A 57,671-nucleotide genomic window follows, 5' to 3' on the forward strand; every position below is an offset into this window, starting at 1 on the left:
GGCGGCAGCGCATTGTTCTCGCCTGGTCGCGAGGCTGTTTATCTTTTCCTCTGGGCCGAGGTGATTTTTACCGTCATTTTCACGCTTGAATACTTGCTACGGCTGTGGTGTACGCCTGCCGATCAACATTACGCCTTGAGCTTTTTCGGTGTGATTGATTTGCTGACGGTGTTGCCGCTGTACATCATCTGGCTGTATCCGCATATGACGGTGGAATTCGTGATGCTGCTGCGCGTTGTGCGGGTATTGCGGGTGCTACGGGTGCTGAAACTGCTGCGTTATATGAGTGAGATGGGCATGATCTGGCGCAGTATCAAGCTGGCACGCCACAAATTGGCGATGTTTTTTGGTTTTGTCGCCGTAGTGCTGTGCGTCTTTGGCGGTTTGATGTATGCGATTGAGGGGGGGAATGGCGGCTTTACCAGCCTGGCGGCCTCCGTCTATTGGGCGGTAGTGACGCTGACCACCGTGGGATACGGTGATATTGTTCCCCATACGCCGTTGGGGCGGTTACTGACTTCGGTACTTATTCTGCTGGGCTATTCAATTATCGCGGTACCGACCGGCATTCTGACGGCCTACATGTCGCAGGAGCTACAACGTAACCGTGAAAGGCGTAATTGTGAGCAATGTCAAAGAGGTGGCCACGAGACAGAGGCCATATTTTGTAAATATTGTGGCAGTGCCTTACCCCCGCTATCCGGTAAATACAGTCACAAATGACGATAAATTAAGCAATGCGGGTGAAATCCTGTGCGTTTGGCCTCGTTTCCACGGAGGGGATTATAAAAAGAGTTGCTATTAAAGTCCCATCGTGAGTTAATGCTTCTCGGCCTGTGGTACAGACCTATTTATGCACGACATTTTGAGTAAAGTAGTTCAAATTTAAAGCGTTATCCTAGATAGCTCTTCACTGACGAATTTCCTTTCTAGTGCCTCCATAAGTAACTGATGACCGGCTATTTCTTGCCCATGGTGGCGTAAATTTAATATTGTAGGAATTAAACATGTCTAACATGATCAAAGGTCAAGTGAAGTGGTTCAACGAGTCTAAAGGTTTCGGTTTCATCACTCCAGCAGACGGCAGCAAAGATGTGTTCGTACACTTCTCTGCTATCCAGGATCAAGGCTTCAAGACCCTGGCTGAAGGCCAGAACGTACAGTTCTCTATCGAGAACGGTGCTAAAGGTCCGTCAGCGGCTAACGTTACCGCTATCTAATCGGCCTCTCGCTGATTAATAAAAACCCGCCAAGGCGGGTTTTTTTGTGCCTGTTATTTGTCGAAGGCGAAAAAAAGCCCGCAAGTCTGCGGGCAAAAGTTCCTTGTTACTTCTTCATTTGTAGGTACTTCTCTGGGGGGAAGCACCAGAGAACAGACTATCCGTTGCGTGCTTAAGATTCTGCGGACAAAACGTTAAGAAAGTGAAAAAACCACGGCCCAGATGGCCTGCTACGCTTGTAGAAAGGTGTAAGCAGGTGAGCTGCGGATTTACTGCAGTGTACGGTATTTTTCTCACTTCATTTTGTAATACACTGACATCAATGATAAATGATGGGGTAGGGCATGAAAGCTAACGATCTGGTAACGGTAAAAACTGATGGTGAACAACGGCGTGAGGGGGTGATCCTGGCGGTAGAAGAGTTTAACGAAGGGGTAATGTATCTGGTCTCTTTGCCTGACTATCCTGCCGGTGTCTGGTTCTTTAACGAGATAGACAGTCGTGACGGCACCTTTGTTGAACTGCGACAGGCCGCTTCTCAGGCTCCAGGCTCCAAATAACCAGGTTTGTTAATTTGATTTGCAAGATTTACGGTGGGTGATTATTTTACAGCGCTAGGAATAATCGGTTTTTTGCTGCGGGAATACCCGCCGCGGCCGAAATTTCGTCGCGAGCAGGTATTTAGGTTATTTAAATGCGTGGCTTCCAGCACTCTGTGCTGAACAACATTTAAAACCAACGTTTGGCAGAGTACACAACAACGCTTTTGACCTAGCGGCTATTGACAAATATTCCGCTGGTTAACGTGTCGGTTAAACGAACAACATGGTAAATAATCTGTTTGTTGTGCGTTTTAATTTTTCTTTTGATATTACCCTTGTGGGAAGAGACAGTTTTGGCTTTAATTTGCATCTGGTCGGATATCTGGATGGTACCCTGACCCGACATCCACATGCGTAACATGTTCGATTCAGTTTGGCTGAGCGTAACCGGAGTCTGATCAAATGAGGTTTTTTCAGTGCGAGGCGCTTTTCTTTCCAGATAGTGACTAAGTAGTTGATTCATAGTCTCTGGTTTGATCGATTTTGACGAGATGATGACATTTTTACGAACATATAAATAATCGTCAAAATGTACGTTGGTGATGGCCATAAAGATGAAGAATAAGGTGTCAGGGTGCAGTGATATCACCCCTTTTATACGTTCCGTCGCGTTCGCTTCGTGTATAAAACAGTCTTCATTAATAAATACCAGGCTAGGCTTCAACTTGCTGCATTTCTCATGCAGATCGTCGATATCACCAATAGCATTAATCTGGCGTTTTTTTACTCCGTGCGTTGTCAGGTAGTCTGTCAAACCCAATCTGGTATAGCTGCATGAATCCATAATGATCGTTGGCATATCTCACCCCCCACTTAAATCCGTTTTACCGCGGTAACAAAAAAGAAAAAGCCTGAAGCCTAAAAGGCAAAAAAGAACAAAAAGAGTCACATCCAGGAATGTTCTATCAATAAATACGGTAGTACTCAACGATATTTTCTTTCTAAACTAATTAACATCATGAACCTATAAGTTTAGCTTAAGTCAGAATAATCTGCTGGCGTAAGGATTATGGGGCAGTAACGCCAATTTGTGCTTGAGCCGCGCGCTCGCTGGTATTTTTATCATTGAATCTGCCCATCATGTCACGAAACGAAATTTTAGATTGCTAGGAAAATTCTTAAAAAAAATTCATGTGTTGTTTTTTTAACATTTCTTAGCCTATTTATTCAGCAGGATAAATGCCGCCAGGTTTTAATGGTTTTATTTTTGATAATACTATCATGATGTTATATTGATTTTATGGGTTTTCGATAATGATAATTCTTCCGTTCTTTATCACTTGCGACAACCAATAGTCACACAAGGTTAACATTCCTTGATCTTTTTGTTACGAAAATTGGCGTTATAACAAAGGGTTGATGTGATTATTCGTGCTGTTACGACAAATGTGATAAATGTCAGCGAGTGATTAATTGGTTTTTCTGAACTATTTAGGCAGCATCCCAGGGTACCAATATCCATTGATCGGCAGGGGGTTACTGCTGCCGTAGAATAATCACCGGCAGCAATCAATAGCGTGGGGGTTACCTTGACTTGTCCTATCAGCCAGTTTCTGTCAGACAGTGACGTATCGATTCCAACGCCAGATGGATATCGCTTTCCTCGGTCATCCAATTGACCAACGCAGCACGGATCCCCGGTTGTCCGTTATAACGGGTAGGGGTACAGCGCACTACGCCGTGCCGATCGAGACGGGCTATGAAGCGATCGCGTGCAGCAGTAGCATCGCCTTCGGCATTTTTGAGCGCAAAGCACACTACGTTCAAATTGACTGGTGCCAGCAGGTGGAAACCCGCGCTGCTCGTCAGCTCTGCACCCAGCAACTGCGCCAGTCGAACATTGCGTTCAACCATATCTTGCATACCGCTGCGGCCATAAGCTTTCAGCGCCATCCACAACGGCAGAGCGCGAAAACGCCGCGAGTTTTCCGGAGTCAGGTGCAGGTAGTTGTCTGGCCGCTGCGTCGGCGCTTCCAGATAAGCCGAATGGTTCTGGAAGACCTGCATTTGCAATGCCAGATGGCGGCTAAATTGGATCGCGCTGTCGTAGGGCACGTTCAACCATTTATGCGCATCAACGGTAATGGAGTCAGCCTGCTCCCAACCGGCTAAGCGTGGCGCATAGTGCGGTGAGCAGGCCGCCACGCCGCCAAAGGCCGCATCAACGTGTAACCAGAACGGGTAGCGCTCGCGCAGCGCCAGCAGCTGCGGCAGGTCGTCGAAGACCACGGTATTCACCGTTCCGGCGCTGGCCAGCACCATCGTCGGTACACCGACGTTGGCGGCCAGATGCCGTTCCAACGCAGCAGGGTCGATAGCTTCGGAGTTCGGCAGGCTGTCGATAATTTTCAACGCGTCGCGACCCAGGCCGAGCATGCTGAGTGCTTTTTCGCTGCTGGAGTGCGCATTCGCTGACAAAACCTGTATGGATCCTAAGGCTGCCAGCCCCTGTTTCGCGACATTAATGCCGCGCTGCTGCCCCAGCCACTGGCGGCCGGTGGCCATGCCGACAAAGTTGGCCATGGTTGCCCCGCTAACAAAACTACCGTTGAATGCCTCCGGCAGACCCAACAAGTCTTTTAGCTGCACAATGGTCGCCAGTTCAATTGCCGCGGCCACGGTATCGTGGCTCAGCTGACTGTTCTGGTCTATAGCGCTAACCAGCCAGTCTGCTGCCAATGCGGCAGGGGTCGAGCCGCCGGTAACAAAGCCAAAATAACGTGGCCCGGCGCTGGCAGAAAGACCCTCGGCATAACGCAGCCAGAAATCGTCCAGTGCCGCCAGTGCGCCATCACCGCCGTTTGCCAGTAAATTGTCACCCGGCTGTAGCTGCTGAGCGGCCAGAGGAGGGCAAACGGGGCGCTGTTGCAAGCCCGTCAGGAAGCCTTCGGCCAACTGCCGGGTGCGGTCGAGTATCTGTGGAAATTGCTCAAGGTCCTGCTGTAAACGTGGGTGCATCGCTGACTCCAGATGTAAGGGGCATGTGCGACAGCCTAGAACATTTGCTTTGTGGCGAAAATCGATGAAAAATAGCCTTTTTGGATAGTATGGCTAACCAATGTTAAATGACGCGATCCCACTGCACATTCTGCCGACCTTTGTGATTGCCGCCCGGTTAGAGAATTTGCGCGCTACTGCCCTGCAAGTACATCTTACCCATGGTGCCGTCAGCCAGCAGATCCAACAGCTCGAACGGGCAATCGGCTGCCCGCTGTTTGAACGGCAGGGGCGCGGGCTGCGCCTGAATACCGCCGGGCGTGAGCTGTTGGCCGTTGCCGAACCGGCGCTGCAGGCATTGCAACAGGGCGTCAGTCGGGTCAGGAGGATTGCGCAAAGTCAGGCTCTGCGTATCAGCGTGCTGCCCTCTTTCGCGCATTACTGGTTAATGCCGCGTCTGCCATCTTTTCATACGGCCTGTGCCGATATTGCGCTGGATATCGACGCCTCGCTGGTGGTGCAGGATCTGGTGCGCAAAGGGTTTGATGCGGCCATTCGCCTCGGCAATGGTCAATGGGCAGAGATGCAGGCACAGTGGATTGCCTCCGGAGAGGTGGTGCCGGTGGCTACGCCGGCGCTGGCCGAGCGGTGGCAGGCAGCATTTGACCGCGGTGCGTCAGGCATACCCCTGCTGGAACATGATGTTACGCCGTGGCGTAGCTGGTTCACTGCGCATCAGCAGGTGGAGTCCGGCCGCCCCTTGGCATTATTCAATGATGCGGGATTGTTGATCCGCGCGGCTGAGCAAGGGTTTGGCATCGCGCTGGTGAAAAAACTGCTGGTGAGTGATGCGCTGGCAGAGGGCCGGTTGACCGCACTTGCACCGGCACGACATCTTGATCAGATAGACTTTTATCTGGTTTGGCCGCAGACCGCCGGGTTGACGCCGGCGGTCGAAGCATTATTGCACTGGCTGCAGCGGCAATTGGCCTGAGTTTAGCGGCGTAGCCATTGCGGCTGCGAACTGCCAAGGGTCGTCGCAGGCAATGCCCAGAGCAGCGCTGTGCCGTTCAACTGTAGCGGCGCGATAAGGCGTAGTGCCGCGCCCCAATGAGTCAGCTCGGTTTCCGGGTTTTCATCCGCAGCGGTGGCTGCAGCCAGCGGCGTTAACGGATGCTGTTGCGGGTAAGGATGTTCAAACAGCAGTTGTGCCGTCCGTGCCAGGGATAGTCGGGCGCTGAAGCCGGTACCCTGTAGCAGGCGTTGACGCATGCCGTGCAACACCGCCGTCGCCATCAGGTAGCCGGTTGCGTGATCGAGAGCCTGTACCGGCAGGGGAACAGGCATGGCGGCGTTTTTCCATTGCAAGCCGGATTCCGCCAGCCCACAGCTCATTTGCACCAGGCTGTCGAAACCGCGTCGTCCTCGCCACGGGCCACTCCAGCCATAGGCGTTGAGGCAAACGTCGATCAATCCCGGCGATAGTGTGCGGCGTTGTTCTGCACCATACCCCAGTTTTTCCAGCGCCCCGGCGCGATAACCATGAACCAGAACGTCGGCGTTTTTCAGTAAATGCTCGAAGGTGTGGCGATCGTGGGGGTTTTTCAGGTTCAGGCGTGCGCAGCGCTTACCGAGGATCACTTCATGTTCGACGCCTGGCTCATCCCAACCGTAGGGATCGATGCGTAATACGTCGGCGCCCAGACCGGCAAGAAAACGGGTGGCGACCGGCCCGGCGATAATCCGCGTCAAATCCAGCACCCGCACGCCGTGCAGTGGCCTGGCGGCAGGCAACGCCCAGCCGGGAGGCGGAGCTTCTGCTTGCTGACGTTGATGGCAAATTGGCTCCTGTGCAACGCTCTTGCCCTGAATATGTTGCCGCCACGCCTCGATCGAGCGCATTTCAGCTGCGCAGCCGCCGGCCTCGATCACTGCCAGCTCCAGCTCACCTTTTTTCCACGTCAGTACCTGTTGTGCTAGTGCGTTTTTATCCTGATGCGGGCCCAGCACTTGTTCTACGGCTTTGCGGTGATGAGGGGCATTGGTATGCAGGCGGATCCAGCCATCACTGGTGGCATAGTCACCCGCCAGCGCGTCCCAGGCGGCCGGCAATGACCAGCCCAGCGGCCGTAAGGTCCAGCCGAACCACAACGATGCCAGCCGGCTGTCGACAAACACCTGCGGTTCCCCGCCCTGATTTTGTTGCAGCAGTTGGGCGCAGGCCAGCCCGGCGGCCCCCAGGCTGGCGGTTGCCAGCTCGCTGACTGGGAATGCGCTGTTCAGGCTGCCTTGACCGCTGACCGTCAGCGGAATTGCTGGCGCGTTGTCGCTGTGGCTGAAACTTTGCCCGATCTCTGCGAGCAGTGTTTGAGTAAGGGTATCCATCATCAACTCCAGGTTGCCGATCGGGGGACTGTGCCTAGCCTAGTTCACCCCGACCGGAGTTGCTATGGCGTGATGTTCAGGATGCGACCGTCAGCCAATTTGGCTCGCAGACTATGGGCGGCAATGCCGTCGAAGGCTTGTTCGCCAAAGTTGGCCGTCAGGATTGAGCCGTCGCTGAAGGTGGTTTGCTGCACCCAGCCTGCTTGGTCAAGCCACTGGAAGTCGGTCAGTGCCTTATCCCACAGCGCCAAATGCAGCGGACGGAAGGCCGCATCTGCCTGTTTGATTTGCGGCAGGCGTGTCTGCAAGGTCGCGCGGCTGAGATGGAACATCGGCGCGGTGTTGTATAACAGGCTCAGTAGGCTGCGGGTGGTTTTGACATCGCTAAACTTCAGGTTGTCGTAATTCCAGTGGTGGCTGCTGATCACCGCATCGTGAAATACCGCCTGATACATGGGCAAGCGATAGCGCGGATCAAATTCCACCGTGCGATAAGGCTCTTTTACTTTGGCCGGGCTGAAGAAGAAAGCCGGCTGGGCATTGGGCCACCAGGCACCCAGATAATAAGGCGAGGATTTATCCTGATTCATCTGCTTATCCCCCCAGCCAAATCCCCAGGTTTCCATACCGTGGGCAAACATAATGTGGCGTGCGGTTACCGCGTTGCCATCCTCAGAGCCGAGGGGCAGCTTAAGGGTATTGCTGAACCAGGCCAGCCGCGCATTGCGGTCCTGTGCCATTTGCGCTGCACCGGTCGGGTGATCGGGCTGATAGTCGTCGGAAACCATCCCGGTACCGTCAACGTCCAAAAACAGGCTGTTTAGCCCGGCCAACTGCACCAGTTCGCGCATGCGCTGCTGAGAGTAAGGCAGCACGCAGCCCGGATTCAGGTAGTAACCCTGCTTACCGAAACCGGGTTTTTTACTGCCGTCCGCCCGGACTATGGCGCACTTTTCACGTAGCGCCGTCGGCAGTTGGGCGGTTAGCCAACTGTCATTGACTCCGCGAGGGATTGCGGTGTCGTAAGAGTCGTAGCTGGCAATCAGGTAACCCGATTTTTTGGCACTTTCTACCGCCTGCGGATGCAGGAACTCGGCGGTCCAGCTATCGGTACCCAGCCACAAACGGGGCAGGCCGGCCTGGTGCAGCGCCTCGACCAGCGGCTTCGCCAGCCCCTGGCCCCAGCTCTCTGCCGGTGCCAGGTAGGCCCCAAGTTGCCGTTGCGCCCATTCCCGGATGTCTACAGCTTGCTGGCGCTGTGCCTGCAGAAAATCCCTGTTATCCGGCGTGGTCTTCAGTGGCGTTAATGCCACCAACGCCTGATTAAGGGCATCAACCAAGGCTTGTTGCTGCCAGGGTTCCGGTATTTTCCCCGCCAGTTTCTGCACCGTTTTCTGGCTATCGGCGTCCATTTTCTGCCACAGCGTTTCGCCGGTGGGTGATGTCAGCCAGGCAAGCAGACCCGGCCAATTCTTCACGTCGGCCGGTGCCAACAGCTTGTCACCCCATAGATAAATGTGGGTGGCACCTATCAGTTTCTCCCCCTCCGGCGCGATACGGATTTTATCGTGCAGGCTGCTGAACTGTCCGCTTTGCTGTAGATACTCGCGGTATCGGCGAGCACCGGAAAGCGGGGAATCCCCCACATGCAGTAACACCTCGAATGCCTGTTGTTGATTAAAACGGTTGAACTGGTGGCTGCTGTGCATGGTGAGCCGGTTTTTGGCACTGGTGAAGCTGACCTGATTACTGAATGGAGTAAGCAGTAGCCAGCTATACACCTTGCCTTGCTGTTGTTGGCTCCACAGCGGCAGCTTCAGATCCCAGTTGGTATCCAGCGGCGTCATCTCTTTTAGCAGGTAGCGCTGCCAGACGGCATTATCCAGCGGGATACGGCTGCCTTCGCCAATCGGTAACAGCAAAGTGGTGGTCTGTGACGGCAGGGTGAACCAATCCAGCGTTTGCGCCCGACTGCTGCTGAAGCTTAGGCGCAAATCGCTGCCTTCCAGCCTGGCGGTGAGCTGCATGGCGCTGTTGGGCCACTGCCAACTCGCCTGGGCAGGCGTGCTTTGCAGCTCGGCCACGGTTTGCCCGGCCTGCGGCTGGTTGACCAGGATCTTGCCTGCGGTGATCTGCAGCGTGGCCGGATCGATTTCATATCGGGTATCACCCTGTTGCAAGAGCAGGGCCTGGGCGGGGAAGCCGGCAAGCAGGGCGAGGCTGATAGAGAGGCGAAGCATGTTCATCGAATAGTTGTCCTTGCTGATGATTGTCCTGCTGAACTTTCAGTTTATCGGGAATTAACGGGCTGCCCAACGGCAATTATCTATAATCGTGTGATGAGTCAAATATACAAAATTATTGGGTTTAGTTTTCGTTTAATAATTTGGCCTTTACATCATTACCCCACGTCACTATACTCTGCCAAAATTTCAGTGAGGAAACACAATTGGACAGTTTTAGTTGCGGTGATATAAACAAGGCAAGCTGACCAATCCTCTTCTGATTTGTTGCTTGCCGAAAACGGCGGGCAGCACCCCTCTCAAGTTATTCCGAGCTGTGCAAACCCGAATCTTATTGTTGTCCCTGTTGCCTAACGGCATCGGGTGAATTGATTTGGACGCTATTATGGCCACTTTCAGCCACAGCCTTTTCCCTCCAGGCATTCACGCGCTCAACCGCTGATTTATTATCGGCGAGATTTCGCGTGTGCTAAAAAGCACATGATTTTATCTCCTGCAGTTATTTAAGGGGAAAGTCATGGCTATGACTCCTTTTGTTTTAAATTTATTACTGGCGATGAGCCTGGGCGCGGTTATTGGCGCCGAGCGGCAGTGGCGCCAACGTATGGCCGGTCTGCGCACCAATGCATTGGTGGCAACCGGAGCTGCGGTCTTTATCCTCAGTTCCATGTCTACCGATCCTTCCAGCGCCGGGCGAGTTGCCGCACAAATTGTCTCCGGTATCGGCTTTTTGGGGGCCGGGGTGATCATGCGTGAAGGGCTGAACATCCGCGGTCTGAATACCGCCGCCACGCTGTGGTGTTCTGCGGCGATTGGCGTGCTGTGCGGCCTTGGGCAGTATTGGAATGCGGTACTGGCGACGCTGGTGATCCTGTGTGCGAATATCCTGCTGCGTGAAGCGGCACAGCGCATCAATCTGCAACCCCAGCAGCAGGCGACCGATCTGGAAGTGTGCTACCGCATTCAGGTCACCTGCGGCGAGCAGGATGAAATCCTGGTACGTACCCTGATATTGCAGGCGCTAAATGGTGTGGCATTAAGATTACAATCCCTGCGCAGCGCTGATATTGCCATTCCTGGTCAACTTGAGGTTTGTGCGGAAATAACCGCAAATCCCTCGGTGCAAAAAGAAATCGAGGGCATAGTTTGCCGTGTCAGTTTGGAGAAAAGCGTGAGCGCGGTGCGCTGGCGTATCGCGTCTGAATTGCCCGTTTAGTTATTGATTAATATTCACTGCATTCAGTGATAAGGAGGCGTCATGAACGGTGACCCCGCAAGTTTGATTATTCAGCGTTTCTGGCGTGGAAATAAACCGCGTTAATTACGTCAATTAAATAAATTCCACTCTGTGCTTATTCACCCATTAATTGGGCGGGGTAACCCTGTGCGCAGAGTAAAATAAGAGAATTGCGTTATGACCTATATTAATGAAAACGTACGCCGTCGTGATAAAAAAACGACGCCTTACGCCATCGCCCAAGAGGCGAAAAACAGCGTTGATCAGACGCTGGCCAATTTAAAATGTAATCGCAATGGCTTGACCCAGGACGATGCGGTTGAACGCCTGGAGCAGTATGGCGTCAATCAGGTGGCTCATGAGAAGGCACCCCATGCGCTGGTGCAACTATTCGCCGCGTTTAACAACCCGTTTATCTATGTGCTGATGGTGCTGGCCGCGATCAGTTTCTTTACCGATTACTGGCTGCCGGCCCGGCGCGGTGAAGAAACCGATCTTACCGGCGTGATCATCATACTGGTGATGGTTTCACTCAGCGGGTTACTGCGTTTTTGGCAGGAGTACCGCACCAACAAGGCGGCCGAGACGCTGAAGTCGATGGTGCGTACTACCGCCACGGTACTGCGCCGCAGCAGTTACAGCGCGCAGGCCTTGACGCTGGAAATACCGATCCGCGAACTGGTGCCGGGCGATATTATTAAGCTCTCTGCCGGCGATATGATACCGGCGGACGTGCGTCTGCTGACCTCACGCGATCTGTTTATCAGTCAGGCGATCCTGACTGGGGAAGCGATCCCGATCGAGAAATACGACGTAATGGGCAACGTCAGTCAAAAATCGAGCGAGGATGAAGTTTCCAGTGAACATGCGCTGCTGGAACTGTCGAATATCTGCCTGATGGGCACCAACGTCGCCAGCGGCAACGCCACGGCGGTGGTGGTCGCGACCGGCGGGCGCACCTATTTTGGTTCCTTGGCAAAGTCGATTGTCGGTTCCCGCTCGCAAACCGCGTTTGATCGCGGGGTGAACAGCGTCAGCTGGCTGCTGATCCGCTTTATGTTGGTGATGGTGCCGATCGTCTTGTTGATCAATGGCTTCACCAAAGGTGACTGGAGCGAAGCGGCGCTGTTTGCTTTGGCCGTGGCGGTCGGGCTGACGCCAGAGATGCTGCCGATGATCGTCAGTTCCAATCTGGCGAAGGGTGCCATTGCCATGTCACGGCGCAAAGTGGTGGTCAAACGTTTGAATGCCATCCAGAATTTTGGCGCGATGGACGTACTCTGCACCGACAAAACCGGTACCCTGACCCAGGATCGCATCATCCTCGAACATCACCTGAACGTCAGTGGCGTCAGAGACAATGAAGTGTTGCACCTGGCCTGGCTGAACAGCTTCCACCAGAGCGGGATGAAAAACCTGATGGATCAGGCGGTGATCCGCTTTGGGCGTGGCAAACCTGGCATTGAAGCACTGGGGCGTTTCAGCAAGGTTGATGAGCTGCCGTTCGATTTTGTGCGTCGTCGCCTGTCTATCGTCGTAGCGGATGAAAACCACCAACAGCGGCTGATCTGTAAAGGGGCCGTGGAGGAAATGCTGGAAATCGCTACTCATATCCGTGAAGGGCAGCAGATTTTACCGCTGGATCAGACGCGACGTGAGGCACTGCAGGCGCTGGCCGCCCAGTATAACGAGGATGGATTCCGCGTGCTGGTGCTGGCAACCCGAGAGTTGGGGGAACAGAAAAATGCCTTGCCGCTGAGCGTAAATGATGAACGCGATATGGTGATCCAGGGCGTCCTGACCTTCCTTGACCCACCGAAAGAGAGTGCGCAAGAAGCGATTGCGGCACTGCAGGAAAACGGCGTTGCGGTGAAAGTGTTAACCGGCGATAACCCGGTGATCACCTGCAAGATTTGCCGCGATGTTGGGCTGGAGCCTGGCGAACCGCTTTCCGGGCCGCAAATTGCCGAGATGGACGATGCCACATTGGCGCGTGAAGTAGAGCAGCGCACGGTATTTACCAAATTGACGCCGCTGCAAAAGTCGCGGGTGTTGAAAATGTTGCAGGCGAATGGTCATACCGTCGGTTTCCTGGGTGACGGCATTAATGATGCCCCGGCACTGCGCGATGCGGACGTAGGTATTTCGGTGGACACCGGCACTGATATTGCCAAGGAGTCGGCAGACATCATTCTGTTGGAGAAAAACCTGATGGTGCTGGAAGAGGGCGTGATCAAGGGGCGCGAGACCTTCGGTAATATCATCAAGTACCTGAACATGACCGCCAGCTCCAACTTCGGCAACGTGTTCTCCGTGCTGGTGGCCAGCGCATTTATTCCGTTCCTGCCGATGCTGGCGATCCACCTGCTGATCCAGAACCTGATGTACGATATTTCTCAGCTGTCGCTGCCGTGGGACAAGATGGACAAAGAGTTCCTGCGTAAACCGCGCAAGTGGGATGCGAAAAACATTGGCCGCTTTATGCTGTGGATTGGGCCGACCTCGTCTATCTTCGATATCACTACCTATGCGCTGATGTGGTTTGTCTTCGCTGCCAACAGCGTGGAGCATCAGGCCCTGTTCCAGTCCGGGTGGTTTATTGAGGGATTACTGTCGCAAACGCTGGTGGTGCATATGCTGCGTACCCAGAAAATTCCGTTTATTCAGAGCACCGCTGCATTGCCGGTTCTGTTGACCACGATACTGGTGATGGCGTTGGGGATTTATCTGCCGTTCTCACCGCTTGGTGCCCTGGTTGGGCTGCAGCCGCTGCCTTGGGAATACTTCCCATGGTTGGCTGGTACCTTGATCAGCTACTGCGTAGTCGCGCAGATGATGAAGCGGTTCTATATTCGCCGTTTCGGCGAGTGGTTGTAATTATTGCGGGCGCAGGCTACTGCGCCCCTACAGCAGTTTCTTCACCAGCAGACCCAGCATGATGGTCAGCGTAAAGGAAAATAGCGTACCGAGCAGCACATACTCGGTACGCATTTTGTCATCACTCTGGCGTAAATCACCAAAGCGAAAGATTGACTTGGCCGCCAGCAAAAAACCGATAGCCGGGATCTGCCCTATCAGCACAAAGGTCAGGATCAGCGTTCTTTCCAGATAACCAATTTGTTTGCCTGCGCGTAACAGCGAATCGTTATCCGCTTTGGCTGACGGCGGCATCTGTGGCGTCCAGCGCGCCAGCAATTGGCCCATCAGAATGCCCATCGGCATATAAATCAATAAATAAGCCAGTAGCACCAGCCCGGTTTGCCAGCGAGCCGCTGCGCTAGCCAGCGCGTTAATCAGGGCGAGGGCATTCGGCGTAAGCAACAGCCACAGCAAAACAATCGCCGCCAGGTGCAGGCCTTGATCGAGCAAAAAACCACGTGCCTGGCTGAGGCGGGTTAACAGGGTGACTTTCAGCAGGTCGGTCAGCCAGTGGCTGATGGCAATAACCAACAGGGCGAACAGCACTTGAGCGGAAGAGATCCCGCCATGCAACAGAGCAAAACCGGCCACGACCCAGGCGGCCAGCACGCCGTGCAGCAGGGCATGCAGCAGCAAGAAGCGAGAGCCTGCCCGATGACGTATTTTATCCTCAACCCAACTCCGCGGTTGCAGTGGGAAGTCGGCAAGCAAGTGGGCTATCAGCAACCAAATCAGCAGGGGCAGGTAGCTTAAATCCATATTCAGGTGATCCTGTTAATCGCGTGAATAAATCGCATGATTTCCTCGTAGGCTGCGCGTTTGAGCGTTGCGGAGACCGTAGAGGCGGCCTTTTGCAGTTTCTCAGCCACTTCCTGGTTGGAGGAGGCGAAGATACGCGCCTGGACTATCCGCGCTTCGGTCTGCGAAAGACGGCTAACCACATGATCTAACATTGGCAACAGATCGCTGACAATGGCATTGGTCTGATCGTTATCATTTTTCAGAGCCAGTCGGCAATTTTTCAGCAGGCCGTCCAGCGCCTGGCCCGAATTTACAAAGGCGCTGCCATAGCCGGCGTTCTGAGCCTGCTTTGTGCCCAGGCCGACAGCGATGCGGGCATCCCAGCGTTGGGCGTCCATGGCTTTGAGCGCGATGCGGATATATACCGCCAGCAGCAAACCAGACTGCGGTTCGCTCACTGCCTGAAAGGCATCGCCACGGAAAATCTCGAACTGCTGAATAAGCTTAGCCTGTTGCAGCTGGCTAAGCAGGTCATTTAAGCCGCTAAGGTAGTGAGTGGTGTCTGACTGTCGGGAATTGACCAGATCGCCGGTGATCACGCTGACTTGGGCTGGCATGTCTTCTTCTGCTCTGAAGCGGGGAGTTATCGGTTAATTTCGCATCTAAATACGAATATGTCAATAATTCGCCTCTGAATACGAATATGCAGGTTATTCGCCTCTCAATACGAAAAGTTGAGGTTCAATGCGGTTTGGCTTGAGTAGCTCAGGCTGCACGAAGATAAGTATCCCTGTGGTTTATTACCGAGAGGGACCTATTGGGATACGCAGCGTCGGTGAAAAACACTGCAGCCGTTCAGCCGGGAATACGCGGGCCAGGAGGCTCGCCACCGGCGAAGCGGGAGGTATAGCGGTTATGAGCGGGTTTTCAGAAGCTTTGTACCAACACTTCGCGCGGCTGTTCGCTGCCGTGCTTCAACAGATGGTCGAAAGATTTCTCGCTGCTTTTCAGTTGCTGCAAAAACTCCTGCGGGGACAGATCGTGTTTTTTGCCGCTCATATAAGCCAGCGCCAGTTCTTTTGCCTGATAACGTGAGAAATTGTACATATTAGTTAGCCCTCGAAACGGTGGATTTCAGTGCTAACGATTGTAACCAAAGAGCACATAATGAACAGACGCTTTGGCGTATGGATTCGATAGCTAAAACTTAACCTGACGTTTCGGCATACTTTTCAATGCATCACATCTTCTCAGACAGGAATTCGATAACGCTGCGGTTGAAGAGATCCGGGCAGGCAATATTGGAGATATGCGAAGCCGGCAAGCGTTGCAGCTCGGCATGGGGGGCGTTGGCGACCAGGAATTCGGCGTCCTCCACCGTAGTCACCGGATCCCGTTCCCCGGCAATCACCCGCATCGGTCGCGTCATGGAAACGACTTCCGTGCGGAGATCTGCCAGCGCCAGTGCATCACAGCAGGCGGCATAACCCTCGGCATTACCGGCCTCCAGCCCGGCGACCAGTGGGGCAACCCGTTCAGGATGCTGCTGTAAAAAAGCTTCGCTGAACCAGCGCACGGGAGAGGCCGCGGCGATCGGGGCCAGGCCTGAGTGGCGAACCTGCCGGGCACGTTGTTGCCAGCCTTCGGCACTGCCGATGCGGGCGGCAGTATTGGCGAGCACCAGTCGCCGGATGCGTTGCGGGTGGTAGCGGTTGAGCCATAACCCGGTCAGACCGCCCATCGAAATGCCGCAAAAATGGGCGCTTGGCGCATCCAGATGATCGAGCAGGGCGATCACATCCTGGCCCAGATCCTCAAGCCGTAGCGGAAGCGTTGGCAACGGCGTGGCACCGTGCCCGCGCTGGTTATAGCGCAAAACGTGAAAGCGCGCGCTCAGCGCCGGCAGTTGCGCCTGCCACATGTCGAAGGTGGTACCGAGCGAGTTTGACAGCACCAATAGTGGCGCTCCGGCGCGGCCATCAAGGCGATAGTCGATATCCATGCTGCTTCTCCGTCTCATACCCGTTCAATAATCAGCGCAATGCCCTGACCGACGCCAATACACATGGTGCACAAGCCATAGCGGCCGCGCGTCTTTTGCAATTGCCAGGCGGCGTTCATCACCAGTCTGCCACCGGAGGCACCCAGCGGATGACCGAGGGCGATCGCACCGCCATTGGGATTCACCTGTGCGGTGTCGTCACTCAGCCCCAATTCACGCGTCACCGCCAAGGCCTGCGCCGCAAAAGCTTCGTTAAGCTCAATCACGTCCATTTGGTCGAGGCTCAACCCGGCAATTTTTAATACCTTGTGCACCGCTTGAGCCGGGGCAAAGCCCATAATCGAAGGCTCAATACCGGTAACGGCGCTGGCAATAATGCGGGCCATGGGTTGCAGTCCGTGGCGAGTCATCCCGGTTTCGCTGGCCAGCAACAGCGCGCAGGCACCGTCGTTCAGTCCGGAAGCATTTCCGGCGGTAACCGTCCCCTGGGGGTTAACCACCGGTTTCAGCTTCGACAGGGCTTCCAGCGTGGTGGCGCGCGGGTGTTCGTCCTGAGTGAACAGTAACGGTTCACCTTTTTTCTGCGCAATGCTGACTTCAATCAACTGGTCGGTGAAAAAGCCGCTTTCCTGCGCGGCTCCGGTGCGCTGCTGGCTGCGCAGGGCAAAGGCGTCCTGATCCTGGCGGCTAATACCGAACTTGAGGGCAACGTTTTCGGCGGTTTGCGGCATCGACTCCACGCCATATGACGCCTGCATCTGCGGGTTGATAAACCGCCAACCCATGGTGGTGTCTTCCAGTTTCATCATTCGGCTGAAGGCGCTTTCCGCCTTACCCATCACGAACGGGGCTCGGGACATGCTTTCTACACCGCCGGCGATCATCAGTTCACTTTCGCCGGTTTTGATCGCGCGGGCCGCCATCGCTACGGCGTCCAGACTGGAGCCGCACAGGCGGTTGAGGGTACAACCGGGGATCTGTACCGGCAGCCCGGCCAGCAGCAACGCCATACGCGCCACGTTACGGTTATCCTCTCCGGCCTGATTAGCACAGCCAAGCAACACGTCGTCCACTGCCGTCCAGTCAAGCTGTGGGTGGCGTGCCTGCAGCGCCTTGAGCGGCAGGGCGGCCAGGTCGTCGGCGCGAACGCTGGCCAGGCTGCCGTTCAGTCGGCCAAAAGGCGTGCGGACGGCGTCACACAGGTAGGCGGGGATCATGCGGCAGTTCTCCATGCTGAAGGGCAAAGGTCAGTTCGACCGGGGTGACTGCTTGCAATTGCTGCGGGGTCAGCCCGCCGAATATTTCGCGCACCACCAGGCCTTGAGAAGTCACGTCCATCACCGCCAGATCGCTGTAGATGCGATCAATACAGCCGACGCCGGTCAGGGGATAAGTACAGTGGCGAACAATTTTGCATTCGCCCTTATTGGTCAGGTGTTCGGTCATCACAAACACCTGACGGGCGCCAATCGCCAGATCCATCGCACCGCCGACCGCCGGGATTGCCCCCGCTGCGCCGGTACTCCAGTTGGCCAGATCGCCGCGTTCGGAAACCTGATAAGCCCCGAGCACGCAGATATCCAGGTGACCGCCGCGCATCATGGCAAAAGAGTCGCCGTGGTGGAAAAAACAGCCGCCTTTCAGCAGGGTGACCGGCTGTTTACCGGCGTTGATCAGTTCGGGGTCTTCCTGACCGGCCGCCGGTGCCGGGCCCATGCCGAGAATGCCGTTTTCGCTGTGCAGGAAGATCTCTTTATCCGCCGGCAGGTAATTGGCTATCTGGGTTGGGATACCAATGCCCAGGTTGACGTAGGCACCTTCCGGGATATCGCGCGCAATACGTTCGGCCAACTGCTGATGTGTGAGTTTGGTCATGGGGGCCCTCCTTAGGCCGACGGTTGCGCAGAGTGAGCGGGCATAGTCACCAGGCGTTGCACGAAGATCCCCGGCGTAATGATATTTTCAGGATCCAACTCCCCCAGTGGCACCATGCGGTTGACCTCGGCAATGGTGCAGGCGGCCGCCATGGCCATAATCGGCCCGAAGTTGCGCCCGGTTTTGTTGTACAGCAGGTTACCCCAGCGATCGGCCTTATCGGCCTTGATCAGCGCGAAATCCGCCTTTAGCGGTAGCTCGAACACATAGTGTTTGCCGTCGATCTCGCGCGTTTCTTTACCTTGCGCCAATTCGGTGCCGTAGCCGGTCGGAGTGTAAAAACCCCCCAGCCCTGAACCTGCGGCCTGAATGCGTGCCGCCAGATTGCCCTGCGGCATCAGCTCCAGCTCCAGTTCGCCACGGCGGTACAAATCATCAAATACCCAGGAGTCCGACTGGCGCGGGAATGAACAGACAACCTTGCGCACACAACCGGCCTTTAACAGCGCCGCCAAACCAAAATCCCCGTTGCCCGCATTATTGCTGATAAGCGTAAGCCCGCGTGGCTGATGGCGAGTCAGGGCGTCCAGCAGCGCATAGGGCTGACCTGCCGGGCCAAAACCGCCGACCATAATGGTCGCGCCATCGGGGATATCGGCGACGGCGGCATCGATGGACGCCACGTATTTATCGATCATCTGCTCTCCTGATTGCGAAACGGTCATTTCTGCGTGACGCTTATGGGCCTGGATTTACCTTAAGGGATGAAAAAAACAGCGACAAGTGCGAATATCAGCGTATTGTGCGATTATCGAAACATTAATCCTTTGGTTATCAATTCTGTGATACGGATAACTATATTGAGTCGGAGGTCAGGATGAGTGATACGTCGGAGTCTGGTGCTGGAGAACTGCGTCGATTGCAGGAGATCGGGGAGTTAAGCAACGATCAATATAAGGGCGACCCCAATTTTATGGCGTCGTTGGCCAGAGGATTGGAGGTGCTACAGGCTTTCCAACCGCAGTATTCACAAATGTCGGTTTCTGAAATCAGCCAAATTACCGGCATTCCACGTGCGGCGGTGCGTCGCTGCTTGTACACCCTGCGTGCGTTGGGGTTTGTGCACTGTCCTGACGGCCGCCATTACCGGCTGCTGCCACGCGTGCTGACTATCGGGCACGCCTATCTTTCTTCTTCCGAGCTGGCGAAAGCGGCGCAGAACTCACTGGATTATCTCAGCAAGCTGCTGAATGAATCCTGCTCGGTGGCGACGCTGGACGGTGACAATATCCTGTATATCGCCCGCGCTTCCGTGAAGCGTATTATGACTATCGATCTGGGGCGCGGCAGTCGCCTGCCAGCCTACGCGACGTCGATGGGACTGGTTTTGCTCAGCGCACTGGATGATGAACAGTTAAACGATTATCTGTCGCGGGTGAGCTTTGAAGCGCTGACAGAGTTCACCGTGACCAACGCCGATCAACTGCGTGAACAGTTGGCTAAAGTGCGTCGGCAAGGCTACGCCATTAACGATCAGCAATTGGAAATTGGCCTGCGTTCTATCGCGGTGCCGATGCATTCCCGCAAGGGCGGCGTAGTGGCGGCGATGAACGTGGGGGTCAATGCTTCGCAAATCTCGGCGGCGGAGTTACGTGAGCGGGTGCTGCCACAGCTGCAACGCACGGCAATGGAGCTGGCGCTGCTGCTGTAACCGCCTGGGGGTTACAGCAGCAACGTGCACCGGCTGGCCAAGCGATTGAATATTAAAAAACGTGCCTTTTATAATATTCACTAATTTTTTTTCTCAAAAAAATCAAAGATTTTTAAGGAAAGGGTGACAAAAGCGTAAAAGGTGGCGAGAGTAATAACAAATGCGGATGCGCCAAAGGGGGCGGAGAAACCTAAAGCAGAAGTCTCGCCCCTGATACCGCTAAGAAAAGGGGCCGTGGCAATGATTGCCAAGAGGATAATTGCGGGTCTAATTATTTCCCTCATTTGTTTCACTCCATTAATTTATTCACCGTTAAAATCAACCGCCCACGCATACTCGCCTATGTGGGGCGGTTTTATCTATGCTTTTTTGAAAACCATGCAGATGACTTTATATATAAAAATAATAATGGCAAGTGAAAAGAACACGGCAACGATGAGTTTTGATATTTTTTCTGGCGCAGAGTAAAGATAATCAACGCCGATGCCTGCACCAGCTAATAAAACAGAGGATAAAATCATCCCAATTAAAACTGATATTGCCCAGTATGTTATTTTCATGCTGAAGACTTTGTAAAAAAATCGAATGCTTTAAAAAATAAAGAAATGAAAAAAGAGAAAGTGGCAATGATAATGACTAATTGAGACATGCCTGCCGGCGCGGCAAAGCCTGATCCAGGGTTAAGCACACCAACACCGCTAAGGAAAGGGCTGCTGGAAACTATAGCTAACAATACAAGTAACGATCTAATTGTCTTTGTCATATATAACGCGACTCTAATGTATAAGGCGGTAGTAATAAACTACCGCCTATGGTTTCTAGTTTAGATACGACATGAGCTACCAATTTCTGTTTCTGCCGCCATTATCCGTACGGTCACCACCGTTATTGCCACGGCCACCGGCGATCGAGTCTAGCAAAGCTATATCAATTGTTTTCATTATCAACTCCATTTGAATGTGTAATTTATTTTTATATGCACTTTTGAAAGGGACGGTTAACTTTTAGCTCACAACTATTTTTATATCAAGAGTTATTTTACTCGGATGGTGATAGGTTTTAATTAATTAGTGATTGCACTAAGTTGTATAGTTAAATGGTTTTATTAAACATGATCGATATAAATATTACATTTAAATCCGAGCGGCATTGCCGCCCGGGGGATAATCAACCGGCTAAATCAAATGGGTTGTCAATGGATTTGGCCGGTGGGGTAAACCAGCGTGCGCCTTCGCTTGTGACGTAAAAATGATCTTCAAGGCGGATACCAAACTCACCCGGCAGGCACAGCATGGGTTCGATGCTGGCGCACATGCCGATATCGAGCGGTTGCTGCTGTTTACGGATCAGATACGGAGCTTCATGAATATCCAGCCCGATACCGTGCCCGGTGCGATGCGGCAGCCCCGGCAGCTGATAGTCCGGCCCAAAGCCATAAGAGACCAGCACATCGCGCGCCGCATCATCCACTTTATGGCAGGGTACACCGGGCGCGATAACGGCAAAAGCGGCGGCCTGCGCCTCATGCTCCGCCTGCCAGGCGAAGCGTTGCCGTTCGTTGGCTTCGCCATACACATAGGTACGGGTGATATCGGATAGGTAACCCTTATAGCGACAACCAGTATCGAGCAGCACAATATCGTTGTTTTGCAGCGGGTGGGGTTGCTTCACACCATGGGGAAACGCGCTATCGGATCCGAACAGTGCAATACAGAAGTATGAGCCGCTGGTGCCCATTTTACGGTGGGCTTTATCGACAAAGTCGATCAGTTCGTTAGCGGTGATGCCAGGGCGCAATATACTGGCGGCTGCCTGCTGCACCCGCAGAGTAATATTATTGGCGGTTTGCATCAGCGCGATTTCCGTCGCCGATTTACGGCTGCGGCAGTGGCCGGTGATCGGCTGGGCACTGATTAGCTTGATATCGCCGGCATATTGTTGCAGGCCGAGGAACAGGGTGACCGAAGCCGTTTCGCAAATTGCCACCTGGCCCGCACCCGTCAGCCCGCGAGAGGCCAGTACCCCGAAGAACAACCGGTAGGGATCTTCTTCTTCATGCCAGCTAAAAATTTCTGCTTCTATCACCTGTGCGTCTTTTAAGGTGCCAATCTCAAACCAGGGGGCAATATACGCGATTTCGCCTTCGGCCGGGATCACCGCGCCGACCATGCGTTCGCTCGCCGACCATTGAGTACCGGTAAAATAGCGCAGGTTACTGCCGGCGTTGACATAGCAGGCGTTGATACCGTTTTCGCGCATCAGGCGCTGTGCATGCTGAATGCGTTGCCGATACTCATCGGCGGCGATTTCAGGCGGATGGTTCGTTAACGGTTGCAGCTGTTCCAGGGCCTGTTGCGCCGTGCAACCGCCAATGCCTATAGCCATGCTTTTCTCCTCGCGTAGTGTCAAATGTCAGGGCCGAGGCTCCTGCGTACTAAACCTTCATCATAGGTAAACCACAGCAACAAAACTTGGCTTTATTAGATAAGAAAGTTGTCGATTACGGCACAGTTTCTTGCTTTGGCATTCTAATGCGCCAGAGTGCCAACAAATTTTGCTGAAAATGGTGAGTTTAACGAAATAAAAATTATATTCGGTCATTATTTTATCGCTAACTGGCTATATTATCTAAATAATGCAATAACGCATCAATGTGATGCAAAAATGCTCTTGCTAATATCCATTAGCGTTGCTAATTCTTAATGCCCATCGTATTAAATAAATTTATAAACTTTGGGGGCATATTTAGCATGGCTAAATTTAATTTCGGGGGCGTGCTTTCACTCCCTCGGAACATTGTATGTAAATAATTAAATCATTATCTCTATTGTGCGCACTTAATCTAATAGGTGGGTGGATGTATTCTAACGAATATATTTAATTGCCTGGGTATAAGCGATATTTTAACGAGAGTCCTTATGGAAACAAATGCCGTTGAGTCTACATTCAGTTTTGGCTCCTATACCCGATTACTGTCCGGCCCCGGCCATGCTGCGCTTTCGTTGTTTGGTTTATTGCTGCGCTTTCCCGTGGCGATGCGATCTATCAGCTGCATTATGCTGCTTTCTGCCACGACCAATTCGCTGTGGATTGCAGGTACCGTCGCCGGAACCTTAATGATTACCCAGGCTTTGGCCAGCCCGATACTGGGGGGCTTTGCTGATCGAGTCAGCCAGCGAAAAGTGCTTGTTGTCACCAGTTGCTGTCACGTGATCGCCATCGCTTTGCTGATTGCCCTGGTGTTTTTTGATGCCCATTTATGGCTAATTATGGCCGCCGCTATTGGTATTGGGTGCTCATCCGTACCGGTTGATGGCTTTATTCGTACCCGATGGGCGGCAATGGTCACCGATGAGGCTTTGCGAACCGCCTATGCTTTAGAAACCGTACTCGACGAGATTATTTTCTTGTTGGGCCCGTTGGTCGCCATTGTGTTAGCCACGGTATTGCACCCCGCTGCGGGGTTGGTTTTATGTGCCGTATTCACCTTCAGTGGGTCGATGGCGCTGGTGCTGCATCGGCGTTCAGAGCCGGTTATTGTGCAGAAGGTCGACGAAAAAAACCGCAGGGCCATTAGCATGATTTGGGTACGTAGCCTGATGGTTTCCTATGCGGCGGTGGGGATATTCCTTGGCTCGATCGATGTAATGATGATCGCCTTTGCCAAAGAGGTGGGCAATCCCACTCTCGCCGGAGTGCTGTTGTCTATCTGTGCCGGGGGCAGCCTGGTCGGGGGGCTCTGCTATGGTGCGATGAACTGGTCTATACCGCAGCCACGGCTGCTGTTGCTTACTTCCGCCACGCTTTGCGCAGGTACCGTTCCCCTGGTTTTCACCAGTTCCCCACTGGTTATGGGTTTGTCTGCGTTTATCGCCGGTTTATCGGTAGCACCGTTATTAATCACCTGCAGCAACCTGCTGGAATCGTTAACGCCTAAAGGCTGTTTATCCGAAGGGTTTTCCTGGCTTTCAAGCGCCGGGTGGCTGGGTTTTTCCTTCGGTGTCTCGGTCGGCGGGCAACTTTCAGATCAAACAGGGGCTGCCCAGGTCGCCTGGATCGCTCTGGCCGCCGGCATGCTCGCCTTATTAGCCAGTCTGTTCAGCCAATCGCTACTCAGTAAGAAATCAATGCCAAGCCCCATTTAAGCGGGTTCTTTCACTCTTATTACCGAGACAGGAAAACGGCCATCGTGAACCAGTTAACCACGGGTATGCCCGTTCCACGTATTAGCTTTAATGAATTTGTCGCTATGGGAGTGGAGGCTATTTTCCGAGCCGACGTTCCTGTGATTATTACTGATTTACCGCTTGATACCAGCAATAGCGCTAATGACCTTATTGCTCAACGGTTAGGTGATGACAATGTCACCTTATTCCGGGAAGCGAGTAATAAGGAAAATACCGAGCGATGGCAGACCACGAAAATTCAACTTCGTGGCTTTTTGGAAAATGAAGAATACCAGCGAGACAACAGCACCTGGTACCGCGTGGTTTCCAATATTATGCACCGGCCAGAAGACATCAATACTCTTCTCGGCTTTGATGCGTTTTCGCTACTGGCTTCTCGTCGTGGTCTGAATGCGGCCAATTTATGGATAAGTTACCACGGTGTATTTACCCAAAGTCACTTCGATGAACTCGAGAACTTTAATATCGCCCTGCAGGGAAGAAAACGATTCATCCTTTACCCACCCGGCCGCCGCGATTATTACCCGCGCTCTATCCTAAAGGGATTTGGCGACAAATCGCAGGCCTTCGATTTTAACAATATTGACCCACAGCGTTTTCCGCGGCTGGCAGCGAAATCCCCGCAGCGCCGCGATTTTATTCTGGAGCCCGGTGAAATGCTGTATTTGCCGCTGGGCTGGTGGCATCAGGCCGAGTCGTTAGACGACCTGAATATCAACGTTAACTTTTGGCTGTGGGATCTGAAAATCCTGCGCAGGCCTTATGTTTTGTATTCCGCGCTCTACACGGCGGCCTACCGTAAGTTCAAAGGCATTTATAACTATCAACCCGAACCTGCCAAGAAGGAAGGAATTTGATGACCAGCCGCAAGAAGATCACGCCAACCAACCACTATCGCAACAACGACAAAGCTATCGGTATTGGTAATCCCTTCTGGGATATGTCAGAGCAGAACGGACTCGCAGGGATCGTCGCCGGGCTTGAAAACGATTTGCTGTCCACCCCGGGTGGCCATCAATTTGTCAATTTTAGCTGCTGTTCTTACCTGAATCTGGACTCCCATCCCAAGGTGATAGAAGGGGCTATCGACGCGGTACGTCGCTACGGCGTGCTGGATCACTGCATCGCCCGTAGCCGGGTCCAGCTCCCGGTGCTCAAAGAGCTGGAGGAATCGCTCGGTGAACTGTTCCAGGCCGATGTTCTCAGTGGCGTGTCAGCCAGCAGCATCAGTGGGGGGCTGCTGCCGCTGATCGCCTCCGGGCATTTGGGCAACGGTGTTCGGCCGTTAATGATTTTCGATAAACATGCTCATGTGTCGTTGGCGGCGGCAAAACCCGCCTGTGCCGATGAAACCGAGGTCGTCACCTGCAATTACCACGATCTGGAGTTCATCAAGGACTGCTGCAAGAAATACCAGCGGGTCTGCTACGTGGTTGACGGCAGCGACAGCCTGGGCGGCTATGCGCCGGTTAAAGAGTTGGCCGAACTGCAGGACAAATACGGCCTGATGGTGTTCTACGACGATTCACATTCTATTTCCGCCTATGGCGAACGTGGGATTGGTTACGTTCGCTCACACAGCCCGGCGCTGAATGAGAACACCGTTATGGTGGTCACGCTCAACAAGGCTTTCGGCACCAGCGGGGCGGCGATACTGCTCAACGGCTATTCACAGCCGATGTTGCGCCTGGTCGAGCGCTTTGGCGGTGGGCTTAACTATTCGCAAAATCTGAACACGGCGGCCATCGGTGCCAGCCTGGCCTCTGCCGACATTCACCGCACGGCAGAGTTACCGATGCTGCAAAAGAAGCTGTACGACAACATTGCGCTGTTCGATTCCCTGATCCCGACCGAGCAGAGCGGCAACGCCTACCCGATCCGATTGGTGCCAATGAGCGATGAGACGGTGATCAGCGAAGGGCGTCAGGTGATTGAAGCCGGTTTTTATGTCTCACCGGTGTTCTTCCCGATCGTCGCCAAAGGCACTGCCGGCCTGCGGGTCATGATGCGTGCCGGGCAAACAGAAGATCAAATTCGCCGTTTGTGCAAGATACTGGCTGAAGTAAGGGCTCCCCAATGACGGATAACACACGCGCCATTCCGCGCAGCATTCTGTATACGCCTGCCTTGTCGCTCAACCGGGTAGTCAAGGCGCTGACTTATGACGCTGATGTCCACCTGATCGATCTGGAAGACTCGGTTCCCGGTCCGTCGAAAGCAGAAGGGCGCATTATCTGCCGTACCGCGCTTGATAATGCCCCGCCGTCGGCAAATATTGCCGTGCGCATCAACGCGCTGGGTACGGTTGATGCGCTGCATGACCTGGTGATGCTTTGTGGCGGCACCGCGCCCGGGTTTATCGTCATGTCGATGGTCAGGTCACCTGCCGAGGTGGTTTTTCTGCGTGAGACTTTTGCTTCTGCGGGCAAGCACCCGGAGATTTACCTGACGATAGAGACCGTTGAAGCCATTACCGATCTCGATGATGTCGCGGCCGTAGCCGATGGCCTGATTTTTGGCTCTGCGGATTTGGCGGCCACGTTGGGCGTACCCATCACCTGGTCGGGGATGCTGGCGGCACGTCAGGCGATGGTTCTGGCCAGTGCCAGACACGGCATTGGTTGCATTGATACCGCCAACTATCGTCTTTCTGAACCCGAGGTGCTGGCTAACGAAATCCAGAACATCAGGGATCTGGGCTTCCACGGTAAAGCGACCGTTCACCCCAGTGAACTTGAGCCTATCAATTCAGCGTTACGGCCAAACGAAGACGCGTTATTGGCGGCGCGCCGCATCACCGAGGCGGTCAAGGCTGCGCAAGGGGGCATTGCCTTGCTCGATGGTCATATGGTGGGGCCACCTTTCGCCCGTATGGCCCATACCACCCTGGGATTAGGCCAGGCCTGGGCTGCGCGTTTTAACAGGAGCAACTCATGACGCTCTCCGTTGCGGTGATAGGGACCGGTGCCATAGGGATGGATCTGGTCAATAAAATATATCGCTCATCCTGGCTGCATTGTGGGCTGGTGGCAGGGCGCAACAAGGACTCCGCCGGTTTGGCTGCCGCCACTGAGCTGGGTTGCCCGATCAGTGCCGGCGGCATCGACGCAATTTTGGCTGCCCCCAAGCCATTCGATGTGGTGTTCGACGCCACCAACGCCATGTCACATGTCAAACACTGGGAACTGCTACGTCCGCTGGGTACGTTGCTGATCGACCTGACTCCCAGCCACCTGGGGAAAATGATCGTCCCCACGGTAACCGGTACCGAAGCCCTGACCGATCGCAATGTCAGTTTGATCAGTTGCGGTGGGCAGGCATCGATCCCGATCCTGCATGCCCTGAGCCGACATTTCCACATGAACGACATCGAGGTGGTGGCGACCGTAGCCAGCAATATTTTGGGGCGAGCGACCAGAGTCAACATCGATGAATACGTAGAAACCACCCAGATTGCGCTCAGCGCTTTCACTGGGGTGGCAAATACCAAGGCGATCCTCAATATCAGCCCGGCAACGCCGCCGGCCATGTTCAGGGTGACTATATTTGCCGATATTCCTGGCGTGACGGCAGAACAGATAACCCCGGTGGTCACTGCGGCGGCGGCGGCGGTGCGGGAGTTCTCGGCGGGCTATAGGCTAACGGCGCTCAAGGTGACCGAAGGGCGAGCGTCAATCTCGCTGGAGGTCACCGCCAGCAGCAAGGTCATGCCAGAATACGCGGGTAACCTGGACCTGATTAATTCCGCTGCCATTCTGGTCGCCGAACAGTATGCGCACTATCGAAATAAAGCGGAGGTGGCCAATGACTATTCTCATTAACGATTCAACCTTGCGCGATGGTCAGCATGCGGTGAAACACCAACTCACTGCGACGCAGTTGCGAAGCTACGCCACGGCGGCAGACAAAACCGGCGTTGCGATGGTTGAAGTTGGCCACGGTAACGGGCTGGGAGCTTCCTCCTATCAGGTGGGGCGTGCGGCATTGAGTGACGAAGAGATGCTGACCACCGTTCGCGAGTCTCTGCAAAACAGCAAGATGGCGGTGTTTATGTTGCCCGGTTGGGGCACCATCGCCGACTTGTCCAAAGCTCTGGCTTACGGCACGGATGTGGTGCGCATTGGTACCCATTGTACCGAGGCTACGCTGGCCGAACGCCATCTGGGTTGGCTGCGGGAACAGGGCGCGGAGGCTCATGCGGTACTGATGATGAGCCATATGGCCACCCCGGTCGAGCTGGCTGACCAGGCAGAGTTATTGGTAGGTTACGGCGCGCAGGCGGTCGGCATTATGGATTCGGCCGGCAGTCTTTTGCCGCAGGATGTCACCGCACGTATTGCGGCCATGCGCATGCAGGTCGAGGTGCCGCTGATTTTCCACGCGCATAACAACCTGGGCATGGCGGTGGCGAATTCGCTGGCTGCCGTTCAGGCAGGCGCCGGCATTATTGATGGCTGCGCCCGTGGGGTCGGTGCCGGGGCGGGCAACACCCAACTGGAAGTGCTGATCCCGGTATTGGAGCGCCTGGGTTTTAACACCGGCATCGATCTCTATCATTTTCTGGATGCCGCCGATCTTGCCGCCAGAGAGTTAATGGTGGTTCCGCCGATGATCGACTCTCTGGGCATCGTCAGCGGTCTGGCCGGCGTTTTTTCCGGTTTTAAAAGCCCGGTGCTAAACCATGCAGGCAACGCTGGAGTGGATGCGCGCGATGTCTTCTTCGAACTGGGGCGACGACAAATTATTGCCGGGCAGGAAGACTTGATCGTTGAGGTTGTCGCCGAGCTGAAGAGGGCGGCCTCATGACCCTGCCAATCATCGACGCCGCGGAAATGGCGGGGGCTGATCGTTTGCGACAGGTGATGTCGACCCTGAGTGACGTGTTCCTGGATTTACGCAGCGGTCAAGAACGCTCGCCGCCGCGCACCTTACTGGATCATGGCCGTTCTGAGATGCTGGTCAGCCCGGCCAGCTGGCTGAAACGCGGTGTCGCCAGCGTCAAAATCACCACGCTCACGCCGGGTAACTCCGCCCACGGACTGCCGCTGATCCACGGTGTGGTGGTGCTGACCGACATCAATACCGGTCAGATACTGGCACTACTTGATGGCGCAAGTTTAACGGCAGTACGCACCGGCGCAGTGGCCGGTTTGGCAACCGACCTGTGTGCGAATGCCGATGCCGGGAACCTGGCCATTTTGGGAGCCGGGGTACAGGCCCGGGCAGTGCTGCTGGCAATGCTTGCCGTTCGCCCAATCCGCAAGGTGCGAATTTTTTCCCGCACGCCGGCCAGAACCGATCTGTTCGTGCAGTGGGCGCGAACGGTGACGGCGGCAGAGATTGCCATTTGCCATAGCGTGTTCGAAGCCGTGCAGGAGGCGGATATCATCTGCACCACCACCTCAACCTCATCTTCACAACCCTTGATTGAGGCCGATTGGGTAACGCCGGGGGCGCATCTGAATATTATCGGCGGCACCCATGAAGAGGCTATTGAGGTGGATCCTGCCTTGCTGAAAACGGCGTTTGTGGTGGTGGAAACCGCCGCTGCCGCCAGGGAGGATGCAGGAGAGGTTCGAACCGCCCTCACGCAGGGTTACCTCCAGCCTGAAGATCTTAATGAACTCGGCGCCGTCATTCTTGGCGAGTCTGCTGCGGGCGAAGGGCAGACAAGCTTGTTCCGCAGTGTGGGGCTGGCGATTGAAGACACGGCCGCCGCGATCGCACTCTACCCATCCACAGAGAAGAGACCATGCTAAGACGCGTTGGCGAAAATGAGTACGTTGAAGAACACGGTGGCGACTACGAGGACTTCGAGCCTGGCATGACCATCAAACACTGGCCGGGGCGCACGCTTTCTGAAGCCGACAACACCTGGCTAACCTTGCTGACCATGAACCAGCACCCGTTGCATTTCGATAAGGCCTACGGCGCTCAGGTTGAATATGGCCGCGTATTGGTGAACAGCAGCATTACCCTGGCGTTGGTCAGCGGCATGACCGTGCAAGCCTTGTCCGCCAGAGCGGTGGCTAATCTGGGGTGGGAAAAAGTACGTTTGAAAGATCCGCTTTTTGTCGGCGATACGCTGTATGCCACCAGCAAAATCCTGGCAAAACGGCCTTCAAAATCCCAGCCGAATAAAGGCATCGTCACGGTAGAAACCCTGGGTATCAAATCCACCGGCGAGACGGTGATTACTTTTGAGCGGTCGTTTATGGTTCTGCGGCGGGAATATATTGCCGCCCAATCCTCATCCGCGCAGGATTAAATGCCTGGCTCCTCCCCGTTGCTCACCGCAGCGGGGAGGAGCAGAAAAAAACCATTGAAATGAAAGCGCTGTTACCCAGCCTGAGATCTGCGTGGCAACTCTGGTTGATAGTCCTTCAGGGCTGAGGGTTCTGTACTATGTTTTCTGTTTGCAGCACGCTACACGCCGCTTCCGGTCGTGAGCGCAGCGGAGAGAACAGATGAACAAACGGGAATTAGAAAGCGCGATTGTCACCGATTTTTCCAAACGCATGAGCTACGGCGACTATCTGTGCCTGGATCAACTGCTGGACTGCCAACATCCGTTGTCCAACCCGCAGCATCATGATGAGATGCTGTTTGTGGTGCAGCACCAGACCTCTGAACTGTGGATGAAGTTAATGCTGCATGAGCTGCAGGCCGCGCGGACGCTGGTGCAGCAGGACAAACTCAGCCACTGCTTCAAAATCCTGGCGCGGGTCAAACAGATCCAACGTTTGCTGTTTGAGCAGTGGGCGGTGCTGGAAACCCTGACACCGTCGGAATACGTTGAATTCCGCGACGTGTTGGGCAACTCATCGGGTTTCCAATCCCATCAGTATCGTTCGATTGAATTTTTGTTGGGAAACAAGAATGCCGCCATGCTGGCGGTGTTCAGCAACGATGCGGATAAACACGCCGCGCTGAAGGCGATCCTCGAGGCACCCAGCCTGTACGATGAATACCTGCTCTACCTGTCACGCCACGGCCTGCCTATTCCGCAGGAGTGCATCGAACGCGACTGGACCCAGCCTTACCAGCGCAACCCGGACCTGCTGCCGGCGTTTAAAGAGATCTACGACCACCCGCAAAAGTATTGGGAAGCCTATGAAATGGCCGAGAAGCTGGTGGATATTGAGGAGAGCTTCCACCTGTGGCGTTTCCGCCATATGAAAACGGTGGAGCGGATTATCGGCTTTAAAACCGGCACCGGCGGTTCCAGCGGCGTCAGCTTCCTGAAAAAGGCGCTGGAATTGACCTTCTTCCCGGAACTGCTGGATGTGCGAACCGAGATTGGTGCCTGAACGGTATCCCGTATTAGTGCGAGGAGAAGGCGATGACGGTAAGAATTGAAGATAAATCAGCGGAAAGCGTAGTAGGGGTACGAGTGGTCGGGCCTTATCCGCAAACCATCCCTCAGGGCTGCCAACGGCTGATGGCCTGGCAGCAGCAACACCAGGTGCCACTGGGGAAGTGGCTGGTGCTGTACTGGGACGATCCGGCTGAAGTGGCGCCCGAGCGACTGCGGGCCGATGTGGTGTTTACCGTGGCGGATGATTTCGTATTGCCGACGTCGGGCAGTGAGGGGGTTGCGTTACAAACCCTTCCCGCCGGGCAATATGCGATTTATAACGTGCGCGTCAGCGACGGGGATTTTGAGCGGGTATGGGGGGATTTCTATCAGCGGGAACTGCCGGCCAGCGGCTATCAGCCAGTAGAAGGGGTGAGCTATGAGCACTACCTTAATGACTGCGAGGCGGATGGCTACTTTGACCTGGATATATACCAGACGGTGAAAAAAGGCTGAGTTTGCGGTGCAGGGAAGGGGAAATGCTGAGACGTCAGGGAGAGAAAAGGGGCTGAACCCGGCGAATACCGGGCTCAGTTCCCTTATTGTCTTCTAGAAGGTACTGGCGATTTCATACATTAACTTCATATGCGCCTTTGAAATATCCGTCGTGCCGCTATCACTGATTACCGAGACATACTGCTGCTCACTGGTTAACAGGATTTTGGCTTGTAACGGCGCGGATCGTTCGTTCAGGGTGGTAAATAACAGCGTTTCAATGCGATCCAGATTCGGATCCGCTCTGCCCCTGGCCTGATCCGTATAACGCCTGCCCATATAGAGCTCGGCATTACTGCGGCATTTTTCTTCATCCTTGATAATTTTTATCCGCGTTTCGTTAACGAAATCAATCAGCTTGATCCTCGCCTTGGCCGTTCTTTTGGTTGCTTCGAGCAAGTCTTTATTGTCCGTCTGCTGACGCTCGGACAAGGTATTTCTGAGCATCAACAGGCCGGCACTGACGATACCGGTCGCGCCGATCGTCGTCATGGCATACCGGACATAGATATTGGTCATCAGCGTGTCTGCTGCCTGAGCGGCGGCAATCGCCGCATAGGTAGCCCCCGCGCCCGATAATGCGCCCACGGCACCTACTGCCTTGGCGGCATAATCATAGTTACTCTTTTGCCTATCGTTATAGACGTTGCCTCCATAGCCCCGCAGCGAGGTTTTATATTTTTGGAAGAAACCAGAGTTCTCTTGCAGAGTGGTATTGTTGCCATGATTTAATAGCCCCATTTCCATCTCGTTGGTGTTATCTCCTTCACCATTGCGCTGAGCATCACTGCTCTGGCGCAATCGTTCGAAACTGGACATGATTGCCCGTTCGGAGTCATTCTCATACTGGTTGAGCGCTGTATTATCCAGCTCATTAACAAAGGCGATAATTATCCGCAGCTCGTCAGCATTGTATACCGAGAGATCGTTGAGCAGATTGTCTATCGCCAGCGTTGGGTCTGCCATAGTGCTGCCCTCGTTTAAATCTCTTTATTCTGTTTAATATCCCAACCGGCTTTGGTTTCTGCACCTTTGGTGCCGCTGGCGCTTTGCTCCCAGTAATGCAGATTGACCTTGGAAGCCTGAAAACGATATTTAACCAGGATATTATCGGTGTGCCCAACACCGGTAAAGTCCGCCATACTGACCAGGACATCTTCCAGCACGATCCTGGTATATTCGACCTGGGTGCCCCCGGCCTTGCAGATAGAAAGTTCTACTTTGGTTACATGTTTACCGCTGGAGCAAAACTTCAGAATGGCCGGTGTGGATTTATCGATAAGTGCCTGCACCTCCAAATCCTTGAAGTTTACTTTCCCTGTCCCGCCACCACCGCCTACGGCCATATTGCCAGACTGGGTCGCCCCCCAGTTGAATGACAGAATATCAGTCCAATTTTTGTGATTCGAATCATTAGATTCACCAGTAACCCCGTCAACCTTCAGAAATGAGTCAATTGCCATTTTGATACCTATATGAAATTGATTAATTTGCATTGGCGAAGCGGATTTATATCCATCAAAGCCAATAAGTGAGGTGGTACTTCTGGGCGGTTACAGCATTTGCTAATACGCCCGGAATTAAACTTGAGCTAAATATTAATGGTGATTGCAACGGCTATAGGTGGGTATCTCTCCTTTGGTTTTTAGGGTGAGTTTTGTTGTGCAGCGCAGAGAAATAGCACTACCACAGGATTTTATATTTAGGGGTGAGTTTACGAACGATTTTTATAAAACAGTTATTGATGAGATAGAGTGGTTACCTATTCCTATAATGTGTTTAATATTAAGGAAAGAATAGGGTTTTACTTGGTTTTATTCGGTCCTGTTGATTATGTGCTTATATAATCTTTAATCGGTTAATTTATACGTGATTTTTTAAATGTTTCTATTTGAGCTATTCAAAATCAATAACCATGTGTGTGCCCTTTGTCTTCTTTATTACCTTTCCTATTATGTAAAGCTTCATGTCTTCTGTTAATTCTTCCGTGTCATGGGGTGGCTCCCACTGCTTCATGCTATCCTTATATGCAATAAATCCACCGACTACCATCTCTCCTGGTATTTTTATCACTCGTCCTTCTATTTCTATTTTTATATAAGAGCTTGTTCCGGTTATTTTCATTTCAACCCTCTATCGAAAATGACTTTTTCAGTTTGATTTAATGGATCCAGCGTGGTTATTTTAGTCACTTTAGGGTTGTTAATCAATCGTGGCATTTCAACATTTTCCCATATGTTACCAGGGCGTAACTCATGCCCCACCACAGCCCTAACTTCGCCAGAGACCTGTGCTGCATATTCAGCAGAAACGTTCTCCCATGCTTCTATCGATTTCGGATTATTGAAGTCCCATTCAGGCATTTCTATAGCTTTGTCTTTGATTGTTGATTCGAGCGTGACGCCACCTCTCGATTTAGCTATGTTCTCAGCAACTTCGGCCCCACCAACACCTTTGGTTCTGCCAGACCAAAAGAACGCCGTATCGGGCTCTGTGGCAAGTTTGGGTGATAGCGCCTTAATGTCGACGAGGCTGGCACTGGCTGTTTTAGATGAGCGGATAGCATCAAACTTGGCACCGCCTTTCCCACCGGCAAATCCGCCGACGAATCCTCCCCCCAGCATCGACCATTTCTGACCATCACTGCCTTCACCGAAGTAAGCGCCGCCAATTAAACTGCCTGCGAAACCTCCGCCCAATCCGCCCAGCGTACCCAATATGGCTATGGCAGGGGTGGCGAGTACGGCAGCGGCACCGGCACCTGCAGCAAGCAGCGTCCAGTTCACCCAGTCGGGGATCTCTGGTTCAATATCATCTGTTTGCTCTTTTTCTCCGCCAATAATGACGTTAGGTGAACCGGTGTGAATTTCGGCGCTGCATGCCAGCAAATCATTGATACGGGCCGCAGGGAAATCATTGATATAGACTTTGACCGAGCCTTGGGCAACGACCTTTTTGGCCGGGCCATCTTCACTGCATTCCCCTGTTGAGATATGCGCACGTATGGCAGCTCTACCATTGATATAGACATTCGGCGAGCCGTCGGCAAGTACTCCGGTGACATGGCGAGGTGCCCAGGACATGCTGCCCAGCACTTCACCAAGTCCGCCTCCGGCAGAAGCGCCCGCAACTACGGCGGCGACCGCGACCGCAGCCGTGCCACCAGTAACGGCGATTAGTGCGGCACCGACAATCGCGCCGCCAATCAATCCGGCGATCATCCAGCCTTCGGACGCAGTGTGGGCTATTTCATCCAACTCTCGCGCTGCACTAAGCTCACTCATGGGTTAAGGCTCCCTGGCGGTCCGAAGATACTCCGCAATTTGCTCGGGATTGCTTAGTTCTTGTGGCCCATTCACAAAACGGCAGAGCAACAGGATTGATGAAAGATGCTGGCTGTTTTTGACAGAGGATGTCCATAACGCATAACGAGTAAATTCCGCTGAGCTGTTGGTAGACACTGGCGCAATATGCAACGGCTCACCCAGTGAGTGGTAAAACAGGTAGCTGCCGTTTAATGCTCTTTTCAGGTCGATATGTTGATAAAGTTCGCTGATAGCCGTGAATACGGAAAGTTCTTTACTGTCGGTGTCAAATACAAAAAAATTACCAACGGAATCGGTTGCAAGCATGGCGGGCACATGAGTGTCACTTTCTTTTTTATTGAAAATGATACTGGAAATCATTCCTTTATACTGTCTGTTATAGTAATCATCGAAGCTATTTTGACAGGTACCAATAAAGCAAACGATCTTTCTGCCTTGTAACTCATCTTTCAGCAGAACGATATTTTGTTTCTGCCAGATAACGGCCTCTGCAGACTTGAAACGGTAAAAAATCTCTATGGATGGCTGTTGATCTATATCTCCATGAGATGACGATATCAACTCGAACCCTTGAACGGTGGTCTGAAGATCCTGAGTCAATCGCGCAGCAACTTTTTGCAGCGTATCCTCTACCGTTGCATTAGCGCGTGAAACAACAAAGGTAAATTCACTCGCGTTGTTTTCGCTGAGAGTGAAAATGTTCATCGTGCGGTCTTTAAATGCGTCGGGTAGCTCGAAGCTGGCTTCTTGCGTTAAATAATGGCTCATTCAATATCCCGTATTACTTTTCTTCCCGTGAGAAAAAACTGTCTATTTGACTTTGAATTGTTTTTTGATGTTCGTCGCCTGGCGCATCGGTTTTCTTCTGGCCACTCGAAGGATTGAGATTTAGCTTGCCGCTGGATGTGTTAATTTCGCCAGATTGGTCAACGGTAATATTAAAATTAATACCGGTAATATTAATGTTGCCATCTTTGGTCAGTTCCAACACACTTTTGCCACATTCAAGACGAATCGACGTACCAGAGCCAATAACCAATGCGCCGACAACGTTATCTGTACGCGTATGCTCAGTCAGCATGGTTGAGTGGCCTTTCACGCCAATAATCTGATCCTCGACAATTCTCTGTTCTTCTTTGGCACCAACAAAATGCGTATGGTTTTTATCGATGGTATGGCTCTCATCGTTCTTCACCTGGGTGTCCATGTTGCGTTCCGCCTGGATCCACACCTGTTCCGAACCGGCTTTATCCTCGAAGCGCAGGGCGTTGGCGTTGTCGGCGGTGCCATCCTTGGTGCGGCTCATAAAGCCCATCTGGGTTGCGGCGGCCGGCAGTGCCCAGGGCGGCATACTGGCGTCGTTATACACGCGACCGGTCACGATCGGCCGGTCCGGATCGCCATTGATAAAGTCCACCACCACTTCGTCGTTGACGCGCGGGATCTGTACACCGCCATAACCCTGGCCGGCCCAGGCGCTGGACACGCGCACCCAGCAGGAGCTGCCATCGTCTTTGGGCCCGAAGCGATCCCAGTGGAATTTCACCTTGATGCGGCCGTATTTGTCGGTCCAGATCGACTCACCGGCCGGACCGACCACTTTTGCCGTCTGCGGGCCGTGAGTTTTTGGCCAACTGGCCTGTTGCGCCGGGTGCCAGGGAATATCCGCCGGCAGCACGGTGAAATCGATACGGTGTTCGCTGTGCTGATCGTCGCCGCTGGCGTAGCGGTTTTCCTTCAGGTGATATTTGGCCTGCAGCGTCAGGTATTCCCGGTTATCGTCCGCATGCGGGGCGTTATACAGCGTGAAGGTGCTGCCGGGGGCGATGCCCAGTGCGGTAGCGGTGCCTTCAATCTGCTGATGCTCGGCCTGCCAGGCTTCCTGGCGGATACGGGCGTAGAATTCCCCCTGCTGATGCTCGGTATAGCGGCCCGGCCAGTCGTAAACGTCAATCTGGCCCGGCGTCGGTGAGGCGGGGTTCTGACGTGCCTGGAACAGCCAGGCATTGGGTTTGCGAAAGTCGTAATCGTCGAGGCTGTAAATACCCGGCGTGACGTGATCGGACAGGGTCCACTGGCTGATGCCTTCTTCGCTGGTACTGCCGCCAGACGGCGTCAGATGGTAAGGGATCATCTCATAGCCGGGATAGGGCTGATGATGGTGGGGCGCATCGCCCAGCACCAGGGTGTGCTTGCCCATCTCATGTTTGAAATAGTAATAGATACCCTCCAGCTCCATCAGTCTGCTGATGAAGTTGAAGCTGCTCTCGTTGTACTGCACGCAATAGCCCCACAGACGGTAGTCGCCCGTGAGCTGATCTTCCAACTGGACATTATGTTCGGTCAGCAGGGTTTTGACGATCTGCGGCACCGTCTGTTCCTGGAAGATGCGGAAGTTGCGGTCCTTGGTCATCGGCCACAGATCCGGCTGCACGTGCAGGTTATACACCGCATAACGGGTGCCGCTGATCTCTTCGCTGCTGACGGCGATCGACGTGATTTTGCCGTTCAGATAGCGGGGCGGGCCAAGAAAACCCTGGGTGGGGATCTCCAGCGTCAGGGGTTGGCCGAGCAAAGCCTTGCGGTCGAGGCGAGCATTTTTGCTCAGCAGTTCGATGGCGAAATCAAAGGGTGAGGAAAGGGCTTCAGTCCCTTCCAGCGAACGGAACAGCAATGACTCCTGGCCCAGTGGCGTATGCGCAATAATGCGGTCCAGCATGAGAACGTCCTCTGTGAATGACGCATGCGTCAATCTCATGAAAATACGGTGAAGGCCCGCGGTGACGGGCCGGAAAAGCGGAGGGTTAGCCTGCTGCAACCGGGTTGACCAGCCAGGTACCGGCGTTCTCGATGCTGAGCTGCTGACGGCGTAACTGGTCGTTATGGCGGATTTCCAGCTGATAGCTGCCCGGTGCCAAATTCAGGCGGGCAAAACCGTTGTCACCTGGGATCACCTGCTGGGGCTTGCCGTCCAGGCTGACCTGCTCACCGGGCTGCAGTTTGAAATACACCAGTGCCACCGGCGGTGGCGCCGGAGGGGGCGGGGTTACAGGTGGCTGTTCGGCCGTCTGCGGCGCGCTTTGTGGCGGCGTTATGGGTTTATCCACCGCTGCACTTGCTGGCGTATTGGCCGCTATCGGGGCAGGGGTACTGTCGCCACCGCTTAGCCAGGCGATGACGCCGATCACCAGCAAAGCCGCCACGCCTGCACCTGCCATCATCGGGCGTGTCAGCTTCATGCCGTGCGCGGTAACGGTGCTTGCCGCTGCGGCACCGGCGGCCGGATTGGTGGCCACCAGCAGGTTTTCCGGTGCGGCGGCCGGGGTGCTGATGATTTCGTTTTCATCGGCAATCGGCAGATGCAGCAGTTCGGCCATTTCGTCGATGGTTTGTGGCCGGTCCTCCGGTTTCAACGCCAGCGCATGATCGATAGTGCGCAGCAGTTCCAGTGAATAGCCCGCCGGGCGCCGCTCGGTCAGCGGTTGGTAGCTGTCTTCGATGCTACGCACCACGCTGACCGGCGGCGGTGAACCGACGATCAGCGTATGCAGCACGGCACCCAGAGCGTAAATGTCGGTCCAGGGGCCTTGTTCACCGTCGCTGTTCTCGGTGTATTGCTCAATCGGCGCGAAGCCCGGTTTGAGCATGATTTCTGTTTCGTCGGACAGGTTGCCGATCTCTTTGCGCGCTGAGCCGAAGTCCAGCAGCACCGGCAACTGGTTTTCCTGGATCTGAATGTTATCCAGCGAAATATCGCGGTGCAGGTAACCTTCCTGATGGATGGTGTTGATGGCGCTGAACAGCGGTGGCAACAGTCTGCGGATCCAGGCCTCGTCGATTTTCTCCGGCTGCTGCGCCTGCAGGTTCTTCAGGGTGGTGCCGCTGTAAAACTGGGTGCCCATGTAGGCGGTGCCGTTTTCTTCCCAAAAGCGCAGTACGTGCAACAGCCCTGGGTGTGAGAAACGCGCCAGCAGGCGGGCTTCCTGAATAAAGCTGTTTAATCCGGCCTGGAAGGTTTTGCTGAAACGCTCGCCGCGTAGCCCGATGCTCAGATCGTCATTGCGCATCGCCAGCGAGGTCGGCATGTACTCTTTGATGGCGATGGTGCGTTCCAGTTGATGATCGTAGGCGCGGTAGACGATGCCGAAACCGCCTTCGCCGATAGCTTCCTTGATCTCGAATTCATTGAACCTATAGCCGTTCGGCAGGCTGTTTGAATTCGGTTTGCTTACCCCGGTTCCCGACATAATGATGACTCTCTGTGAACAATGGCCGCCATACCGGCGGCCGCGGCGTTATGCCTGAAATTGACAAATAAATTCGTTTTGCTGCAGGGTGATATGCAGTTGGCGATAGCGCTGATCGTTGGCGCTGCCGGTCAGTAAGCTGTGGCTGATCTGCGGCAGCAGGGTGTTGGTCAAAATAGCGTCGACCATGCGGCCGCCGGACTCCACCTCGGTGCAGCGGCTGACAATTTGCTCAATCACCGCATCGTCGAAGGTACAGGCGATATCGTGGTTCTCCGCCAGTCGGCGCTGCACTCGGCCCAGTTGCAGGCGCACGATATTGCCCAGCGTGGCGTCGGTCAGCGGGTAGTAAGGCACCACCAGCAAGCGGCCGAGCAGCGCCGCCGGGAATACCGACAGCAGCGGTTCGCGCAGGGCACCGCTCAGTGCCTCCGGCTCTGGCATCAGGTCCGCATCGCTGCATAGCCCGGCGATCAGATCGGTGCCGACGTTAGAGGTCAGAATAATGATGGTGTTACGGAAATCGATGTGGCGGCCTTCGCCGTCCTCCATCCAGCCTTTGTCGAACACCTGGAAGAAGATCTCGTGCACGTCCGGGTGGGCTTTTTCTATTTCGTCCAGCAGCACCACGCTGTAAGGGCGACGGCGCACCGCTTCGGTCAGCACGCCTCCCTCGCCGTAACCCACATAGCCGGGAGGGGCACCTTTCAGGGTTGAAACGGTATGCGACTCCTGGAACTCGCTCATGTTGATGCTAATCACGTTCTGCTCGCCGCCGTACAGCGTTTCCGCCAGCGCCAGCGCGGTTTCGGTTTTCCCGACGCCGGAAGGGCCAGCCAAAAGGAAGACCCCGACCGGCTTGTTCGGATCGTCCAGCCGCGCGCGTGAGGTGCGTACCCGACGGGCGATCAAATCCAGTGCATGCCGCTGGCCGATAACCCGCTGGTTCAGCGTATCCGCCAATTGCAGTACCGCGTCGATTTCGTTTTTCACCATGCGACCCAGCGGGATGCCGGTCCAGTCGGACACCACCGCGGCCACCACGTTGGCATCGACGGCGGCGAAAATCAGCGGGGCCTCACCCTGCAGTTCGCCAAGCTGTTGCTGCAACTGCGCCAATTGCGCGCGCAGTTCATCGGCAGAGGGCGCGGGCTGTGGTTCCTCTGCAGCCTCGTCAGTCGGTTCAGCCTCAATATCTTCCCGATGCAACTGGGCGCGCAGGTCGATAATCTGCTGGATCAGCGCCAACTCATCCTGCCAGCGGGCAGTGAGCTGCTCCAATTGCTGTTGCAACAGCGCCAACTGAGCTTCGATATCCTGTGGGCGCTGCGGATTGCCGATGCCGACCTTGGCTTCGCGCCGGGCGATATCAAGTTCAATCTGCAATGCTTCAATGCGGTGTCGGCAGTCTTCCACCTGGGCCGGCTCGGCATGTTGGCTGACCGCCACGCGGGCGCAGGCGGTATCCAGCAGCGCCACGGCCTTGGCCGGCAACTGGCGAGCCGGGATGTAGCGATGCGACAGGCGCACGGCGGCGTCCACCGCCTCATCGAGCAGCAGCACGCGGTGGTGCTGCTCCAGCGGGCTGACGGTGCTGCGCAGCATCAGCAGCGCTTTGTCTTCGCTCGGTTCATGCACCTGCACCACCTGGAAACGGCGGGTCAGCGCCGGATCTTTCTCAATGTATTTTTTGTATTCCGACCAGGTTGTGGCCCCGACGGTACGTAATTGGCCGCGTGCCAGCGCCGGTTTCAACAGGTTGGCTGCGTCGCCGGTGCCCTGTGCGCCACCGGCACCAATCAGCGTATGGATCTCATCGATAAACAAAATGATTGGGGTGGGGCTGGATTGAACTTCGTCAATCACCGTTTGCAGGCGTTTTTCGAACTCGCCCTTCACCCCGGCCCCGGCCTGCAGCATGCCGATATCCAGCAGATACAGCTGGACGTCGCGCAGCTGTGGCGGGACATCACCGGCCACGATACGCAGCGCCAGGCCTTCGACCACGGCGGTTTTACCGACCCCGGCCTCACCGGTCAGCAGTGGGTTGTTCTGGCGGCGACGCATCAGAATATCGACAATCTGGCGGATTTCCTCGTCACGCCCGGTCACCGGGTCAATCTCGCCGTTACGCGCCTTGGCCGTCAGATCCTGAGCATATTGCGCCAGCACGCTGTCACCGGTCTGCGCTGCCGTCGGCGTGGTGTCGGCCTGGGCGCTCGGCGTCAGGCCGTTTTCCGCAGAGTGGGCGGTGATAGTGGCAAAGTGCTCCATCAGCAGATCGGCGTTGATGCGATCAAACTGGGGGGAGATGGCTTTCAGCAGGTGGCGCAGGCTGTAGGTTTTCAGGATACCGAGCAGCAGGTGGCCGCCGCGGATCTGCGCAGCACCGAATTTCAGCGAGCCGTAAACCCAGGCCCGCTCCACCGCGCTGTCGATATGTTCGGACAGATCGGAAATCGCGCTGGCACCGCGCGGCAGGCGATCGAGCGCCTCGACGATGTCACGCGCCAGTTGCCCCTCGTCCAGCGCAAAGTGGTGGATCACCTGTTGCAGGTCAGCCTCCGGTGCCTGCATCAGTTGATGCAGCCAGTGCGCCAGCTCAACGTAGGGGTTACCGCGCAGCTTGCAAAACGCCGTCGCACTTTCCAGTGAGGTGAATAACAGGCTATCGAGTTTGCCAAATAAGACCGAGCGGCTGATTTCAGACATGGTTTTCCTCAGGTCGTGGTGGAGCGCTGTGCGGCTCCGGCCAAAATAATAGTCAGAACGGGTTTTCCAGCGGTTCGGGGCTGAAGGTCAGATCGTCGAGGTCGCGTTGGTGACGGGCGTCTTCCAGCCAACTGCTTAATCCCAGGCGCTGGGCACCGCCGAGTTGGGTGCCGCTGAGCTGATCCTTCGCCAGGATCAGCCGCACTTCCCAGACAAACTCAATGCCCAGATACTGGCGCACCCAGTCGCGCAACTGCCGGCACAGTTCGGCTCCGGGCAGGAAACCTTCATAGTTTTGTTGCGACATCGGCCCCAGTTCGATGCGGAATTTATGCTGAATATCGCGCACAGCGATCCCAAGGAAAGAAGACTCACCGAGCCGGGGGGCGCCGCGACCGGCCTTGAGACGCGCCTGCTCACGGGGTTCTACCCGCAGCCAGTGCGGGACGTTTTCCACAATGCGCACCGGCACCTTGAAGTACTGCTGCAAGATTTTGCTCAGGCCTTCCGGGTCGCGGCTGTGGCGAATCAGATGACCGGCCATAAAATGCTTGGCATGGGCATTGATGCTGTCGCGCTGCTGCTGCGCCGGCTGGCCGATGCCAATCAGGCTGGAAAGGTATTGGTCGAAACGCCGGTTATCCTGACGATCCAGCGATACCGTGGGCTGTGCGTCGGCCCAGGCACGGTAAAACAGCAGCGTCAGCCGGTGGTGAAACAGGTTGGCAAAGGCCAGCAGGGTGGTGTCCTGGTGGTGATAGACCCGTTCACGCACGTATTCGGTCAGGTGCAGCGGCAGCGGCCCGTTGGGGCCAAACAGGCCAAAGCTGAAAATCGAAACGTCGTGCAGCGGGCTTTGCGGCCGTGGGCTGACCTGCGCCAGCGTCGACGGGGCGAACGACAGTGAGGGTTCTTGCCCCAGCCGCAGCATCTCATGGCGCGGCAGGGGGGCACGCCCCAGCAGGTAGGCCTGCCCGCCCTGGGCGTCGAGGCGGCGCAACAGCTGAAATAAATCGTGCTTATAAGGTGCATTGCCCAGCCGCAGCCAGAAATCCTCCGGCAGGCGGTGCAAGGCATTGATCTGTGGCGGTGCCGTCAGTTCCGCCTCGGCGTGGAGGGTGCTCAAATCAGCGTCCTTTTGCCCATGCGCGCCTGCCAGTGGGCAATCTCACCGCGCTGCTGGCTGGAAAGCGTCATTTCGGTAAAGGTATTCATCGCTACCAGCCGGGAGAACAAACGTTCCAGAACGCTACCCAGCAGGTAGGGGCTGCTGCCGGAGAATGACTGTTCATCGACGGTCAGGTCGATGGCGATACCGCGGGCAAACACGATCGGCCCCGGTTCGGGCACCCGGCGGTATACCGGGCGCAGGTTACAGTGGCGAACGCCCTGGATCTGCTTGGTGATCGCCGGCTCGCTCAGGTTACCGTACAGGCCGAGCAGCTGACGCAGGCTGGCAGCACCCTGTTCCGGGTCGCCGTCCATCATGCTGAGGTAGTTCAATTGCAGTTGGCTGATCAGCCGCCAGGTGATCATGCCTTCGGCCAGCGCCGGGCGCGGCGGCGTCGGGCCTTTTTTCAGAGACACCTGTTTGATCGGGATCGAGTCCGGCATCACGAAATTGCCCTGATCCTGCTGCAACAGCATTAGCGGCAGATCGCGACTGGTGCACAGCACGTCAGCGGTGAGGTATTTCAGGTCGCTGTGCCACGGGGACTGCCGTTCATCCACCAGCGAGACGAACACCTCAGAACCGACATAGCCGGTGCGGGTGCCGTAGCGACGGGCGTGTTCGGATAACGTGCGCTGCTCGCGCCGCAGTGAAAAGTAGGCGCCGTAGTTGCCGTCATCCGCGCTCAGGGTGCTGTAAAACGGTCGGAATTCCTGCTCATAGCGTTTTTCGCTGGCGCTGCCACCGAGCCGTTGCACCGAGAACACTTCATAATCAAGCGGACGAATGTTATCGACCACCAGATGATATTCATGGCTTTTTTCGCTGACCGTGATGCGTTCGGCGACTTTGGGGAACAGATTAATCACCGGCGTGCAGTGCAACGCCAAATGGGCGACGTCGATTACCCGCTCCAGTGCAGCATCCTGGCGGTCAAGCAGCACCAGGATTTCAAACTGTCGCAGCGTTTTTTTGCCTTCGCGTACGCTTTGCAACAGCGGGCGTATGCCATTGACGCTGAAGAACTGAAAGCGCGCCGGAAAGGCAAAATACTCCTGCAGCAGGCGATAGCCTTCAAAATTGCGCAGATCGTTCGGCAGCAGCGCCTGATCGGCGGCAAAGCCTTCCTGCCGCAACCCGTCCAGCGCCAGCACCCGCCGCTGCGGTTGCGCTTCCACCGTCTGGCAAATCAGCCCGACGCTGTGCTGCATCAGCAGTTCCAGCAGTTGCTGTGCCTGCAAGTCCGGGCCGGAGAGATAAAACATCAACTGGTCCAACTGCAGGTTGTTGAGTGTGACGCTGTCATAGCACTCCAGCCGAATGCGCAGCGCGCTGACGCAGCCACTGTGTTGCAACCCCAGGTCGGTCAGTGGAATATCGGCCGGAATGCCGCCCAGTTCGACGCTTTTCAGCCGCACCGGCTGTAGCGTGACGTCGTGCGCGGTGGTGTAGCTGCAGGTGATGCCACTCTTTTTCAGCGACTGGCTGTCCATCATGGTGCCGCGCGGCACGACAAAGCCGTTGCTGATGTCGCCCTTGTTGCTGTCGGGTTGCAGCTCGGCAATTGCCATTGATGGCGTTGGCGACAGATAGTTGGGGTAGATAATCTCCAGCAGACGCTGGGAGAAACGCGGAAACTCCGCGTCCATCTTCAGTTGTACGCGCGAGGTGAGAAAGGCGAAGCCTTCCATCAGACGCTCGATATAAGGATCCGCTACGTCGATACCGCGCATGCCAAGGCGGCCTGCCACTTTGGGATACTGCTCGGCGAACTCTGCGCCCATCTCACGCAGATAGGCCAGCTCGCGGTTGTAATAGTCTAAAAGTTTACTGTCCATCGGCTTACCCTATGTCTTTCAGATCGAAGTGACCGTTTTCCAGGTCCACGTCGGTACGGAACAGAAACTCCAGCGGATAGGGCACGCACCACAGGCGCCCCTTGATTTCAATCGACAATACGTTGTGCAGCTCCAGCGAGCCGGTGTCCGAAATACAGCGCACCCGCAGCCCTTCGGGCAGGATGCGCGGTTCGAAATTGAGAATGGATTCGGTCAGCGCCAACTGAATATCCTGCCATTCGATATCCGACATGCGTTTGCCGGCCAGCGAGGCGATGCCGTAGTTCAGGGTTGAACGCCGTACCTGTGGAAGATCGCCCAAATCGAGACTGGACTCGCTGTTCACGCAGTTAAACAGCCACTGCAGGTCGCGCAGCACCCGGCGGCGCAGTTCGCTGTGCGAGACCAGGTTGCGCACCTGAGTTTCTTTTTTTTTCTGCGGCTCGTCGTCGGTCAGCATGTCGAGCAGCACCGGCTGCATTTTGTCGCGTGAGGTCAGGCGTTCGCTGTCCTGGCGGGAGCGATAGCCCTGACGGCGCAGGTCACCATCATCATGTTGGGTTGGACGCTTGCTGTTCATCGTTAAGCGCTCGCGTTAAAACTCAGGTGGCGCAGGCTGTGTAGCGGAAACTCATCGTTCTCGCTCAGCCAGGTTTTCAGACCCTGTCCGGCGTAGTGCGGCCCTTCGCCCAGCGCTTGCCATTCGGTGCGTTTGCCGAGCAACAGCGCATCGTCACTGTCTGTGTTCAGAGGATAGCGGGCAGGCAGTTGGCAGACCTGCTCGCGACCGTCGTTCAGTCGCACCAGTGCATGGCTCCACACCAGATCAACGGCGCTTTGTGGGGCCTGGAACTGAATTTCCGCAATCTCGGCGAACGGCAGCCAGTAATAGGTGCCGTTCAATGCCAGTTCGCAAACCGGGCCGAGACGACCATCACCGTCGGTCAGCCAATCAAACGCCACGGGTTGCGGCTGTTCCGCCAGGGTCAGTTGCCCGGCACTGGCCGGTGCCGCTTCCAGCGCGCCGTCGCGCAATGCCTGCGCCTGTTCGGTTTCGCCCCGGGCATCGTGACGCAACGCCTGGATCATGGGTTGCAACCAGGGCTGGCTTTGTTGCAGCAGCGCGGGAGCTGCCTCGCCGGCGAACACCGTCTGACGCTGCAGTTCCGCGTTGACCGATTGCAATAACAGCAATGTGGTGGGTTGGGCGATGGGCTTCAATGCCTGCCAGGATTTCAGCTGCGCATTGGCGCGCTGCCAGTTGCCGGCCAAGCACAGCAGTTGCACCAGCGCGGCACGCAGGTCGGCATCCGCCGGTCGCGCTTTGATCTCATTTTCCACTGCGCCGATAGCGGCGCTGACCGAGCCGCCTTGCAACATGTTTGTTAATGATTTCACAGGGCTTTCCTTAATAATCAGTGAGTCGCGTTGTTAACCGACAGGTAGCTGCCACTGGCTGGGTCAAGGCGATCCTCGGCCAGCTTTTCCACCAGCTTGAAGTTCAGCGGGGTGGCCGGGCTGGCAAGCAGTGGCTGCCAGGCGCGTTGTGCCTGCTCAATACGTTGTTTGACTTTGGCGGTGTCTGCGGCTTCTTCACGCGGCATTTCGACGATCACTTCGCCGTTAAATGACCAGGCGTGAAGCTGCGGGGCGAAAGGTAACAGCGCGAAACTGCCTGGTGCCTGCGGGTTGGCACCGAGGACCAGTCGCTGCACGTTGGCGCTGACCACGCTCAAGGGGCGCTCACCCACGTTGATCTTCACCAGCGGATAGCCCTGATAGAACGACAATGCCGGCGAGGCGGTTTTGCCATCTTGCTGTAGCGTGACGCTGCTGCTGCCGTTTAACCAGCCGTCGTCACCACAACGCAGGGCGTCGCCACTCGGGATAAACAGCGCGCTGCCGTTGGCTTCTTCGCTCCAGTAGGTGCGGAAATGGCAGCCCTGCGGCAGGTCAAACTTGGGTACCGGTGCGCTGTCTGCCTGCGGCGAGGTGACCGCCACGGCGGCGGGGATCACCGGTGCTGGGGGGGCAGTCGGTTCGACGGCCTGCTGTTTGTGTACCGGCTTCCAGCCCCGTGCCTTGCTGGCTTCGCCGGAGGCCAGTTTTTCACCGCGTTTGTCGGTCAGTGTCCAAGGGAGTTGACTGGCCTTGGCACACTGCTTGGCCAACAGATTACCAACCCGTGGCAGGAAGTCGTCCAGCACTGCAGGGTCTTTGCTCTGCGCCGAAACGATGCGCAGCGGGATGCTTTTGCCGCACCAGCTTGCCGGTTGGCTGTTTTTGACGTCATCGATAAACACTTCCAGCTTCTGGCTGGGGGAGTAGACCACGCGATAATTCGCCGCCTGCGCGGCCGGTATCGCCATCAGGGCGATAAATCCGGGCATCCAGTATTTCATAGGTAACCTTGCTGTGAATTTGTGCCTGACTCAGTCGCGGGACAGAAACCGCTCCGCATCCGCCAGAGAATGCAGCAGGGTGGTTTCCTGCGGTGAGCCAATCCAGACGGCGATAGCGCTGTAGTTATCGCTGTTATTATTTTTCTTCCATGCCTGCTCCATCAGGGCAATCCACTCGCTGGGGGAGTTGACCATATGCAGCGATTGTTCCAGTTCAGACTGGGTAAAGCTGTGCCAAAAACCGTCGGTACACAGCAGGAAAACGTCGCCGTCTTCCAGTTGCAACACGTCGCTGTAGGTGGCGTCGCGCTCTTCATTCAGACCCAGGGCGAAATACAGCAGGTTGCTGTTGATGCCGCTGGTTTGGTAGCCGGCGTCCTGCATTTGCTGGATCAGGCTGTGGTCGGTGGTCACCGAATGCAGATAGCCGCGACGGAACAGGTACAAACGGCTGTCACCGGCGTGCGCCCAGTAAGCCAGTTGGTAATCGCGATCGATAAACAGGCTGACCAGCGTGGTGCCCATCTTGCCGTATTCGTTCGACTGCCGTTGCTGCTGATGGATGGCGGCATTGGCACTGGCAATGTGTTGTCGAATGCTCTGGGCATTCAGATGTTTTTCACCGTCGAAGTTCTGCAGGATGGTGTCGTGTGCCAGTTTGGCGGCAACGTCCCCGCCGGGAAAACCGGCGATGCCGTCACAGACCACGAAACAGGCTGCGCGGTCACCGACCACTTCACCGGTCTGATCCTGATTAGAGGCGCGGCCGCCCTGATTGGAGGTAGAGGCTATAGTGATATTCATTACGCGTCCGGTTGGGTCTGTGAGTCTTTATATTGATTCACTTCAACGTCATAGGCGTGCAGGAAGGCTTCGCCGAACAGGGTGTGAAAGTCGTCTTCGATTTCGCCGGAGGTCTGCTGATAGCTTTTCACGAAGTAATCCCACAGCGCCGCCTTGCGGCTGGCCGGCAGGGACAAACGAGGTGCCGCGCCTTCCTTGCGCGCCTCTTCTTCAAGACGATCCGGATTAAATGACTGCAACATGGCAGCGATGATGGCGCGAATACCGGCGATCATGCCTAACTGGTGCGCCTGCAGGTCGATCAGTGCGTCGCGCACCGCCTGTTCCGGCGGCATAAACCCCGGCATTTTGCTGCCGAACATCTGCATCAATACCGTTTTGCCCGAGGGCAGCAGTTTGAACGGGTTATTGGCCTCGTCGAGGATCATGGTCATCTCGGCCTTCACGCCGCGCTTAAGGATTGAGCGGGAAGAGAGCAGGGCGACGGTACCCTGAGAAAACAGGCTCAGCAGTCGACCGGCCTGGCGGAGCTGTTGCTCATCAAAGTGCGGCTGTGGTTGCAGGTCATCCAGGCCCACCCCCTGCAGTAATGCGGCTAATAATGGGCCTTCCAACCGCTCCCCCGTAGGCGCGCTACCGTTTTGGGCACGAGCATTCTGATAGGCAATCGGATCGATACCCAGGCGGTTGGCCGGGCGTGGACGCGGTTGCTGCGGGGGCGGTGAGGTTGAAGGCGAAAACTGTGGCTCAGGTTGCGGCATGGGCTCCGGCTGAGCGACCGGCTGCGGCTCGACTTTGGGTTGTGGTGCTTCCACCGGGGCGGCCATCACCGGTTGCTGTAAAGGGGGCGTCGGTGGTGGCATCGTAGCCGGGGGCTCTGGCTGTGCCAGGGGGACAGCACTGCCCATCAGCAGGCCGAGAGGATCGTTGCTGTTCAACGCGTCCGGCGATGTGGGGGCAGAAGAACCGCCAAACAGCGCCAGTGGGTCGAGTTCCTGCTCATTTTTTTCCACCTCGGCGGGTTTGACCGGCGCAGCTTGGCTGGTGGTCGGGCGTTGTTCGGCCAACAGTGCACTTGGGGTGGTATCGGCCAAAATAGGATCGCGTTCGAAGGTGGTGTCGGTGTTGAACAACATTGCCGGATCGGTTTGCTGCGACTGCAGTTGACGTAGTTCGACGTCGCCCGCCAATTGCGCCAGCGGATCGGCCGGGTTCATCTCGCGCTCCGGCGTTTCCAGCAGCGGATGGCTGTCCTGATTAGTGACCGGTGTCGGGGGGGATGTCACCGCCGCGGCTGGCGTGAACTCTTCTACCAGACTGTCCCAAATCTCATTCGGGATGGGGGCTGCCGCTTTCTCTTTGGCGGACGGCGAAGGTGCTGGCGCAGTGTCGGCGGTTTTCACTGCCGGCTGAGTCTGCGGCGCAGCCGCCTGCTTTAACGAGGTGACCTGGATCTGGTAATCGTCGATGCCGAGAATGTCACCATCCTGCAACTCCACCTGACGGCCGCGCTCCAGCGGGATATCGTTCAGCAACACGCGGGTGACGTTACCACGGTTGGTTACGCGGCATTCGCCATCAGCAGAAATATGTACGATCGCCTGCAACCGGGAGATGGCGCGCTCTTCGTCTGGCAGTACCAGGTTGTTGTCCACGCTACGGCCAATGGTGCCGCCGGGCGGCAGAAAGTCGCAGCTGCTCTGTGGCGGAACCTGGCCACTTTTATTCTTGACAATAGAAAATCGCATAAGGCATTCCTGCTGATTAGGAGATATTGCAGTTAATTATTATTTCGGTGTCTGGCTTAACAAAATTTGCGGTTATTTTGGTAAGCTGGTTAGTATGCGGTTTTTTTATTTTTTTGGCTGGATTTCTATTTTAATATTAATAGCGAGATGACTGCAGGCACGAATAGCCTGATTTACTAATGAGAGGGTATAAATAGCCCCCGGACGAAACCGGGGGGATACAGATTAAGCTTCGCGGTTTTCCTTGATATTCCAACCTGCGCTGCTTTCTGCGCCTTTACCACCTTTATCGCTCTGCTCCCAGTATTGCTGCTTCACTTTTGATGCCTGGAAGGAGTAGGTCACGCCCACGGTGTCTTCACCGCCGGCACCGGTGTACTGCACGGCAGTGACCAGCACGTCGTCCAGAGTGATTTTGACGTATTCAACCTGGCTGCCACCGGCTTTACAGACTGACAGTTCAATCTTGGTCAGGTGTTTACCGCTGGAGCAGTGTTTCAGCAGCGCCGGGGTTGATTTGTCGACCAGCGCGTTGACATGCAGATCGTTAAAGCAAACCTTACCGGCACCGCCACCACCACCCACGCTCATGTTGCCTGGTTGAGAAGCGCCCCAGGAGAAAGAAGTAATGTCGGTCCAGCCTTTGTGATTTGAATCTTTAGACTCACCGCTGGCACCTTCAACTTTCAGGAACATATCAATAGCCATAGTATTTTCACTCTTTATTAAGGGTTAACAGTAGTATTAACGTTACGTTGAAAAATTCAGGTAATAGCAGCAGGAATTGAAAGTTTGTTAATGCACTACCATTTAATATCCTTGTGCCATGCACCTCATTAAATACCGAATGCTATCGGTATTAATTACCGAGCCATCATTAAAAAACGACAATGGCCCAATGCTGATTACTGCGGGTTATCCTGATTCCACGAGTGATTAGGATCACCAACAATGACTTCACGAGATAATTTATCCAGCTCGGGGCTGTGATAAAGCCGCAGGCAGTTTAAGGTTACCCCTGTACTGCTGTTTTTAGTCTCGCTGTGAAACGCGTTCACTCTGGATTTGAACTTATCGATGAGAGTATTCACTTTCTCATCACCGGCTTCGATATCAAACGGCATCCATTCTCTCATCGCATTGGCGGTTCTGGCGGCATCAAGAGAGAAGGTTTTGTCTGATTCGGAAACCTGCGCCAGACAGCGAGTCAGTGCCAGCTCTTTAACCACCTGGAAATAAGGCATTTGTTTGATAAATGCTACTGGGTCTTGGGTATCCGTGGCTTGCGACTGCAATGAAACACTCAATAGCGTTGAAAGCAGACTGAATTTAATTAGCAAATTCATGGCAACTCCCAAAAGTTGGCTCGAGGAGTTGAGTAATTTGTGCCCGGCGCATTGAAATAGCAATGATCCGAACAACTGGAACCATTCCAGAACGTAGCATGCCCACCTGCGTTGTCCCATCCGGACACTTCAAAAAGGATTAGCCCTTTTTTATTGGCCAGTTGGGTCACGGGTAGTTGAGGGAAATTGACAATTAAATCTGGTTTTCCCCACGTTTTTGTCAAGTATGAGATCAGATCACGTACTCGGAAAAAGTACCATTTCTTATCTGCACCAGAGACCGTGAGTTGGCTTATTCTGGGGACCGGATGCCCTGTATAGTTAAGTACATAACTCATTCTCACAGCACAGCTATTTTCCCATCCTCCAGCATTCACGGGGATCTCGAAGTTGCGTTGCACTGCGCCACCAATGGTATTTTTCACTTTTCCCAAAGAGTCATTAGCGTCATAAATATTTTTGGCTGCGGTCCATGCAGCGAGAAATCGTGGTCTTGCTCCCATATCCTACCTCCATGTTATTTTTCAGGCCGTGTTTCCACGGCCTGACTTTCAGCACATCAGGATGCGTCGTTCTGCTTCAGTGAAGGCAGTTTCGATACCAGACGCAGGGAGACGGTCAAGCCTTCCAATTGATAGTGCGGGCGCAGGAAGAACTTGGCGCTGTAGTAGCCTGGGTTGTCTTCGATCTCTTCCACCTGTACTTCCGCAGCGGCCAGCGGTTTGCGTGACTTGGTTTCCTGCGAGGAGTTGGCCGGGTCGCCATCCACGTAGTTCATGATCCAGTCGTTTAACCAGCGCTCCATATCATCGCGCTCGCGGAAGGAACCGATCTTGTCGCGGACGATGCACTTCAGGTAGTGCGCGAAGCGGCAGCAGGCGAACAGATAAGGCAGACGGGCGGAAAGCTGAGCATTGGCAGACGCATCGGCGTCGTAGTATTCGGCTGGCTTTTGCAGCGACTGGGCACCGATAAAGGCGGCAAAGTCGGAGTTTTTCCGGTGCACCAACGGCATGAAGCCGTTCTTGGCCAACTCGGCCTCACGACGATCGCTGATGGCGATCTCGGTCGGGCACTTCATGTCCACGCCGCCGTCATCGCTCGGGAAGGTGTGGCACGGCAGGTTCTCCACCGCACCGCCTGACTCGACCCCACGGATCGCGGTACACCAGCCGAACTCTTTGAACGAGCGGTTGATGTTGGCGGCCATGGCGTAGGCAGCGTTGGTCCAGGTGTAGTTACCGTGGTTCGCGCCGTCGGTTTCTTCCTCGAAGTCGAACTCGTCAACCGGATTGGTACGGATGCCATACGGCAGGCGTGCCAGGAATCGCGGCATTACCAGGCCCAGATAGCGGGCATCTTCCGATTCACGCAGGCTGCGCCAGGCGGCGTATTCGGTATTTTGGAAGATCTTGGTCAAATCGCGTGGGTTGGACAGCTCCTGCCAGGATTCCATCTGCATCACGCTCGGTGCGGTACCGGCGATGAAGGGGCAGTGGGAGGCGGCACTGATTTTCGCCATCTCGCCCAGCAACTCTACGTCCTGTGGGCTGTGGTCGAAGTAGTAATCGCCCACCAGGCAACCGAAGGGTTCGCCGCCGAACTGGCCGTACTCTTCCTCGTACACTTTCTTGAAGATGGGGCTCTGGTCCCAGCCCACGCCTTTATGGCGCTTCAGCGTGCGGCCCAGCTCCTGCTTGGAAATGCTCATAAAGCGGATTTTCAGCATTTCGTCGGTTTCGGAGTTGTTGACCAGATAGTGCAGGCCATGCCAGGCACCTTCCAGCTTCTGGAATTCAGCGTGGTGGATAATCTGGTTAACCTGTTGCGACAGCTTTTCGTCGATTTCGGCGATCAGCGCCTGAATGGTGCGATAGGCGTCAGAGGAGACAGTCACGGTGTTTTCCAGCGCCTGTTGCGCCAGGGTTTTTACCGCATTTTCCACCGCTTCCTTGGCCTGATCGGTCTTGGGGCGAAACTCTTTGTTCAGCAGCGCGCTGAATTCATCGCTGGAGAAAGCTTCGCTGGTCTGCAGCGTTTTTTGTTGCTGAGGCGAGTTGCTCATCGATTAGTCCTCACGCTGATTGTTGTCGTCCGTGGCGGCCGGTTTCGGCGCATCGGTCAGGGATTGCAGTAAAGCCGGGTTTTGCAAGATTTTAGAGATCAGTTCTTCAGCGCCGTTTTTACCGTCCATATAAGACAACAGGTTGGAAAGCTGGGTGCGGGCGTCCAGCAGGTTATCCAGCGCGTCCACCTTGCGGGCAATTGCCGCAGGGGAGAAGTCTTCCATGCTTTCAAACGTCAGATCGATATTCAGCTTGCCTTCGCCGGTCAGGGTGTTGTCGACCTGATAGGCAACCCGTGGTTTCAACGATTTCATGCGCTCATCGAAGTTGTCGATGTCGATCTCCAGGAACTTGCGCTCATCAACGCTCGCCTGTGGATCAACCGATTTCCCCACCAGGTCCGCCATCACGCCCATGACGAACGGCAACTGGATTTTGCGCTCTGCGCCATAAATTTCGACATCGTATTCAATCTGTACGCGCGGTGCGCGGTTGCGGGCGATAAATTTCTGCCCGCTACGGGATTTCGAGTTTGGCATGATTTACTCCATCTAATGGCGATTGGGAACGCGCCTCTTCCGGCTTGGAGAGTCAGGTTCAAATGCGGTTATGAGTGTCGTTAAGAGAACAAAGGGATCGGCGGCTAGTTGTTCTCCTCGTTATCGGGGCGACCCAGAATGGTCTCCAGTTGGTTAAGACCATCGGGTGCCAAATCGCGGATTATTTGCATAAAGTCCAGTGCAATCAGCCGCTGTACCCGGTCGATCATCAGCGGTGCCGGATGGCTGGGCTCATGAAGACGGAAATAGTGTTTTACCTTGTCCAGCATCAGTTGGGCGTCGTCGCGTGACTGAATTTGCGCACTGCGCCAGTTGAGCGTGGCGGCCGGGGCCGCTGCGGCAGCGCTCGTCGGTGGTACGGCGGCGTCATCTGGCTGTTCGGCTGACTCGCCGACCGGGGCGCTGTCCTGGCCGAACTGAGCGACCAGGGTGAAAATTTTTGTCAGGTTGTGCATTTCCGGCAGGGCGCTTTCGCCTAAATGGCGAGTGACCGTAGTACGGATGGCACCGAGGGTGTCGGCAATACGCATCACCAATTGCGCTTCCGGGCGCTCCGGCTGGGACAGTTCATCCTGCAGGCGCGCACGGCCGCCAGGAAAGGTAGGGCACTCGAGCTTACTGCCGTCGAGCAATGCCCCGGCGTCGCGCAGCGAGATTTCACCGGTTGCCCCTTTCAGCAACGGCGCAGCGCGCACGCTGGTGGTCAGCGCGGCCTTGTCGCCGAGATCGGCCAGCACGTTGATGCGAAACAGCGGGTCAGCCTCGCCGTCGAACTCCAGCAGCGGCAGCAGCGAATCCCAGTAGCGCTCCAGTGCCTGGTGGATCAGCATCAGACCGTCGGCGTAGCCTTGCAATCCGCGCAGCTGCGTCCAGGCGCGGGTCAGGCACAGCATTACCCGTAAATCTTTGGTGCGTGTCAGCAGTGTGGTCGCGAGCCGCTCCACCTGCACCCAGTCCGGCGCTTCAGCCGGAATGATGGTGCTGCCGAACTGCTGCTCGCTTTTACCGGTCGCAGCCTGCTCCATCGCCAGAAAGTCGGTGTCATATTCCAGGTTTTCGCCGCAGGGCTTTTCTGCGTCAACCGGGGCTAACAGGGTGTCGATAGCCATAAAATGTCCTTTAGCAGGCGAGGTTAATCAAACATCTGCGGATATTGGCCGCCACGGCCGGGGCGCGCCCAGCCATTGGGCTCAAACAGCAGAGAGAACAGTTGCACGGTCAGGTTGCCACTGTGCACATGGGTATAGAGCGGATGCCCATCGGCCTGATTGGTCCACCAGAAACTGGTGTATTGCGCCGGGTCGAAACAGTCGGCCGCCTGTTGCCAGCCCAGACCGGGCACGTCCGGATGCTGGAAGCCGATAATCGACAGGATCTCGGAATCCGCCTCCGCCGGTGGGATCGGCAGCGCAGGAATTTCCAGCAGCGAACGGTCGAGCTGCTCGGTGGAAAAACCGTTGCGCACGCCATTGAGCAACCGGTGGCCGAGTTGGTTGTACCATTCCGCCGCCATGTTCAACTGCTGGGTTCGCCAGTCTTGCTGGCAGAACAGGCGCAGGGCGCAGATCGGGTAATGACGTCCCACCCGGTCACGCGCGGGCAGCAGGCAGCCCATCTGGACATACTGACTGCCAAGCGTGGCCGGAATGACGAAGTTCCACACAGGTGCATTGCTGAAAGGATTTCCGTTCAGGCCCGGTGCTGGTGGATTACGCTGCAGATTCACCAGGCCGTTATGAAACCAGTGGGCCCAATTGTTAACCACCATATCCGGCAGGCGACGCTGCAGGAAGTCACCGGCGGAAGGGATCTTGCCATACCAGCCAATGCTTGTGGTCGGGCTCAGGTCATTGCTCATCATCTTGTCCTTTCGGGGCTACGGGCAGGAGAATGCCGGTAACTGGAACGGATTGCGGATACTGTTGGGAGTAAACTCCAGCGTTACGCGGTGGCCATCCAGGTTAAAGGTGGCCTGACGGCCGAGGCTGCTACCGCCAGCAGAAGTCTGCGCCATATCCACCAAACGGTTCAGCGCCCAGGGGCCACTGGTGACCAGGCTGGCCGTGGAGCCGTTGGCCAGCGCCAGCTGCAGGTGCACCTGATTGGTATTGCGGGTACCCGGCCAACTGATCACCAGAGGCACCTGCGGCCCGTGGCTGTATTTGAACAGTTGCCCGTCGATATCCAGCGTCAGGTTGAGGATGTCGTTATCCATCCGTACCGGTCGAACGGTCACGCGGTAAGACGGTGTCGCGGTGCCGTTGGCAAAGAAGGCGTCACGAATGCGTTGCGCCTGCTGAAATGAACGCAGGATGCCTTCGCCGCCGGGCAGCGTTTTGCCGTCTACGCCGGGAGTGAAACGCCAGTTGGCGCGGGTGGTGTCGACCTTGCCCTGCAAATTGTCACGGAAGAAGCTGTCCATCAGCCCGCCGTTGGGGGCAAACATGCGTGCCAAATCGTCTGGCGTCACTTCCTGACGCGCCCGGGCGACCAGAGGATAACGTCCGGCAATCGCCTGGCGGCAGAAGCTGCCGACTTCGACGCTGATGCGTTTCTTGACGTTTTCCATCTCTTTGCGTTGCGTGTCGCTGCTGGCACCAATCGCCAGCGACAGCAACATCTGTTTGAAGGGGACCGGTAAACGACCGGACTCGGCCTGCAAGCGCGGGATGATATCGCTGGGCGGTGCCGACATGCCGCTGTTGGCCGCGCCCTGAACCGCGGTCAGATAGCTGTACAACTCATCAACCTGTTTTAGCACGCTGTCGAACGGGATCGCCTTGTTGCCTTCCCCCTGACTTTGCGCCAACGCCAATAATGCGGCGAAATGCGCCATCACCAGTTGTTCAGGCTGGGCAGAGACATCGCCGTCGGCGTTGGCCGGTCGATTGGTGAACAGGACTTCCAGTTGGTGGTTGGCACTCTGGCTCAGCCGGTCTTCCGTTTTATCCAGCAGCGAACGGGAGTCAGCGGTGCTTTTCTCGTCGCGCAGGGTGACATTCTTGCTGACGTTAATCAGCAGGTTACGCATCGGTGAAGGGGTGCCTGACAACAAGCGTGCGCTGCTGATGCGCTGGCTCAGGTTTCCGATATTGGCCAACTGAATATCACCCAGCAGTTCATCCCAGGCGCTGATAAAGTCTTGCATGTACAGTTGGCGAATGGTTTTGATCAACTCGGCGTTTTTCTGAGCCGGGGTTTTGCTGTTCAGCACCCAAACATCTTCCTGACGCAGGGTATCGGACACCGGATCAATATTGTCGTTGAAGGTTTTCCAATAGCCCCGAGAGGTAAACAGGCCCGGTACCCCGTCGGTCACCGGCTTGCCACTTTTACGCGAAAACGCCAGTTCGGTCTGCGGGCCGGCCAGGTCAACCAGGCTGACCGGTTTAATCTCGGTTTGCTTTAGCAGCAGGCGCTTCAGGCGGCCGTACACCCGCTGTGACAGGGGCGCACGGTTTAGCGCGGCCTGCGCCTGTTCCACCATAAGGTCATCTTTGGCGTAAGGCGAAGCCTGGATCTGCTCGTCGAGTAGTTGGC

The 57,671-nt window shown here is 55.4% G+C and carries 53 protein-coding genes (2 of these 53 running past the window's edge); 18 read left to right on the plus strand and 35 right to left on the minus strand.

Annotated elements, in window-relative coordinates:
- The 3 genes from OCH02_RS02415 to dsrB all read left to right on the plus strand — a co-directional run.
- A protein-coding gene (locus OCH02_RS02415; protein WP_261429633.1) for an ion transporter crosses the window boundary here: on the plus strand, nt 1-723 show its 3' portion. It extends 144 nt beyond the left edge of the window; 723 of the gene's 867 nt are visible here — the last part of the coding sequence; its start codon lies off the left edge, out of view; the stop codon is at nt 721-723.
- A 284-nt stretch (nt 724-1,007) separates the two neighbouring features.
- On the plus strand, nt 1,008-1,220 hold the full coding sequence (cspE, locus tag OCH02_RS02420) for a transcription antiterminator/RNA stability regulator CspE (protein ID WP_004946278.1): 213 nt from the start codon (nt 1,008-1,010) through the stop codon (nt 1,218-1,220).
- A gap of 344 nt (nt 1,221-1,564) precedes the next feature.
- Nucleotides 1,565-1,780 carry a protein DsrB gene (dsrB, locus tag OCH02_RS02425; protein ID WP_261419480.1) on the plus strand — a complete coding sequence of 72 codons (216 nt, stop codon included), beginning with the start codon at nt 1,565-1,567 and terminating at the stop codon, nt 1,778-1,780.
- Nucleotides 1,781-1,991: 211 nt separating this feature from the next.
- Here the strand turns inward: dsrB and rcsA are convergent, their stop codons facing one another.
- Together rcsA and OCH02_RS02435 are read right to left on the minus strand one after the other, a co-directional pair.
- Nucleotides 1,992-2,621 carry a transcriptional regulator RcsA gene (gene rcsA / locus OCH02_RS02430; protein ID WP_012145772.1) on the minus strand — a complete coding sequence of 210 codons (630 nt, stop codon included), beginning with the start codon at nt 2,619-2,621 and terminating at the stop codon, nt 1,992-1,994.
- Nucleotides 2,622-3,364: 743 nt separating this feature from the next.
- Nucleotides 3,365-4,780: a pyridoxal phosphate-dependent decarboxylase family protein gene (locus tag OCH02_RS02435; RefSeq protein ID WP_261429635.1), complete on the minus strand. Its 1,416-nt coding sequence runs from the start codon at nt 4,778-4,780 to the stop codon at nt 3,365-3,367.
- A 100-nt stretch (nt 4,781-4,880) separates the two neighbouring features.
- Here OCH02_RS02435 and OCH02_RS02440 point away from each other — a divergent pair, with 100 nt between their 5' ends.
- Entirely contained in the window at nt 4,881-5,753 is an 873-nt protein-coding gene (locus OCH02_RS02440) for a LysR substrate-binding domain-containing protein (RefSeq protein WP_261429638.1), read from the plus strand.
- Nucleotides 5,754-5,755: 2 nt separating this feature from the next.
- On the opposite strand, the gene OCH02_RS02445 is transcribed toward OCH02_RS02440, so the two are convergent.
- The gene (locus tag OCH02_RS02445) at nt 5,756-7,144 is read right to left on the minus strand and encodes a CoA transferase (RefSeq protein ID WP_261429640.1); all 1,389 of its coding nucleotides are present in this window, start codon (nt 7,142-7,144) and stop codon (nt 5,756-5,758) included.
- Nucleotides 7,145-7,206: 62 nt separating this feature from the next.
- Complete coding sequence (locus OCH02_RS02450) at nt 7,207-9,390, minus strand: glycoside hydrolase (protein ID WP_261429642.1); 2,184 nt, start codon at nt 9,388-9,390, stop codon at nt 7,207-7,209.
- Between the two features lie 514 nt (nt 9,391-9,904).
- On the opposite strand from OCH02_RS02450, the gene OCH02_RS02455 reads away from it, so the two are divergent.
- Nucleotides 9,905-10,603, plus strand: coding sequence for an MgtC family protein (locus tag OCH02_RS02455; protein ID WP_044552178.1), 699 nt, complete (start codon nt 9,905-9,907; stop codon nt 10,601-10,603).
- Nucleotides 10,604-10,801: 198 nt separating this feature from the next.
- On the plus strand, nt 10,802-13,501 hold the full coding sequence (gene mgtA, locus OCH02_RS02460; RefSeq protein ID WP_261429645.1) for a magnesium-translocating P-type ATPase: 2,700 nt from the start codon (nt 10,802-10,804) through the stop codon (nt 13,499-13,501).
- Between the two features lie 27 nt (nt 13,502-13,528).
- Here the strand turns inward: mgtA and OCH02_RS02465 are convergent, their stop codons facing one another.
- The 7 genes from OCH02_RS02465 to OCH02_RS02495 form a co-directional block, all read right to left on the minus strand.
- Nucleotides 13,529-14,302: a DUF3307 domain-containing protein gene (locus tag OCH02_RS02465; protein ID WP_261429646.1), complete on the minus strand. Its 774-nt coding sequence runs from the start codon at nt 14,300-14,302 to the stop codon at nt 13,529-13,531.
- Between the two features lie 2 nt (nt 14,303-14,304).
- Nucleotides 14,305-14,901: a SatD family protein gene (locus tag OCH02_RS02470; RefSeq protein ID WP_261429647.1), complete on the minus strand. Its 597-nt coding sequence runs from the start codon at nt 14,899-14,901 to the stop codon at nt 14,305-14,307.
- Between the two features lie 310 nt (nt 14,902-15,211).
- Nucleotides 15,212-15,391, minus strand: coding sequence for a hypothetical protein (locus OCH02_RS02475; protein ID WP_261429649.1), 180 nt, complete (start codon nt 15,389-15,391; stop codon nt 15,212-15,214).
- A gap of 133 nt (nt 15,392-15,524) precedes the next feature.
- Nucleotides 15,525-16,286, minus strand: coding sequence for a 3-oxoadipate enol-lactonase (pcaD, locus tag OCH02_RS02480; protein WP_261429650.1), 762 nt, complete (start codon nt 16,284-16,286; stop codon nt 15,525-15,527).
- A 14-nt stretch (nt 16,287-16,300) separates the two neighbouring features.
- Complete coding sequence (gene pcaF, locus OCH02_RS02485) at nt 16,301-17,503, minus strand: 3-oxoadipyl-CoA thiolase (RefSeq protein WP_261429652.1); 1,203 nt, start codon at nt 17,501-17,503, stop codon at nt 16,301-16,303.
- Nucleotides 17,481-18,161, minus strand: a complete 681-nt coding sequence (locus OCH02_RS02490) for a 3-oxoacid CoA-transferase subunit B (protein ID WP_261429653.1) — start codon at nt 18,159-18,161, stop codon at nt 17,481-17,483. The genes pcaF and OCH02_RS02490 overlap by 23 nt, the downstream gene beginning before the upstream one ends.
- A gap of 11 nt (nt 18,162-18,172) precedes the next feature.
- Nucleotides 18,173-18,859, minus strand: a complete 687-nt coding sequence (locus tag OCH02_RS02495; protein ID WP_261429654.1) for a 3-oxoacid CoA-transferase subunit A — start codon at nt 18,857-18,859, stop codon at nt 18,173-18,175.
- Nucleotides 18,860-19,038: 179 nt separating this feature from the next.
- Between OCH02_RS02495 and OCH02_RS02500 the strand changes: the two genes are divergently transcribed.
- Together OCH02_RS02500 and OCH02_RS02505 are read left to right on the plus strand one after the other, a co-directional pair.
- Nucleotides 19,039-19,872, plus strand: coding sequence for an IclR family transcriptional regulator C-terminal domain-containing protein (locus tag OCH02_RS02500; protein ID WP_261429655.1), 834 nt, complete (start codon nt 19,039-19,041; stop codon nt 19,870-19,872).
- Nucleotides 19,873-20,013: 141 nt separating this feature from the next.
- Nucleotides 20,014-20,340 carry a hypothetical protein gene (locus OCH02_RS02505; protein ID WP_261429656.1) on the plus strand — a complete coding sequence of 109 codons (327 nt, stop codon included), beginning with the start codon at nt 20,014-20,016 and terminating at the stop codon, nt 20,338-20,340.
- 699 nt (nt 20,341-21,039) lie between these two features.
- Here OCH02_RS02505 and OCH02_RS02510 read toward each other — a convergent pair.
- Complete coding sequence (locus OCH02_RS02510; RefSeq protein WP_261429658.1) at nt 21,040-22,257, minus strand: M24 family metallopeptidase; 1,218 nt, start codon at nt 22,255-22,257, stop codon at nt 21,040-21,042.
- A 533-nt stretch (nt 22,258-22,790) separates the two neighbouring features.
- Here OCH02_RS02510 and OCH02_RS02515 point away from each other — a divergent pair.
- The 10 genes from OCH02_RS02515 (at nt 22,791) to sbmC (ending at nt 31,872) form a co-directional block, all read left to right on the plus strand.
- Nucleotides 22,791-24,017, plus strand: a complete 1,227-nt coding sequence (locus OCH02_RS02515) for an MFS transporter (protein WP_261429659.1) — start codon at nt 22,791-22,793, stop codon at nt 24,015-24,017.
- Between the two features lie 44 nt (nt 24,018-24,061).
- Nucleotides 24,062-24,916: a cupin-like domain-containing protein gene (locus OCH02_RS02520; protein WP_207213193.1), complete on the plus strand. Its 855-nt coding sequence runs from the start codon at nt 24,062-24,064 to the stop codon at nt 24,914-24,916.
- Nucleotides 24,916-26,139, plus strand: a complete 1,224-nt coding sequence (locus OCH02_RS02525; protein ID WP_261429660.1) for an aminotransferase class I/II-fold pyridoxal phosphate-dependent enzyme — start codon at nt 24,916-24,918, stop codon at nt 26,137-26,139. The genes OCH02_RS02520 and OCH02_RS02525 overlap by 1 nt, the downstream gene beginning before the upstream one ends.
- The gene (locus OCH02_RS02530) at nt 26,136-26,996 is read left to right on the plus strand and encodes an HpcH/HpaI aldolase/citrate lyase family protein (protein WP_261429662.1); all 861 of its coding nucleotides are present in this window, start codon (nt 26,136-26,138) and stop codon (nt 26,994-26,996) included. The genes OCH02_RS02525 and OCH02_RS02530 overlap by 4 nt, the downstream gene beginning before the upstream one ends.
- Nucleotides 26,993-27,880, plus strand: a complete 888-nt coding sequence (locus OCH02_RS02535; RefSeq protein ID WP_261429663.1) for an acetaldehyde dehydrogenase (acetylating) — start codon at nt 26,993-26,995, stop codon at nt 27,878-27,880. Before OCH02_RS02530 ends, OCH02_RS02535 begins: the two co-directional genes overlap by 4 nt.
- Entirely contained in the window at nt 27,864-28,865 is a 1,002-nt protein-coding gene (dmpG, locus tag OCH02_RS02540) for a 4-hydroxy-2-oxovalerate aldolase (protein ID WP_261429664.1), read from the plus strand. The genes OCH02_RS02535 and dmpG overlap by 17 nt, the downstream gene beginning before the upstream one ends.
- Nucleotides 28,862-29,818: an ornithine cyclodeaminase family protein gene (locus OCH02_RS02545; RefSeq protein ID WP_261429666.1), complete on the plus strand. Its 957-nt coding sequence runs from the start codon at nt 28,862-28,864 to the stop codon at nt 29,816-29,818. The genes dmpG and OCH02_RS02545 overlap by 4 nt, the downstream gene beginning before the upstream one ends.
- A complete protein-coding gene (locus OCH02_RS02550; RefSeq protein WP_261429667.1) occupies nt 29,812-30,327 on the plus strand; it encodes a MaoC family dehydratase in 516 nt (171 codons plus the stop codon). The genes OCH02_RS02545 and OCH02_RS02550 overlap by 7 nt, the downstream gene beginning before the upstream one ends.
- Before the next feature lie 199 nt (nt 30,328-30,526).
- A complete protein-coding gene (kynA, locus tag OCH02_RS02555) occupies nt 30,527-31,369 on the plus strand; it encodes a tryptophan 2,3-dioxygenase (RefSeq protein WP_135317075.1) in 843 nt (280 codons plus the stop codon).
- 32 nt (nt 31,370-31,401) lie between these two features.
- Nucleotides 31,402-31,872 carry a DNA gyrase inhibitor SbmC gene (sbmC, locus tag OCH02_RS02560; protein WP_261429668.1) on the plus strand — a complete coding sequence of 157 codons (471 nt, stop codon included), beginning with the start codon at nt 31,402-31,404 and terminating at the stop codon, nt 31,870-31,872.
- A gap of 93 nt (nt 31,873-31,965) precedes the next feature.
- Here the strand turns inward: sbmC and OCH02_RS02565 are convergent, their stop codons facing one another.
- The 23 genes from OCH02_RS02565 to tssM all read right to left on the minus strand — a co-directional run.
- Nucleotides 31,966-32,877: a hypothetical protein gene (locus OCH02_RS02565; protein ID WP_261429669.1), complete on the minus strand. Its 912-nt coding sequence runs from the start codon at nt 32,875-32,877 to the stop codon at nt 31,966-31,968.
- 14 nt (nt 32,878-32,891) lie between these two features.
- Nucleotides 32,892-33,374, minus strand: coding sequence for an Hcp family type VI secretion system effector (locus OCH02_RS02570; RefSeq protein WP_012145741.1), 483 nt, complete (start codon nt 33,372-33,374; stop codon nt 32,892-32,894).
- A gap of 433 nt (nt 33,375-33,807) precedes the next feature.
- On the minus strand, nt 33,808-34,035 hold the full coding sequence (locus OCH02_RS02575) for an Imm74 family immunity protein (RefSeq protein ID WP_261429670.1): 228 nt from the start codon (nt 34,033-34,035) through the stop codon (nt 33,808-33,810).
- Nucleotides 34,032-35,195 carry a PAAR domain-containing protein gene (locus OCH02_RS02580; protein WP_261429672.1) on the minus strand — a complete coding sequence of 388 codons (1,164 nt, stop codon included), beginning with the start codon at nt 35,193-35,195 and terminating at the stop codon, nt 34,032-34,034. Before OCH02_RS02580 ends, OCH02_RS02575 begins: the two co-directional genes overlap by 4 nt.
- A gap of 3 nt (nt 35,196-35,198) precedes the next feature.
- Entirely contained in the window at nt 35,199-36,005 is an 807-nt protein-coding gene (locus OCH02_RS02585) for a DcrB-related protein (RefSeq protein WP_261429673.1), read from the minus strand.
- 13 nt (nt 36,006-36,018) lie between these two features.
- A complete protein-coding gene (locus OCH02_RS02590) occupies nt 36,019-37,956 on the minus strand; it encodes a type VI secretion system Vgr family protein (protein WP_261429674.1) in 1,938 nt (645 codons plus the stop codon).
- Nucleotides 37,957-38,041: 85 nt separating this feature from the next.
- Entirely contained in the window at nt 38,042-39,484 is a 1,443-nt protein-coding gene (locus OCH02_RS02595) for a serine/threonine protein kinase (protein WP_261429675.1), read from the minus strand.
- 48 nt (nt 39,485-39,532) lie between these two features.
- Nucleotides 39,533-42,196, minus strand: a complete 2,664-nt coding sequence (gene tssH, locus OCH02_RS02600; protein WP_261429677.1) for a type VI secretion system ATPase TssH — start codon at nt 42,194-42,196, stop codon at nt 39,533-39,535.
- Nucleotides 42,197-42,248: 52 nt separating this feature from the next.
- The gene (tssG, locus tag OCH02_RS02605; protein WP_261429678.1) at nt 42,249-43,322 is read right to left on the minus strand and encodes a type VI secretion system baseplate subunit TssG; all 1,074 of its coding nucleotides are present in this window, start codon (nt 43,320-43,322) and stop codon (nt 42,249-42,251) included.
- A complete protein-coding gene (tssF, locus tag OCH02_RS02610) occupies nt 43,319-45,205 on the minus strand; it encodes a type VI secretion system baseplate subunit TssF (protein WP_261429680.1) in 1,887 nt (628 codons plus the stop codon). Before tssF ends, tssG begins: the two co-directional genes overlap by 4 nt.
- 4 nt (nt 45,206-45,209) lie before the next feature.
- On the minus strand, nt 45,210-45,785 hold the full coding sequence (locus OCH02_RS02615; RefSeq protein ID WP_261429681.1) for a type VI secretion system baseplate subunit TssE: 576 nt from the start codon (nt 45,783-45,785) through the stop codon (nt 45,210-45,212).
- 2 nt (nt 45,786-45,787) lie between these two features.
- Nucleotides 45,788-46,603, minus strand: coding sequence for a type VI secretion system accessory protein TagJ (locus OCH02_RS02620; RefSeq protein WP_315899148.1), 816 nt, complete (start codon nt 46,601-46,603; stop codon nt 45,788-45,790).
- A 17-nt stretch (nt 46,604-46,620) separates the two neighbouring features.
- Nucleotides 46,621-47,607 (minus strand): type VI secretion system-associated protein, encoded by a 987-nt coding sequence (locus OCH02_RS02625; RefSeq protein ID WP_261429682.1) that lies wholly within the window; start codon nt 47,605-47,607, stop codon nt 46,621-46,623.
- A 30-nt stretch (nt 47,608-47,637) separates the two neighbouring features.
- A complete protein-coding gene (locus tag OCH02_RS02630) occupies nt 47,638-48,411 on the minus strand; it encodes a PP2C family protein-serine/threonine phosphatase (protein WP_261429683.1) in 774 nt (257 codons plus the stop codon).
- Nucleotides 48,411-50,159 (minus strand): type VI secretion system-associated FHA domain protein TagH, encoded by a 1,749-nt coding sequence (tagH, locus tag OCH02_RS02635; RefSeq protein WP_261429684.1) that lies wholly within the window; start codon nt 50,157-50,159, stop codon nt 48,411-48,413. Before tagH ends, OCH02_RS02630 begins: the two co-directional genes overlap by 1 nt.
- A 225-nt stretch (nt 50,160-50,384) precedes the next feature.
- Nucleotides 50,385-50,867 (minus strand): Hcp family type VI secretion system effector, encoded by a 483-nt coding sequence (locus OCH02_RS02640; RefSeq protein ID WP_012145727.1) that lies wholly within the window; start codon nt 50,865-50,867, stop codon nt 50,385-50,387.
- Between the two features lie 197 nt (nt 50,868-51,064).
- Complete coding sequence (locus tag OCH02_RS02645; protein ID WP_261429685.1) at nt 51,065-51,505, minus strand: type VI secretion system amidase immunity protein Tai4; 441 nt, start codon at nt 51,503-51,505, stop codon at nt 51,065-51,067.
- Nucleotides 51,502-52,008, minus strand: a complete 507-nt coding sequence (locus OCH02_RS02650; protein WP_261429687.1) for a type VI secretion system amidase effector protein Tae4 — start codon at nt 52,006-52,008, stop codon at nt 51,502-51,504. Before OCH02_RS02650 ends, OCH02_RS02645 begins: the two co-directional genes overlap by 4 nt.
- 56 nt (nt 52,009-52,064) lie before the next feature.
- Nucleotides 52,065-53,570 carry a type VI secretion system contractile sheath large subunit gene (gene tssC / locus OCH02_RS02655; protein WP_261411503.1) on the minus strand — a complete coding sequence of 502 codons (1,506 nt, stop codon included), beginning with the start codon at nt 53,568-53,570 and terminating at the stop codon, nt 52,065-52,067.
- A 3-nt stretch (nt 53,571-53,573) separates the two neighbouring features.
- Entirely contained in the window at nt 53,574-54,110 is a 537-nt protein-coding gene (gene tssB, locus OCH02_RS02660) for a type VI secretion system contractile sheath small subunit (protein ID WP_012145725.1), read from the minus strand.
- Between the two features lie 104 nt (nt 54,111-54,214).
- The gene (gene tssA, locus OCH02_RS02665; protein ID WP_261429689.1) at nt 54,215-55,240 is read right to left on the minus strand and encodes a type VI secretion system protein TssA; all 1,026 of its coding nucleotides are present in this window, start codon (nt 55,238-55,240) and stop codon (nt 54,215-54,217) included.
- Between the two features lie 23 nt (nt 55,241-55,263).
- The gene (gene tagF / locus OCH02_RS02670) at nt 55,264-55,989 is read right to left on the minus strand and encodes a type VI secretion system-associated protein TagF (RefSeq protein ID WP_261429691.1); all 726 of its coding nucleotides are present in this window, start codon (nt 55,987-55,989) and stop codon (nt 55,264-55,266) included.
- A gap of 18 nt (nt 55,990-56,007) precedes the next feature.
- Nucleotides 56,008-57,671, minus strand: the 3' portion of a protein-coding gene (gene tssM, locus OCH02_RS02675; RefSeq protein WP_261429694.1) for a type VI secretion system membrane subunit TssM. The gene runs 1,975 nt beyond the window's last position; 1,664 of the gene's 3,639 nt are visible here — the last part of the coding sequence; its start codon lies beyond the right edge, outside the window; it ends in the stop codon at nt 56,008-56,010.

Source organism: Serratia quinivorans (assembly GCF_946227985.1).
GTDB lineage: Bacteria > Pseudomonadota > Gammaproteobacteria > Enterobacterales > Enterobacteriaceae > Serratia > Serratia quinivorans_A.

Bases quoted from the DNA above. Each gene is read 5' to 3' on its own strand.
- cspE (WP_004946278.1), top strand. From the start codon at position 1,008: ATGTCTAACATGATCAAAGGTCAAGTGAAGTGGTTCAACGAGTCTAAA.
- dsrB (WP_261419480.1), top strand. From the start codon at position 1,565: ATGAAAGCTAACGATCTGGTAACGGTAAAAACTGATGGTGAACAACGG.
- rcsA (WP_012145772.1), bottom strand. From the start codon at position 2,621: ATGCCAACGATCATTATGGATTCATGCAGCTATACCAGATTGGGTTTG.
- OCH02_RS02435 (WP_261429635.1), bottom strand. From the start codon at position 4,780: ATGCACCCACGTTTACAGCAGGACCTTGAGCAATTTCCACAGATACTC.
- OCH02_RS02440 (WP_261429638.1), top strand. From the start codon at position 4,881: ATGTTAAATGACGCGATCCCACTGCACATTCTGCCGACCTTTGTGATT.
- OCH02_RS02445 (WP_261429640.1), bottom strand. From the start codon at position 7,144: ATGGATACCCTTACTCAAACACTGCTCGCAGAGATCGGGCAAAGTTTC.
- OCH02_RS02450 (WP_261429642.1), bottom strand. From the start codon at position 9,390: ATGAACATGCTTCGCCTCTCTATCAGCCTCGCCCTGCTTGCCGGCTTC.
- OCH02_RS02455 (WP_044552178.1), top strand. From the start codon at position 9,905: ATGGCTATGACTCCTTTTGTTTTAAATTTATTACTGGCGATGAGCCTG.
- mgtA (WP_261429645.1), top strand. From the start codon at position 10,802: ATGACCTATATTAATGAAAACGTACGCCGTCGTGATAAAAAAACGACG.
- OCH02_RS02465 (WP_261429646.1), bottom strand. From the start codon at position 14,302: ATGGATTTAAGCTACCTGCCCCTGCTGATTTGGTTGCTGATAGCCCAC.
- OCH02_RS02470 (WP_261429647.1), bottom strand. From the start codon at position 14,901: ATGCCAGCCCAAGTCAGCGTGATCACCGGCGATCTGGTCAATTCCCGA.
- OCH02_RS02475 (WP_261429649.1), bottom strand. From the start codon at position 15,391: ATGTACAATTTCTCACGTTATCAGGCAAAAGAACTGGCGCTGGCTTAT.
- pcaD (WP_261429650.1), bottom strand. From the start codon at position 16,286: ATGGATATCGACTATCGCCTTGATGGCCGCGCCGGAGCGCCACTATTG.
- pcaF (WP_261429652.1), bottom strand. From the start codon at position 17,503: ATGATCCCCGCCTACCTGTGTGACGCCGTCCGCACGCCTTTTGGCCGA.
- OCH02_RS02490 (WP_261429653.1), bottom strand. From the start codon at position 18,161: ATGACCAAACTCACACATCAGCAGTTGGCCGAACGTATTGCGCGCGAT.
- OCH02_RS02495 (WP_261429654.1), bottom strand. From the start codon at position 18,859: ATGATCGATAAATACGTGGCGTCCATCGATGCCGCCGTCGCCGATATC.
- OCH02_RS02500 (WP_261429655.1), top strand. From the start codon at position 19,039: ATGAGTGATACGTCGGAGTCTGGTGCTGGAGAACTGCGTCGATTGCAG.
- OCH02_RS02510 (WP_261429658.1), bottom strand. From the start codon at position 22,257: ATGGCTATAGGCATTGGCGGTTGCACGGCGCAACAGGCCCTGGAACAG.
- OCH02_RS02515 (WP_261429659.1), top strand. From the start codon at position 22,791: ATGGAAACAAATGCCGTTGAGTCTACATTCAGTTTTGGCTCCTATACC.
- OCH02_RS02525 (WP_261429660.1), top strand. From the start codon at position 24,916: ATGACCAGCCGCAAGAAGATCACGCCAACCAACCACTATCGCAACAAC.
- OCH02_RS02530 (WP_261429662.1), top strand. From the start codon at position 26,136: ATGACGGATAACACACGCGCCATTCCGCGCAGCATTCTGTATACGCCT.
- OCH02_RS02535 (WP_261429663.1), top strand. From the start codon at position 26,993: ATGACGCTCTCCGTTGCGGTGATAGGGACCGGTGCCATAGGGATGGAT.
- dmpG (WP_261429664.1), top strand. From the start codon at position 27,864: ATGACTATTCTCATTAACGATTCAACCTTGCGCGATGGTCAGCATGCG.
- OCH02_RS02545 (WP_261429666.1), top strand. From the start codon at position 28,862: ATGACCCTGCCAATCATCGACGCCGCGGAAATGGCGGGGGCTGATCGT.
- OCH02_RS02550 (WP_261429667.1), top strand. From the start codon at position 29,812: ATGCTAAGACGCGTTGGCGAAAATGAGTACGTTGAAGAACACGGTGGC.
- kynA (WP_135317075.1), top strand. From the start codon at position 30,527: ATGAACAAACGGGAATTAGAAAGCGCGATTGTCACCGATTTTTCCAAA.
- sbmC (WP_261429668.1), top strand. From the start codon at position 31,402: ATGACGGTAAGAATTGAAGATAAATCAGCGGAAAGCGTAGTAGGGGTA.
- OCH02_RS02565 (WP_261429669.1), bottom strand. From the start codon at position 32,877: ATGGCAGACCCAACGCTGGCGATAGACAATCTGCTCAACGATCTCTCG.
- OCH02_RS02570 (WP_012145741.1), bottom strand. From the start codon at position 33,374: ATGGCAATTGACTCATTTCTGAAGGTTGACGGGGTTACTGGTGAATCT.
- OCH02_RS02575 (WP_261429670.1), bottom strand. From the start codon at position 34,035: ATGAAAATAACCGGAACAAGCTCTTATATAAAAATAGAAATAGAAGGA.
- OCH02_RS02580 (WP_261429672.1), bottom strand. From the start codon at position 35,195: ATGAGTGAGCTTAGTGCAGCGCGAGAGTTGGATGAAATAGCCCACACT.
- OCH02_RS02585 (WP_261429673.1), bottom strand. From the start codon at position 36,005: ATGAGCCATTATTTAACGCAAGAAGCCAGCTTCGAGCTACCCGACGCA.
- OCH02_RS02590 (WP_261429674.1), bottom strand. From the start codon at position 37,956: ATGCTGGACCGCATTATTGCGCATACGCCACTGGGCCAGGAGTCATTG.
- OCH02_RS02595 (WP_261429675.1), bottom strand. From the start codon at position 39,484: ATGTCGGGAACCGGGGTAAGCAAACCGAATTCAAACAGCCTGCCGAAC.
- tssH (WP_261429677.1), bottom strand. From the start codon at position 42,196: ATGTCTGAAATCAGCCGCTCGGTCTTATTTGGCAAACTCGATAGCCTG.
- tssF (WP_261429680.1), bottom strand. From the start codon at position 45,205: ATGGACAGTAAACTTTTAGACTATTACAACCGCGAGCTGGCCTATCTG.
- OCH02_RS02615 (WP_261429681.1), bottom strand. From the start codon at position 45,785: ATGAACAGCAAGCGTCCAACCCAACATGATGATGGTGACCTGCGCCGT.
- OCH02_RS02625 (WP_261429682.1), bottom strand. From the start codon at position 47,607: ATGAAATACTGGATGCCCGGATTTATCGCCCTGATGGCGATACCGGCC.
- OCH02_RS02630 (WP_261429683.1), bottom strand. From the start codon at position 48,411: ATGAATATCACTATAGCCTCTACCTCCAATCAGGGCGGCCGCGCCTCT.
- tagH (WP_261429684.1), bottom strand. From the start codon at position 50,159: ATGCGATTTTCTATTGTCAAGAATAAAAGTGGCCAGGTTCCGCCACAG.
- OCH02_RS02640 (WP_012145727.1), bottom strand. From the start codon at position 50,867: ATGGCTATTGATATGTTCCTGAAAGTTGAAGGTGCCAGCGGTGAGTCT.
- OCH02_RS02645 (WP_261429685.1), bottom strand. From the start codon at position 51,505: ATGAATTTGCTAATTAAATTCAGTCTGCTTTCAACGCTATTGAGTGTT.
- OCH02_RS02650 (WP_261429687.1), bottom strand. From the start codon at position 52,008: ATGGGAGCAAGACCACGATTTCTCGCTGCATGGACCGCAGCCAAAAAT.
- tssC (WP_261411503.1), bottom strand. From the start codon at position 53,570: ATGAGCAACTCGCCTCAGCAACAAAAAACGCTGCAGACCAGCGAAGCT.
- tssB (WP_012145725.1), bottom strand. From the start codon at position 54,110: ATGCCAAACTCGAAATCCCGTAGCGGGCAGAAATTTATCGCCCGCAAC.
- tssA (WP_261429689.1), bottom strand. From the start codon at position 55,240: ATGGCTATCGACACCCTGTTAGCCCCGGTTGACGCAGAAAAGCCCTGC.
- tagF (WP_261429691.1), bottom strand. From the start codon at position 55,989: ATGAGCAATGACCTGAGCCCGACCACAAGCATTGGCTGGTATGGCAAG.